Below are 48,962 nucleotides of genomic sequence, written 5' to 3'. Positions count from 1 at the left end.
TGAGGTGTATCATCAAGATGGGGAGAAAACACGGTTCACCGGGACGATTAAGGTGAAGAACGCGTCGATAGCGAAAGCAATCGGGACAAACCTCAAGCGGGCCTCACGATTCCTTGAATCGGAGGCCCAGCGGAAGCAATCGGCGGGATAGACGGATAGAGGATCGGATTTTTGTCGATATAGCGGAGGAAGAGCGACGCATTTGGCTGGAACTTGAGATCACTGCCGGTGATGAGCAGAAAATCTCGGTCGGGGTGTTCCGGCGGGAACACCCCTTTCTCCTGCGCCCTCAGGGCCTAAATCTTCACTGCTCGGCGTCAGACCATCATTTCTGCTGATTAATATGTTACCTGAGAATTATCCACTGTAGAGTCGGTCTTATTCCCAGCTATGGAAATCGCTCGCCTCTTCTCCAACAAACTCACTGTCCTCATCAAGAGAGAATACTGCCCGAATCTGTGATTGACCCCTCTTATTCCCTGTCGTATCCCCTGCGATAGTTCTTTTCTCGCCCTGGACTACCCACACAATCTCCAGACCTTCACCTTCTAATGCTTCCAAAATATTGCTACTTGCTCCAATCATAGATGGGGAATTTATCCTGTCAGACACTTTTTCGGCTTCCGAGATATCGGCTACCCGTACCGGGTCCTGTGACTGTTGCTTGAACTCTTTCGTATCGACAACCCATTCTAAGTCCAGTAATTTTGCGAGATAAGGTGACGGAGCGTACATACCGTATTTCTCATCGATAGAGCAATCATACTCAGCTTCCCAAAGCAAGTCGAGAGCAGTACTCTTGACGTCGACAGGACTCCCCATGATCGGTGAAGCATCCTCCTCCCACTGATCGTTCACAATAGGATGCCATGGATATTCACCACGGAGAGTCTGAGTGAGTACCGGTGACGAAACCAACGTACTCTTCATTTCATCGCTTTCAACCCAGTTTTCGATTATCCAGCTCACTAACTCCTCCTTGTCATCTTCTTCGACAATCACTGGATCAACTCGGCAGAATACATCTCGCTCAAGCCGTGAATCCGTATCCTCCTCAGCATTCCACTTGTACATACCGTACAGCGGCAGCCACTCTTCACCATCGACAGAACGGTCCAGTAGCGGTGTTAATTCAGGGAATTCCTCGTGGTCCTCGATCCACTCCTCAACAGGTGAATCGTCAATACGACAGTTGTACTCAACGGCGTCATCAAGAGATCGATCAGAACTGGCCCCCGGATCTAATACAGAGGGATCTATGTTTCTGTCCCAGTACGCCCAAGGACCACTATAAGAGTTCTCTGCAGTGGGGTTGGAGAACTCACAGTTATCTGTTATCCAGCTCACTAATTCGTAATAAGCAAGCCACTGGTACTTTTTGCTAAAACGTTCTGGTTTTCTCGTCCCCCTCCCATGGTTCGACCATCGATTTAGGTAATGATCAAAATCATCGAAGCAATCTGGATGCCACCCAAGATCGAATACCCGCTTCGTAATCCATCGGAGAGCCTCAGCACCTGAGAACTCGTAACCATGTACGTGTGTGCTGTCACTATTGGTTCCTACAACATATCTCGCAAAGTCACTGAATCCATCTCCTTCAAAGCCTGAACCGACTAAGCCTATCCAGAAACGTGATTCAAGCTCTGTATCAGCTTCTTCCACCCGTTCAGTTACCTGTTCACGCAACTCATCAGGAGTTGGTACGTCAATACTGAACGAGCTATCATACGGAGGTCTGACCTTATCTAAGTCTACATCGTAACTCTCGACCTGGTTGTTTGCCAGTTCAATTATTCCTCGGGCATAGTCACGTGTTAGAAGGTGCGGCGTAGGATCATCATCTTCAAACTCCAATTCGTGTATCACATCCGCAAGTTCAGTTACGGATTCATGCTCCCTGTGACGCAGCACGCCACCATACGCTGCTGCATAGACACGCTCCAGAACATACGGATCATTCACCTCCTGGAAACGCTCAATCAGGTCAATATAGAGTTCCAGATCAGAATCTACCACGTTCACTATTGCCTTGGTAGATCGATCCCGGACATACCTGTTAGGGCAGGATAAGAACCAAGAGAGAGCGATCGACATGAGATGTTTCAACTCGCATGATTCAATCGGTTCATGCTCCAGAGAGAACCCCCAATTAATCAGACGGAATACTTCCGATGTCTCTTCTTTGAATTCTTCATGGAGAAATTTCGACCAGTTGAAATCTATCGCAACCACTTCTCTATCTATTAGAACGCTGTGAAGGTACTCAGCGTTCATCGGGTGTTCAGTGCTTGTTGCTAACGTAAGAAGAACTCGCCACAACTCATGGAGATCATCGAGGAGCTCTATCTTTTCCCAAAGATAATCCTCAACTCTTTCTTTCAATTTTCCGTTCGAATCAGTCAAGGTCTCAGGATCTCTCCAACCCAAGCTCTTGATGAACGGTTTGAGTATCTTCTCTGAACCAAGATACTCGAATATTTCTACGCCCCCCTGTTCTGGGAGATGAATAGCAAATGCCTGAATGAGACCTGCATACAGATTCGGGTTTTCAAATATCTCTTGTAGATCCTCATTATCAGAGATAGCCTCGCCGAAATCGTCTTCTACGTATAAATCTAGGTACTGCTGTGCCAGCATGTGGTCCGCGAACTTGTCGTAGGAAAATCTAACAGATTCACTGGCATCTTCTTCAAACGGCACCACTTCGGAAATCACACCTTCACTAAGGATATGCCTGTAGAGACTTTCCGGATAGCGTCTACCTGGCAAAAACCCATTCACGATCTTCTTAGCTTCATCCTTGGGTAGACGCTTCGTACCTTCTCCTCGTTCAGCCATTTCACGAGCTAGGGCATCGACAGCCTTCCGCACTTTGTCATCGCTTGGATCGTATTCCAATCTCCGCCAGAGACGATCATCGACACCGTCAATATACCCCTCAAATATCTGGCTCAGTCCTTCAGGACCGTGCGAAATCCGACTTTGCCCCTGTCTCTCCAGATTCTCACAGAACAGCTTCAGAAACAATGGCACCTGGAACTCGCGTTTTAGAACCGGAATTGATGAGTGCTCTATTCCGTGTGCATCGAAGAACTTTCGAACTGCACCATATTCCACATCCCTGAATCCGCCGTGAGTGTATTCTACCATCTCCTCATCTGCGCTTTCAGGGATCACAAGCTCCTCGTATCCACTACGGCAGCTGACACAGATCCCGATATGAGAGTAGTCCTGTAATTTTTTGAGTATCCCCGGAAGTCGTCTTGCCCAGATTCGTGGGTCGGAACTTTCATTCAACGCGTCGATCATCATGAGGGAGCGGACACCTCGTGATCTGCCGAGGGAGTCCAAGGCACCTAGGAACTCTTCAGTGGTACAGTTCAATCCGAATCGTTCGATAATCTGGGTCCAGATATCTCTATCTGAGAAGTTCTCCCCAAGTAGCAGAACCGTAGGATAACCCTCCTCAACACGACTTCTGGCGACATTGCAAAGCAGGTGTGTTTTTCCCATACCGGCTTTGCCGAGCAGTTTTAGGGCGGGTGTTTCTGCAACTTGTATTCCCCGGCTATCAGCAAAGTTCTGGAAGCTGAAAACTTCACTTCGGACTTGGCGAAGATGGTAGAGAGTCTGCTTTTCTGTTGTCTCTCGTGCCTCGTTTTCCTCTTGTGCTTCTTCTTTCAGACTACGGAGTTCCGGCTCTAATTCCTGTATTGCATCGTCGGCCTGTTCAAGAGTTTTACTTAGTCCTTGGATAGGGATCTCCGCTGTTACTTGTTCAATATCTTCGAGAAGGTCTGGGACTTCCTCTACTGCTTCACGTAGATTTAGATAAGCATCCTTATCAGATTCCTCCAATAAATTTATATAGCTATCAGTGAATAGGCTGCTTGCTTCATCATCCAAGTTGTTTAGGCGGCCTTCCACATTCTCGACAAAGCTATGGGTTCTACCCAATGGCTCGAAGATATCTGAGGCACTTGTATCAACGTGAAGTTCTGGTGTGTACCGGTCTTTAGCGTTTGAGATAGAAACTTCGACTTCTGTTTCTAGTTTTGAATCAGTCAGTTGGAGCTCCGTCAGAAGCTCGTCAGGAAGCTCTGCCGCCTGTGAAGCTTGTTCTTCTTGCTCCGCCTTCCAACCTTCCAGTTCCTCGATCGAATACTCTTCCGGATTTTTGTCTATGTAGGTGTGGTGAGTCGGACACAGAAGAATGAGATTAGAATACGCATCGACCTCGTCATCATTCAAATCTGGATCATACCTGGGTCCACCCGGACTCTGAGCCCGGATATGGCAAATTTCGCCAACGACAATTTCTTGCTCCATATCTACTACATCCTCTTCACAGTCTGGGAAGCCGCACTGGTTCCCAGATGCAGCCCAGAGCTTCTTCAGAGTTGACCGCTTGATACTCATTTGTCTACGTGTTACGACGAAGACAGTGGTCCCATTACTATTTTCCGGTGATTTCCTCTTCAGACTCTTCTACAGGTCGGATGACCGATACGCGCCCTGTATCTTGCACGCTGAATCTCTCAACTGCTGGGAGGGATTCGCACAAGGCTATGGATCAATTGGATAAGTACCATATCGAACATCCCCCAAACAGTCAATAACATATGCAGTTCAAAATACACTTGAAATAGATCTTACCCTGTTATGGCAGAGATGGTGGAGCATCGACACCATTCCTAAGAAGGTGTCCAAGGAAACAACTATGTCAAACGAAAACACCCGCGAGCGCCTTGGACGGTCCATCGAGAAAGCAAAAGAGCAGTATCCACGCTTTGCAGCACTCGCCGCCCACCTCGCAGTGCTGTATCACCGCACGCCGGTTGATGCTGACCGCGAAGCAACACTCCGTCGGTACGTTCGCGTGCCCGGACTCGTAGTGATTGGCCTGTCGATGGTGGCAGTTCCAGCGGCGGCCCAACTCGATCAGGTCGGTCAGGCGCTCTGTAACAACGGCATCGGCCAGATTCTCTCAATCGTGTTCGCCGCCGCGACCCTCTACTTCCTCTTCAAAGCCATCTTCAGAGGAATGTCCGGGCTGGACAAGAAAGGATCGAAGAAGCCCCAAACCCAGCAGGAGGGTGACAACCAGTTGATGGGAGCGCTCTATTCGGGTGCAGCCGCGTTCGCCCCGCCGATCTTTGCTGCCATCCTCGAAATCATCGGCGTCAGCACGATCTCGTGTTTCGACTTCAACGTCGGCGTGTTCGGCGGCGGGGCCGGGATGATCATGCCACTGCCGGTCAGCGGCACGCCGCTCGATCCGATGATTGCCGCTGTCGGCCCGATGGGAGCGCAGGGTCTCTCGTTCGCAGCGCTCGCGGCCGTCGGCTACGTCCGCGCTTAACCACCCTGTTCTCTCACTAATCCAGATGTTTGAGTCAGATTCAGGTCGGTCGGCAGTGCAGGTATCCGCTCTTCTCGTAGTGCTCTGTGTCGTTCTCGGTGTAGCCGGCGGTGTAGTGTTCGTTGACCCGGTAAGCGCACAGGCTGGGAACGGAACGAACACGACGAACACCACATCCACTCCCACCTCTGGCGAGCAACTGAGCCGGCTCAATGGGTCGAATACGACCGGGGGCGGTGCAAACCAGACGACGCCGCTTGATGCGTCGAATCAGCGCAACCAGACTTCACCCGGCGCTGGTGGAGCGAATCGCGGACTGACTGGTGGAAACACTAGCCAGAGTGTTTCTGGAAACGGTAGCAGCAGCGGTGGAGGCGGTGGGAAATGCGGTGTGACGAACCCCGGTGGGTGCATCCCCGGACCCGGTGAAATGCTCACCGGGTTCGTGAATTTCATTGAGGACTCGGTCACGAAGAATGTGAAGAAGTTGGTCGGCGGATTCAATGATATTTTCGTCGGTATCCCAGCTCCGGGCGATGTCGGCGACCCGAGCACGTGGGCCAGCCCGGAGAACGGCTGGTGGCCGGACATCTACGAGACGTACTACATCTTCATGACGTTCGCCGCAGCCGCTCTGCTCCCTGCGATCATGATTGCGATGGATCGAGCCGATCCGTACCGCCGTGAGAAGGAATTGAAACGTCTTGCTGGCCACGGCGTGATGATTCTCCTCGGAGCGTTGCTCGTCATGCCGGCTTCGCTGCATCTCTTTGATGCAATTTCGACATCCCTTGCTCCATCCGCGGGTGAGTTTCTTGATTCAGCGGCCGGCGCTGGGAAGCTCAGCGTCGGCGTCATCCTTACTGGTGCGTTAGGGCTCACGCAGTCAACGCTTGTGCTCATCGGTCTTGCGGTCATCGTCATGATCTACGTGGCGATTCACATTCTCGCGGCGTTCTGGCCGATCTTCTGGGTCGCCCGCCTCGCACCAGTCTCGTCTATCAAGTGGGTTGGCAACGCCGGTATCGCTAGCTTCTACGGACTGTGTTTCCTGCGCGTGTTGCAGTCGGGGATGCTCAGATTCCTCTTCGGTCTCTCGTGGGACCCCATCGAGGCTGGCATCGCAACGGCATTCGGGTCGGTCCTGCTCACTATCGTCGGTCTCATTTTCGTTTTCATCATCTTCCCGAAGGCGTTCGTTCGCAAGGGCGTCCCGGCGTCGACGATGATTTCGGGCGGATCGAAAGCGATGAAGAACGCGCCCGAACGCTACGAAAACTCCCGTGAACGCATCGGTAACGTCCAGCAGCGATTAGAGAATATCCGCGGCGGTGGGAATGACGGGAGTACCACTAACGGGAGCACCACCAGCGGAGGTGCGGCACAGGTCGGATCGGTCGGTTCGACAGCAGCGTCGAACGATCATCACGGTGGGACTATTCGGCGCGTTGGCGAGGTAACGAGCGACAAACTCCGCGGTGGCGTCGATGCATCGCAGGTCGAGCGCCGCCGCCACGACATCCACGATCAGCTGGATTAATCATAGAGATCATACCAATGAGCAAAGCAGTTCAGAACTCAGACGAAGAAGATACGAACCGGAGTCCGGCACAGATCATTCCACAGCACGTTGATACCGCGATGAAGATCAACGGGTATCCGGTGAAGAAGTTCTTTATCGGGTTCCTTCCGGCGGTCCTCTGTGCGCTCGCAGGCGTTCTCACGGTGCTCATGAGCGGCCCGCTGCTGCTCGCGGGGGTGTTCGTGTTGGTGTTCGCGCCGGTAGCACTCGTTCTCGGCGGATGGATCGTCATTAAGTCGAACTGGCATACGCCACCGCGTGAGCGCTTGCGAAACTGGCGGCGCTACCGCCGACTCCGGCGGTCGATGCCGTGGAATCATTCCGAGACGGTCGCTCACGACCTCGCTGGCCTTGCAGAGATTTACGATGACGGGACGGCCCGGATGACTGATGATCGTGTCGTCGGGCTTGCTGACATCAGCGGGCGGGCGACCGACCGCATGACCGGCTTTGACGCGAACGAGATCGTGAATCAACTCGGTGGGCAGATCGACGAGACGATCAAGAATTTCGGCTTTCGCTTCTACACGACCACGCTGCATACGTCAGATACGGACGCGCTCACGAAATCGTATCACGAGGCTGCACGGAGTGAGCGCCTTGAGGGTCGTGTATGGACGTACGTGCGCGCGATCTGTCGGTCGCTCGCGCAGTGGCGGAGCACCACTGACGACCCCGCATGGGATGCACCCGAGCGTCGGCATTACATCGTCGTCGAGGCGACAGCTGACGATGCCCGTTCGCTACCCTCACCGTCGATACGCGCTCGGCTGAGTCCGTTCCGCTCGTCAGAGGACGTGACCGAGCGCCAGCGCCGTCGGGCTGCTAAACGCGAACTGCTCTCGCGGCTCTCGAAAGTCGAGGGGGCCATCAGTAATGTCGAGGGCCTATCGGCCGAGCGTATCTCGCCGGACGAGCACGCACAGGTACTCCTGGACTATTGGACCGGCGAGAATCACGCTCCCGACGACGAACTCGAACGCGCCTTCCGCCGTGAGCATACCGGACCGACTGTCTGGCCGCCTGCACGGACCCAGAGCACGCCGGACAGTGATATTCCCATGCCGGGGGCCGAGCGTGAGGATACTGCCGATGAGGTACAGAGCGACGACGGAGACCCAGACGAGGATCACGAGAATGGTGAAACCCTACGTGCTCCGGGCAATCGAAGCGCCCGCGAGCGCCTGTTTGGGCTGTTCGACGGGGTTGCCACCAGCGATGAAGCGAACAGTGCCGATGGCACGGGACTATCATCCGGGGACGAGATGCCAGCCCAGCGGTTGCTCGCGCCCGGTATCTACGACGTAACCCGTGATCATGTCCGCGTTGGCGACCAACTCTGTCGCACCTACTGGATTAGTGAGTGGCCGGACGAACCCGATTCGCTCTACTGGAAACCCATCTACACGCTGTTCGGCGCGGAACTCGATGGGGGCGACCTCAATCCCGAGACGGACATTCCGGTCGATCTGGATGTGTCTATCCACGTCGAACCGGAGGACCGGGACGCCGTGATGAAAGAACTCTCGAAGCAGTGGGGGTCAATCGGTGCAGAAGGCGTCCAGCGTTCCGAAGGCGGGGGTGATGTGACCGCTATCGGCGTCGATTCCGATCAGGACATCTACACCCAGATGTACGAACTGCTGCGAACGACGAACGTCCAGCCGTGGCGCGTCAGTGCCTACGTGACTGTCCGTGCCGGGCAGAAACAGGCCATCGAGCAGTTCGAAGACACGCTCCGTGACTATGCGTCACTGGATGCAGCGAAACAAGACGCACTCCGCGTGCGCTCTGAACAGATCACCGACATGCTCGAAGCCGCGCCAACGAACTGCTATCCCGTCATGGCCGGCGACCTCCACCATGCAGCGTTCGAGGCAGGATCGCCAACCGGTCGCAACACCTTCGCACAGATCGGCCGGCGCGATCTCAAAACCCAGTGGATGCTCGGCGACGGCGTGGCAGCCCTGTTTCCGCCGTGTTCCGATACCATCCAAGAGGAGGAGGGCATCGAGTGGGGCCGTAACGAGCAGGACGGACAGGTTATCAAAGCCAATCCGTTCGAGCGCGGTCTCGCACCACACATCATCACTATCGGGACCTCTCGATCAGGGAAGTCCTACTCGGCCCAGAAAGCGTGCCAGCGGTGGTATTCCGAAGGCGAAGACCGGACGCTCATCGTCCTCGATACACAGGGCGAGTTCGACGGGCTGACGAAGGCGTTGAATGGCAAGCACATCGTGCTCGGTGGACGGGATGCGGTCAACCCGTTCCATACGGAAGCGCCGCCGGAGCACGCCAGCCACACAGGCGGGCAGATGAGTCCGTTTACGATGAAGGCCGACAGCATTGTGCAGTTCATCAAGGCGCTCGTCCGTACACAGGGCTACGACCCGTCGATCTTCCACAACACGATTGAACAACTCGTGCGTCGGACGTTGATCGAGGCGGGAGCTGACCCGCGAGACCCCGCATCACTCGCCGATGCGGACGCGACCATGCGCGATTTCATCGAACTGTCCGAGAAAGTGATGGACGAGCCGAGTTCGCTTACGCTCGGCACTCACGACAAAGAACTCGGGAAGAAAGCCGACAAGATAGCCGAGTTGCGTGACGCGCTCGGTGGATTCATGGAGGGTCAGAAGTACGAGTATCTGCTCGATGAGGACGCCACCGGCCTCATGGACGACGACGTGGACATGGCCTACTTGGACCTTCGGCAGTTTCGGGATTCGAGTTCGGCAGAGAAGTCGGCCATGTTCCGGCTCATGCTGGATCAGGTGAATCAGAAAGTCAAACGCACGCCCGGTGAGACGATTTTCCTCATCGATGAGGCGCACTTCCTCTTGCATTCGGAGGAGATGGTGAACTGGTTGCAAAAAGCCGCCCGCGAGTGGGCGCGCTACGACGCTTGCTTGTGGTTTTGCTCGCAATCACCACGAGAATTCATCGCCCAGACGACGGGCGGCGCTGGCGAGAACAAACGTCGGACGATCTACGAGCAGTGTTCGACGGTGCAGTTCTTCCGCACGCGAGGTCTCGATAACGACGACGAGGCAGATGACATCCTGCCGAAGTTCGGCTTGAACGAGAAGCAGGTGAACCACGTCAAGAAGGGAATGCACCCCGGCAAGGAAGGCGATTACTCACAATCGCTCATCCAGTTTGACGACCGGCCTGAAAGCTGGTTCCCGCTTCATATCGAAGCATCGCCGGTTGAGGACGCCATCTGTACGTACACGCCGCGCGAGGATGGCGACTTCGCGGCGTACATGGAGGCACAGTGTGGTATCGAGCCGCCGGAGGAGAGTGGCTATACGCCGCCAGCCTCGGCTGTGCCGGTCGTTCCCGGCCCAGCAGAGCTTGATGAAGAATCATCACCGGCCGCTACAACCGCTCAGACGGCGACCGCAGACGGCGGGACGCTGACGGGGCCACCCGGCAATAGGAGTAGCGAGAACGGCACCGATGCCCGTCGAGCCGACAGCACAGACGCGGCTCATGACTTGCTCACCGTAGACCCGAGCACTCTCGGCGAGCGTTCCGGGACAAACGGCCATAGCGTAACCGGGGTCGAGCAGACAGAAACTCCAACGTATGACGACAACGCAAACGCAAACGACAACACCCAATCGCCCGATATCAACAGCGATACCGACGCTGGCACCTACGATGGATCGAATTGGGTGGACGATGCTTCCCTGTACGATGCACACGCTGAGCCTGAGAGAGAGGACGATGATGTGGCGTCCACGGAAACCACGCCGGCTGAAACACTCACCTCGACGCCCGATACTCCCGAAACAGCGGAGACGAGCACGGAGGCAGACACGAGGGCGGAACCAGATGCAGAGGCGGAGAGCGAGCAGGATACTGGTCTCGATGAAGCCGGGGAAGAGGAACCAACTGTAGAGGCTGAGCTTTCACCGGAGCACACATCCGAGACTGACGCCGGCTCAAGCGAGCCTCAGGAAGAGAGCGATACGGCTGCCGAAGGACTAGACGGGGAGACTGACGTGACCCGGCGAGGACTATTGGGTCGTTTCAAAGGCGGCATCACCTCTGCGTTCGGCCACCCGGCCGTCGGGAAAGGCCACCCTGACCTCACTGACATCGGTATCGTGGACGCGGAGAAAGCCACGGCACTCCGTGAGGCAGGCTTCGAGACAGTCACAGCGGTCTATACAGCTGAACCGTCCGCGCTCGCAGCGGTCGAAGGCATTGACGAGACGAATGCTGCCTATATTCGAGACGTGGCCGAGCAAGCGCTGGAGGCTTCGGAAGCGTCTGTGCCCACGTCCACAGATGGGGCTGCCGATGCTGGTGAGGCCCACACGGAGGACACTCACAGCCCCGAGGACGGCGAGAGCAGCGAGCAGTCGGTCGAGGAAGCACAGCCTTCGGATGCTTCCGACGGCGATGGGAGCGCCGATGCAGCCGAATCAGCGCCCGAGAGCACCGACAGCCAGCCCGTGCTCACGGACATCGAGCAGGTCGGTGGCGACCGAGCCGACGTGCTCCGCGAGGCGGGCTTCGGGAGCGTCGAGGACGTGGCCGCAGCCAGCCACTCCACGCTGACCGATGTCGAAGGTATCGGTGAGGCGCGGGCCGAGACAATCACCGAGAGCGTTACCAGCCTCCTCGACGAGTCGGCGGAATCCAACACGAGACCCGTAACAGCCGATCATGACTGAAAGCAATCGGCGGTTCACGACCGATAGCAGTTCGGCCGAACAGACCTTTGAACGAACCGCGAACGACGCGACCACGGGAGGTGACGAATAATGCAACTGTGTGCCTATTGTGGCGGAGAGGTTGGTGAGAGGCCCTATCGTCGCCATGACATTGCTGGTGTGTTCTGTAATCGAACGTGCGCTAACCGCTATCAGGAGCAACGGAAATGAAAAACACTCACGTGGCCGTTCGATCAGCAAACGCACGGTCTGCGGCGACTGTCCACGGCCGTGAGTCAGAGCGCCCCGAGTCGGTATGGACTCTCGCGCGGCGAGCAGTGCCGACGGGACCATGCTATACGCAAGACGAGGGCTGGAACCGGGCTTCGATATACGCTGTTCACTACGGGACTGAAGATGCTCGCATCTTCACACGACAATGAGCGATACTGATAGCAATATCGGCGATCCGAACAGCTACGCCGGAGGTGCCGATACTGGCGGTCTCGGCAAATCCTATTCGGCCGCGGACTACGCAGCCAGTGAAATCACACCCGACATGGCCGCAGAGTTCGCCCCACCGGACGACATAGAGCAGGCGATCTCCGTGCGCCCTCACCGCGATAACGGTGGTATCGAGGCGATGATCGAAGTTCTGGAATCGCTGCATACGGTCGAAACCACGAAGAAGGGCCTCCGCCGTCGCACGGTCAATGTCTCGCCAGCCCACGCGGCCGAGATACGGTACACGGCCGACGAGAACGGCGAGAGATCGCTGTCGCTTCAGTACGTTCCCGGCAGCCAGTCACTCGCCGGAACTTTCGAGGGACAGCTTCAGACGCGCTACGATGAATCGCTGTTCGACCGCACCGATCCGGAACTCTTGCCGGTCGAGCAAGTTACTGCTGCCGAAAAAGATGGGTCCGGTACTGCCGACGGTGCTTCAGTCTATATCTCAGGCGCGACACTCGCGCTTCGCAAATACACCCTCTTCCCGATCAAGAATATCTCACTGCCGGGCTTCCGCTCTGACCCGACCGGCGCGATCATGCAGGAAATGGTCGATTCACAGGATGATGTAGCGCCGGACGCGGATGTCGTCGTTCAAATCATGTTCCGCCCCGAAGACCGCGGGTGGCGACAAGGGGTTTCGGGCGGTCACGGGCTTACCGACGAGGACGATCCGAACATCACAGGGGAGCTGTCGCTTCAGGAACTCTCGTTCAACCTGCGACAGCCAACTATCAAGAAAGAGCGAATGACGTTCACCAAGGAGCGAGTCGAGTATCCCGCGTCGAAGGTGGACAAGAAAATCGCCAACCTGCTCGAAGAACAGCAGGGCGAGAAGGGCTGGCATCTGTGCTTGCGCGTGTTCGCGCTCTCGGAAGACCCCGAGGTAGCGAAACGGCGTGCATCCAAGACTGCCGGGATGTTCGAGAACTTCTACGAAGCCAATAGCGAACAGACGTTCGTTCCTCAGCCGATCAGTCAGCGCGATCTCCTTGGAGAGTACGCTGACGCGGCCGCACGGGAATTCGAGGAGACAGGCATCGTCAAAGCACAGGGAGAGGTCGCCGGTCTCGTGAACATCCCAGAGGCAGAGGATATTGCGACGAACAAGATGCGGTGGTCGCTAGCGAAACCCGGCGACGGTGTGCCGCCGAAAACCCCGCGCTTCCCGTTCGATGACTACGGAGTCGCCAGTGCGAGCGACCACCTCAAACAGACCACGATCTTCGACGCCAGCAGTCCGGGCGACCCATTCTATTTCGGCTGGGGAGCAAAGCACGGTACCGAGGCTGGCATCTTCTCGAAGTTCTTGGACGCTCACATGTTCATCGCCGGGCGCACTCGATATGGGAAAACCGTGCTCACCGAGCATTTCTGCTCACAGGTATTCGAGCGCGAGCAGGGCGCTCTCGTCATTGACCCGAAGGGCGATGACGCGGATGATTTCATTCGAGAATGGCCCGAGCACCGCGATGAAGAGGACCTGATCGTGATGGACCTTGGGCTGGGTCCTGACGATGAACCCTACGAGAACATCCCTCGGTTCAACTTCATGGAGATACCGCCGGGGTACGATCCTGACTCGCGGTTCGCGGCGACGATGATCGAAGCTCTCGCCGACGACATTGCTGCGATGGTCGCCCAGTCCGGTGGGTCCGAGAAATACCTCGGTGCGCTGATGAAGCGCGTAACCAAGACCGTATCGAGAGGGTTGCTGCGGTCCGGCCGTGGGGTGAGCCTGCTCGATCTGGCCTGTGCGTGCTCATCGCAGACCGGTCTCTCGGAGTTCAGTCGATGGATGGACGACGAGCGCATTACGTTCATTCGAGAGACCGCCAAGCGCTTCGAGGAGAAAGAGGACGCCGACCTCGAACCGCTCGCCGGCCGAATGGATGAATGGATTCACAACGACGCCATCCGCGACCTCATTTCCGCCCGTGATCCGTCGTTTTCGATTCACGAGGCCGTCGAGGAGGGGAAGGTCATCGTGCTTCGCTTCGCCAAAGGCGCAGGCGAGACCGAGCGCCGGTTGCTTACGACGGCGCTTATTCGGCGAACCTACGCCTCGAAGCGCGTCTGTGATAACGAAAGCCCGTTCTACCTCGTGTGCGACGAGTTCGATAAGATAGCCACCGAAGAATCCAACCTACACACGATTCTCTCGGAAGCGGGCGGGCACAACTATCGCTGCGTGATGGCCTGTCAGGCTCCGGGCAACCAACTCCCCGAACGACTGAAAAACGCCGTCGGCAACCAGTGTGATACGTTCCTGAGCTTCAATCCCGGCACGAAGAACGCTGATTACGTCGCCGAGCACCACTCGGTCGATGCCGAGACGCTTCGGGAAATGCCGCGATACAAATGCTATCTCCGTACCCACACCTCTACCGACGACAACACCCATTCGTATCTCGTCAACGCTTTCGAGCCGATTCAAGAAGTCCGTGAGAGCGCGACCGGCGAGACGGGCATGAGCGACGAGGAGGTCGAAGCGCTCAAAGTCCAGTCGATGGAGCGCTATGGCGAACCCATCGAGTCGGCAGAGGAACAGCAACAGTCATCGGCATTCTACTTGGAAGACGGCGAGCCAGTTTCCGAGGATGGAGAGGCACCAGAGCCGGCGGCGGCCGGACAGACACCAACACAGCGCCTCTATGAAGCGGCTCATACAATCCAGATTCGCCGCGATGCAGTCGGCGAGTCAGTTCCATACGAAGAGGTTGTTGCGGAGCTTCGCCGGATAGCGGACAGCAACCTCGGTTCGGATAACAAAGTCGCCAATCTGATCGAGGAAACGCCGGATACAGAACTCGAAAAGGGCAAGCGAGAGGGCGAGCGCGTCCTGACGTTGACCACCGAAGGGTTGCGGAACGCAGGTCTCACACAGGATACAGGCTCCGCCGAGAACGGTGGGGGATTCGACCACCGACTAGTCCTTGCGAAAGCGAAGGCTGCGTTCGTCAAGCTCGGCTATGCGGCGTGGTTACCGACGCAGGATAGCAACGAGGCTGCCGACGGGATGGCCGATCTCCCGGTTGATCCAATGGCGACGAACGACCCGACCGAGCGCCGCAAGCGCGAACAGCGGTTGAAGAACGAATTTCCACACGTCTGGGAGTTCGCTGGCGAATACAACGTCTCGATTGAAGCAGAGACGAGTACGATGGACGCGCCCGAACAGACGCTTACCAACCTACGGAAAGCGATCAACTCCGGGCGATTCTGCGTATTCGCGCTGAAAGACGAGATGTTCGGCGATCCAGAGCAGTTCGACCATTGGCGCGAGCGCGGTGAGAAGATCATCTACGATACCTACCGCGAAGGTGGCGAGGTGAAAATCGACTACGATACGCTGACGTTTGCGAACGAGACTGACGAGAACGGCAACCGACTGTTCTACAACGAGAAAAAGCGCCACCTCAAAATCGAAGAGGGCGTGTACGCGCTCCGGCCCGTCCGCGAGGAAGGCAGCACCCAAATCCGATGGGAAGAAGAGTACGGCGAGGTCGTCCTGCGGGATACAGGTGTGAAGGAAGACCGCGAAGAGATCGCGCCACCACAGGAGTACATGCGCTTCGACAGTCCCGAGGCAGTAGCGGACGTGGAGCGCGAGGATACAGCAGCGTACTACGAGTACGACCAGAGCAAGGGCGTCTATGTCGTTCGTACCAAGGATGGAGGCCGTGAAGAGTACGAGACGAGAGGGGCAATGAAACAGAATTGGCGGCGTATCTATGCACCGTTCATCCCGGAAAATGAGTATCGGCGTATCCCTACGCCGGATGATTTCTGCTTTGTCGTATTCCCCGACGCCGACAACCCCGAATATGACGAGCCACAGATTGCAGCGAAAGGTGAGTTTGAGCCGCTGTTGCCCAACGAGATCACGTTGCCGGAGACACCGGAAGAGTTAGCCGAAGAGAGCGAGGGTGAAGACGATGATACAGAAGGCGGTGGTGAAACCGGGAGCGGAGGAGAAAGCGAGACCGAGGATGGGAGCGGTATAGAGGAAGTGCAACCACAGCAGCCTGAGTTGATTGAAGCGGTCGCAAGTGAGATAGCAGCTAAAGGCGTGCCGGAAGCACAAGCGATCGAGCAGACTCGGCAGGTGCTTACCGCAGTTGACCCGACACAGCTCACCGAGGAACAAGCACTGACGATGGTTACACCATTATTCGACCGCGACCTGTCGGACCCGGCTGAAAGCGGAACGGAGTCATCGACCAACGTGAGTGAAACCGCTGTTCCTCAGAAGCCGACGGAGGCAGAGAGACCGCCTGATGGCCGCAACGAAACGCAACCCGAAGGCGAAGTCGAGACTGAAACCGAGGCCGAAAACCCTTCCAAAGAAGACGATCCGACTACGAATTTCCGAGAGAAGTTCAAGCAACGATAACCTCCGTATGTTCTATAGTGATTAGCACTGATTTCAGAGTTCTCACATCGGAGATTGTTGTCTTGTTGAAATCGACGTGCGAGATATAGAGGATGTATTCAGCAAATGCAATCGTCTCTCCTCTTCTTGAATTAGCTGTATGTGCAGATAACACCCTCAACAGACTGCGGGTTCTTGGTTCCGTTCCTTAGCCGAACAGGATGGTTGCAAACAGAGCTACTAACCACGTTCACCTCGCATGGCCGATATGCGAGCCGCGGTACTCAAGTCCTATGGTGAACCGCTCGAACTCCAGAACATTCCTGAACCCAACGTCGCCGACCATGGCGTCGTCGTTGACGTCGAAGCATGTGGTATCTGTCGGAGCGACTGGCACGCGTGGCAAGGCCACGGCGAGTGGGCCAATGATCAGGTTCCGTTGGGCCAGATTCTCGGGCACGAGCCGGCCGGTCACATCGTCGACGTCGGAGCCGATGTGACTGCACTCGACGTTGGTGATCGAGTTGCGGTCCCATTCAATCTTGGCGACGGGACGTGCCACCAGTGCCGGAACGGGCATGGTAACGTCTGTATAGACGGCTACGCTCTCGGTTTCGAGGAGACTGTCCCGGGAGCGTTCGCCGAACAGATTCACGTACCACACGCCACGTTCAATCTCACTCGGCTCCCCGACGAGGTTGCCATGGATGCGGCGGCGGCTCTCGGATGTCGGTACGTAACGGCGTTTCACGCGCTCGCCCATCGAGTCTCGCTCACTGGCGGCGAGTGGGTTGCGGTGCACGGCTGTGGTGGACTCGGTCTCGCGGCCGTCCAGATCGCGTCCGCGCTCGGCGCAGGGGTGGTCGCCGTCGACGTTCGGGACGCTCCGCTGTCGATGGCAGACGACGTCGGTGCGGATGCGACGGTTCGTGCTGACGAGGAGTCGGTCCCCGACGCAATCGACGACGTGACCGATGGCGGCGCTCACGTCTCGATCGACGCTCTCGGACGGGCGGAGACATGTCGCAACAGCCTAGCCAGTCTTCGGGCTCGCGGAACGCATGTCCAGCTTGGATTGACGACGGACGCCGAGCGTGGCGAGTTGGCGCTCCCGATCGACCAGGTGACCCGCTGGGACATCTCGTTCCTCGGGTCGCGGGGGATGCCGCCCTCGCGATACGATGAGTTGCTTCGGCTAGTGCAGTCCGGGCGAGTTGATCCGGGAGCACTCGTCACCAACCACGTGGCACTGTCGGACGTGTCAAATCGGCTCACCGCGATGACGGAGTACGAAACACATGGCATCGAAGTCGTTACCGAGTTCTGACGGAGAGCGTTCGTTCCGGCTGCAGTCGTGAGTGGGGTGTTGGTGAGATCAGTGTTGTATTGCTAACAGTCGGTCGGCGTAATTAGGTAGTTCTAGCATATCATCGGCCAGCGTCAGTCGTTCGATAGCTTCGAAAATGAAGAAGCAGTTAATGAAGAAAGGCGCAATTGAGGATGCTGCAAGATACGCGCTGTGTATCTCGCACGCTGGATCTCCCAACTGCTGGGAAGGATTCGCGGAAAATTATGAGTTGCTCTGAGACCCTCTATAGAACGCATGCGACAACCTCTTGTCAGATAGAACAAGTTATTGCTGCTAATCGTGGTCGCCTGTCTCTGCTAATAGCGTATGAACCTCCTTTCGTATCTGCTCGACGGAGCGCCGCTGGTCGGTATCAGTACCCGAGCGAAACTGGTCTGTCTCAATTTCAAAGACTGATTCAAAAATCGCGTCATAGGCAGTCATTGCAGTGAAAAGCACCTCCATGTCGTCTTCAAGAGCTTCGAGTTGAGCACCAAGCTCATCGAAGCGATCCTGAAACTGTTCGCTTGCAATATCTTCTTTCGAAGCATCCGACTCGGCTTCGGCGATCTCGTCAAGGCGGTTTCCCAATGCGTTGACGTTGGATTCGAGTTGTTCCATCCGGTCTGTGACCGAGACAGTCCCCGGATCGCTCTGTCGTGCCGAGATCTGATTAGCAAGTTCTTGGCCGTCCTGTGTGAGCGTGATGACCTTCGCTGGTGTTCCGCCGTCCGCTGAGTCAGGGTGCATCACGTCGACCAGTCCCGTTGGTTCCAGCTTGTTGTTGATTCGATAATTCAACGAACTGTAACTGTCGATACCTGTGAGTGAACGAATCTCGCCAGTATCAGCCGTTCCACCATTGTCAGCGATGGCCCAGAGAATCGCCTGTGATTTCCAGTCGAGTTCTGTTTCTGTCTCTGCTGTCTCTTCTGGGTCGAAGGCGCTCATAGAACATATCATTTCCCCGCGCATATAAATGTGGCAGTGCTTATTATCACTGCTTTTCTATCACTAATACACTATCAGTGCTAATTGCCAGTGGTGATAGTAGTGATTATGAGTGCTGAAAACCGCACCGTCCACAAAACCCCCGGTACTGGGGGGAGAACAGACATCGACAATAGCCGGGGCTATAGACAGACCGACCCCCCAGTAGAGCATATCAGCGACCAGAGAGAAAGGCAGCAGCGCCGAGGATTCAGCGAGGCATAGCACTGCCGGGATTCAGGCTACTCCAGAGCAGGCTGAGAGTCAAGCCGCGTTCACTACCACTGGGATTCAGACCAGCAAAGCAACACTGGGATTCAGTCAGTCAGTTAGAGACCCATCGTGATTCAGGGGAGCGAAACATCATCGAGGACACAACCTCAGTGAGATACACCACCGGGATTCAGGTCTGCGACCAGCATCAGCAGGATTCAGAATAGCAGCATCGTCGAGGATTCAATCTCCGGTGAGAAGCACTACTGAAATTCAAGCCAGCGACAACAGACCACAGGATTCAGCTCGCATCAATAGAGTCCTGGATTTCGGGCCAGCGAAGCAACCAGTGAGGGTCAGCCAGTCAGAGCGATAGCGAAGATTCAGGATTCACCATAGAACACTGCCGAGGATTCAGGCTAGCTCTGAGAGCCTACAGATCACTGCTGAGAGACAGCAAGCAACAGGAGGTCCCTTCCCGCGACAGCGACAGCACCACAACAGCGAGCAGTACAGCGCCAGCTACAGCAAGCTGGGGGTCAGGCCGACTACCAGCGGTCAGCACTGGGAAACCGCTAGGCGACAGGCCGGGGGTCCAGCGGCGATAGAAAGCGCATCACCGGGGTCAGTCCAGCAGCATCAGCAAGCCGGGGTCAGTTAGTTCTCAGCGACAGTCCGGGGGTCAGGTGAGCAGTAGCACCGCGGGAGAGCACCGTGTCAGCAGCAGCGGCAGCACAGCGCCAGCTACAGCAGGACTGAATCCCGAGTAAGTGGGTCAGTCTCTACTCACTACCATCGACAGCACAGCTTCACTACCAGCACTCAGCACCGCTTTCACTACCAGCTTTCAACACAGTGTTCACTACCAGTGACAGTACCGCTTCACTACCAACACTCAGCAACAGCTGTGGGGATTCACCAGCGTGGTGCAGGGCACTTCCAGGAGGGTGAGTGAGAGCAAGCCCGAATCCCGAGCGAGCGCGACAGCGAGACAGCAGGAAAGCAGGAAAGCGGTGGCAGCAGGGCCGAATCCCCAGCAGGGCGATACCAGCGATGGCCCATCAGCGCCGTCCTGCGATAGCAAGAGACACCGCGAGAGCAACAACAAGCCTGAATCCCAGGTCTTCGATCCACATCTGAATCCCCGAGTAAGCGAGCAGCGGGCAAGCAGTCCAGAGCAGGTGACTACAAGCTCGACCCCCAAGTGTAACAGCAGCGGCGATAGTGGCACACCGCTTCATCTGACCCCGGCCAAGCTACGCGCAGGACAACGACAGCGGAGCACCGCGACAGCGGTGCGGGACGGCCACAGCGCACCTCCCAATTCCCGACCGGCGTTGGATCAACGGCCAAGATGCCTATGAGGACCACCGGAGCAATCCATCGTTTTGCGCGAGTTCTCTCCAGCAATTGCGAGATTCGGTTTGCGTGATATAGAGCGCGTATCTTGCATATCGCCCGCGCTCATTAGCGTGATCTGATGTGCAAACCCAGGATGGCGCTCTTCTCGACGCGCAACCCGTACGTTACGGTGTTGTTTGCGTGCTCGCTGTTGTTGGCTTAGATGCTGGTATGAGCCATGACGGAACGACTCGGGTAAGGAGAACCATTCCAACCAATTCCACGAGTGTCTGCGTTACGACAACCGCTGAAGCGAGCTCGTATCCAGACGGCAACGCAAGCGCCAGCGGCAGAATAACCAGCGAGTTTCGAGTAACGGATGTGAACACCAGAGCGCGGCTTTCGCCTACATCCATCTGGAAGAGGCTGGCTGCCAACCGTCCGAGCAGTGGCATCACAACGAGAAACGCTATATAGACGGGAATAACCGCCGCGATCTGCCCAATCGAACTTTCAACACGCGGGAGTTGGGACGCAATAACCACGAACAGCGTCGCACTCATCATCGGGGCTGGCAACCACCCCATTGCGTCCTTCCACCGCTTTCCAGTCTCAGAACGCTCTGCACCAATCTCAGTGAGCCATGCGAGCGTCAGCGGAAGCGCGATGATGAGAACAAACGCTTCAATGAAGGGTCCCGCCTGAATGAACTCTGCTACCCGTTCTCCCACGAACACCCACAGATACCCCGGAAGGAGCAGTAATTGGATGAGTAGCAGCACCGGCGTCGCAGCAGTAATCTGTTCCGAATCGCCATCCGCAAGCTCCGTGAAAGAAATCACGTAGTCAATGCACGGGGTTAGCAATACCATGAATGCCCCGACGAGAATGCCCGGATTCTGCGGGAGAAATCGAGTGAGAACGAAGACGACAACCGGGACTACGAGGAAGTTCATCCCGAGCGCCGCCAGCATAAATCGGCCGTTCGTGAACGCGCGACGAAGTTTGACGAATGGAATTTCGAGGAACGTTACGTACAGAAGCACTGCTAAGACTGGATTGATAAACTGTTCCAGCGTAGAGCTCAGTCCTGGCTGAGCAAAACTCACGGTAACTGCAAGAAGCACACCGATTGCGTAGACGAGTATCTGATTCTGCTGGATCCAGTCCTTTGTGACCTGTACCATTGTAGAGTGTTATGACGCTGGAGTGCCTTAGGCAGACAGCTTCCCCCACTCCTCGGGCTGAATTCGCACGCACTACCTCTCAAGAACGTTGACCAACAATCCCTTGCTCGATAAGAGGCAGGAGATAGCGACAGAAGTTCGGTGCGAGATGCATCCTCTGTCTCTCGTACGCTGTATCTCCCAACTGCTGGGAAGGATTCGCACAAAATTATGAACTGCTCTAAAATCCATCTAGCTTTCCATGCCAGCCGGGTGTTTGTCGCCGTCCTCGTAGACAGTATCACCGACCGTGATCGCCTCCCCAAGCTCGGTGCTCAAACGCTTGAGGGCCATGTCGGCATCCTCTATTTCATCGCCATCAGCGCTCTCCTCGCTGTTCTCATCCGGGATATACCACAACACGGTTCGCCCGCCCGTATCGCGCTTTTCGACCTTGCGCTCATATCGCAACTCTTGGAGTTTGTTCCGCGCGGTCAGCGTCGAGCAGCCGAGCGCATCAGAGATATCCGACGCGATGCCCACCTGTTTCGGCAACGACGCCAAGATGTCGTAGACCTCTTCGGTTGAATACATCTCCGCGTACTCTCCCTGTTCGTTCCACTCGCGCTCGCGCTGGTCTTGGTCCGCCATACTCACCAGTACGAAACCGACCGGCTTAGTAGTAACGAGTTAGCCAAAGGTGAAACAAAAAAGGAAAAGCTAATAGTGACCATTATATCTTATCCGATAAAATAAACGATCACTTGTGGATTAGGTTTCGAGAAGCGATAAGCGGGCCAATTGCTGTTTTCAGCAGCGGGAATAGCACGCGATTATGACAAACTCAACTCCGCTACAGAGCACCACAACCGACTCACCGCTTTGTCTGGCCAAAGAGTATCAAAACCGAGAGACTACGGTAAGATACTGATAGAATAAAAGAAAAGCTTTAAGTTATTGTGTCCATTAATATAGGGTAGAGACAGACCGGCCCCTCGGGGCGCTTTCGAGCTGGAAGGAAGTGCCCGCGCGCTAGTACGCGCGGGCTGGTCTGTTTCAGCCACAGACCATGAGCACGAACGAATTCAACGGTCAAGAATCCGGCGAATCGGCCGACGAACGACGCGGCAGTGAAGCGGTCGCCAAGCGCGTCCACCGAGCGCTCGATAGCTTCTACCACGTCGAAGCAGCCAGCGACGGCGGCGAATATACGGTCTTCAGCGGGTCGGGCAACACCTACACGGTCAATCTGCCAGCCGGGACGTGTACGTGCCCGGACGGCCAGCGCGGCGCGTGGTGCAAGCACGCCCACCGCGCCGCGTTCGTGACCGGCGAAATCCCCGCCATCGACGGCGTTCACGTCGCAGCCGACAACGACCCCGACATCGAAGCCGACGGCGAGGACACCGACGATAAATCCGACGCCGACAGCGAGACGCTGGCCGAGCGTGTCGAACGCTTCGAGGCGAACAACCCCGGCGCGTCGGCTATCGAGGTCATCGGACAGCTAGGCATCGACCCCAGCCAGAAAGAACAAGTCGAGGAGGTGCTGGCATAATGTCCGACAGCCCGACCATCACCCAGCAGTATTCGTTTGCAGTCGGCGAGGACGGCGACACCGACGGTATTGAACCCAGCGAGGAAAGCGTCGAGACCTCGCTGGAAGCGTTTGGAGCGTCGGTGGACCACCGCGAGCGCGACACCCGCATCGAACAGCCCGAAGCAACGAGTTTCGGCGTGGACGACCGCAAGACCGTGACGCGCACCGACGTCGGCGAGCAGCACGCGCTCTTTGCCGGCACTGACGACGACCAGCAGACCCTTACGGGCGAGCGCGCCGCCAGTCAATGCCTGTTCGGGAGCGACAGCACCGAAGGCGGCGACGCGGCCAACGAGGACGACGGCGACGGTCCCGACACCGTCACCACCGCGAGCGACGAGGCTACGCGAGCGGTCGCCGACGGCGGACGCGTCGAGAACGATGGCGACAGCACCGACGAGGACGGCGACGACGATAGCAACGACACGGATTCCATGTTCGACCCTGACGAGGAGACCGTCACCGAGGCGTGGGAAGGAGCGTATATCTCCGCGAGTTGGGGCTATAATCAAACGAACGTCGAACTCGCCCAAATCATCGAAGTCAGCGATAGCGGGAAGACCGTCCTCGCTCGGTTCGTTACGGCCGAGCGCGTCGGCCACGGACGCACGAGCGAGCAGCTACGCCCGACCGCCGAACAGTACGGTGACGAATTTCGGTTGCACGTCCGGGACGGCATCGACGGCAACCCACGCTTTAGGGGGAGCTATCCACTCGGTAACGACGGCAACATGAACGGACCCACGCGGCGAGAGTCGTTCTACCCGTGGAGCAACGACCCCGAGAACTCGATACGACAGACCGCAACCAACCACGGTCACTAGCCTGCCAAACGGCCGAATCAACCCCGCTGACGGCCATATTTCCCCGGCGCGTGAACGACGAGAAGCGGCCAGTTTGCCATCTCAGCGGAGCCGCGCATACACCATTATGACAAACCCATCTTTCCTCCGCCGCACAGCGCCGCAACCAGCACGCCAGACCCGTCGCAAACATCGAAATCGCTAGACAGCGATAAGATGTTGGTAGAATAAAGGAAAAAGTTTAAGGTACTAAAGCCGTTACTATGGAATAGAGACAGACCGGTCCCTCGGGGCACTTTCGAGCTGGAAGGAAGTGCCCGCGCGCTGGAGACGCGCAGGCTGGTTTGTCTTTCCCCGACAAACCATGAGCACGAACGAATTCAACGGTCAAGAACGTACCGACAGCGAACCAACCAAAGCCGAACTGCGCGCTAACTGGGAAGGCTTCGAATTTCGGGTTCCCGCCGAGGGACGAGTTCGCGTCGAAAACGTCAGCTACGGCGCTGACTCGGACGAACACGTCTATGTCGTGAGCGTCGAGACCGGCATTCCCTTCGATTGCACGTGCCCTGCATGGGAGTACCACAATCCCGAAGGTGGCTGTAAGCACATGCAGGCCGTCGAAAATCAGCCTGCCGTCACCCACGCCGCGAACACCGCGACGACCAACCAGCAGGTTGCCACCGATGGTGGAACTCAACCGGCCGTTCCCACCGACGCAACTGACATCGATGACACTCGGCCACAGACCGACCATTGGGGTCAGCCGGTCGCACACTTCGATGATGAACCCGTCGGCGCGGGCGAAAAATCCGAGTGCCAGTCCTGCGGTGAGCGCTTCGAGATAGCGATGATAGCCGCGACCGCCGAGAACAACCCCAACTGGGAGGAGTTCTACGAGTGCCAGAGCTGTGGCGCGACGGGTTCGTTCCGGTTTTACAACGAGAGCGAAGCAGACCAGCGGCAATGGACCGGACGCATCGCCTACCCGGACGACTAACGCCAATGCAATGCGCGATTTGCGGCACGAACGGCGCTGAATACGACGACCCGGTTGCACCCCGCTCGGCTACGCGCGGACTGTGCGGTATCTGTCGGCAGCGCGAGGGCGCGCGCTAACCACCCAGTCGGCCGGTTTCGGACCCACCATACAACAGACCACGCTCACCGACGACCAGACGACCACCGACGAACCCACGATCACGGCCACGAGCGCGAGCACGACCGCCCGCGAATCTTCGACGAACGCGAGGACGATGCTCGCACCCCGGAATAGCGCGGCGGCGACGCTGCTGTCAGTAGTGTCTCGCCGCAGCAAGTACATTCTTCGCCTCAATACGTGGGAGCGAGAATTGAGTGGGGCAGATTCTTTCCACACAAAGCTTATTACAAATAGCTTGGAAGCACTAGTTGGAGCACCTTCCCGCTCCGTGAAAATCGGGGACCAGATTGGCCCGCTGCGTGGCATCACCGCTGTGGGAGGAATCTCCCCGAACCGTCTCTCACAGGCCAGTTGCATAAGTCAACTGGCCAACCCTCCTATCACCTGTTCGACAGCAAGACCGCAGAGAGAAGTTCAAGCAAGAGATTCGTCGGTGGGAGGGCCAGAAGGGTTATTCGCAGAGACAACTGGATATCTACCCACGCATGGATCACGCTCCGTTCGATATCGGCGAACCGGTCGTTGACCGCGACCAAGGTGACGATCCCAATACAGCGATCATCGTCAACTGTCCGCCCAAAACCGCCGACGAGTGGACTGCCTACCGCGATACCACTGTCGCCGAAGACAATCCCGACTATCCAGAGGATGCGCCCGTTGCCGTCGCAGTCTATCGGAACGAACTCGCCGAATTTGACCCCGACTGGGACGAGCGCGACACGCCATTCTCACTCAGCGATCTCAACGAAGCCGGTATCTCGCACTACTCGTTTCCTGCACCACGGCTCAACAGCATCGAGCAGTCTGAGACTGACGGCGAGCAAGAAGCCCGAAGCGACGAACGCACATCGGAAGAATCCTCTCTCGATGACGACGATGAGGAAACAGCGAGTATAGACGAGGGACCCGCTATTGACGACGACAGCGAAAGCGACTCCCAGACCGAATCCGAACCCAAAACCGAACCGTCGCCCACTCTCGTCACACTCAAAGAAACGCTCGCAGAGCGTGGGGTGAGTGCTGAAATCGACACGGATGGAGAAACCGTCACCGCCGAGAAACTCGGCGTTACCTACCGCGTTAAGCCCAAAGGAGTCATCGACGGCAATGGCCCTCACCGCGAGCAGATCGAACGGATCGCTAGCGAGATCTAGCCTGTGAGCAAGCAGTAGTGAGTCAGCGCGGATAAGCCACCAAAGTACCTGACGCGGAATCTGAGACCTCTGCTGACGGACCTCTGCTCATCTGTAAGGAGTACTACGACGAGCGAAGTACTAACTCCGAATCCTCATGATTGCGTTGGAGGTTGTCGATCATCGGTTGCGATCAATCCATCGGCAGAACTCATCGAAGTCGTTCATCCCGGCATCCTCGGCAATGTTGCGGAGAGTGCCGGTCTGAACGTGATCATGAAGCGGGACGCTTACCGTCCGGTCATCGGTCTCGTGGTCCGGCGGCGCGGTCCACTTCATGATGGCATGGTCGCCGGTCGTCCGAACCCATGCGAAGTTCCCCGCGTTTCCGAGCACTTTCACGATCTCCATGCCAGAGAAATCGCGCGTTACCATTCGTTTCCCGCTGTAGAGAGCGACAGGAATAGCGATGGGCGAGAGCGCGCGTGTGCGGGTGTGCTCATTCGAGAGCGTTGGGAAGGTCGCCCTCACCCTCGCTCCGACGACGGTTTTCCTCGGGGTCGATGCCCGCCTCTCGAAGCTCGTCGTCGGTCGGTGACCGGCCGCCGTCATCCTCAACGGCTTCGACGACGGCGTCGAGGCTTTCGAGAGCGCCCTCGCGGGTCTCATCCTCCGTGGTAAGTCCGTACTCGTCGTCGTGAGCTATCCACCATCCGTCTTCCTGAGTGAGCGTGATTCGGCGCTGTTCGGTACTCATGCTACCATCTCCTCGTCGAGCATCCATACTAGCGACGCGCCCACTTTTTTGCTTCGCACCTTTCCCTCGTTCTCTAGACGACGGAGGCGATAGTCGGCGTTCTGTCGGGCGAAACCCACCGAGTCAGCGACTTCGCTTGTCGCTGCTGGTTCATTCTCGCGCACCGCGTCAAGGATGTCCTGCTCATCGTACTTCGCGGCGAACCGTCCAGTGCTGTCCCGCGCGTCGTACGGCGTGTCTCCGCTCATGTCACTCTATCAGCGAGAGAGCTACTTAGCCCTTTGCCATGCGACATACCGATAGATTTAACACCCTATGCTGTATAGCACAGGGTAGAGACAGACCAGTCCTCTTGGGCGTTCTCAACGGAGAGAATGCCCGCGTGTTAGCGCACGCGGGCTGGCTGTCTTGTGAACGGGTCAACAGCCATGCGCACTACAAGCTTAAGCGGTCAAAACCGTGTCGCACCGACAGCGAAAGCATCCTCGACTGATAGTGGCGGTGGGCAGCGATGAGCGACGAGTTCTGCCCGAACTGCGGATCGGGCTTCTACGGTTACTTCGCCCGGCATCACAGCAAGTACTGTCCTCAGTGTGGACGGGGAGGCAGCCGATGAGCGTCGAAGCGCACCATACGACCGCCGTTCCTGTCGAACGTGCAGTTACCGGAAGCGCCATTAGCGACGGCGAACGCACGTTCTGTGGACGCTGTGGACGATCAATCGGCGAGGGGTCGCCGGTGAGTATCTATGCGTACTCAATGTCCGACGAGCACGATATTACAGTCGCACGAATCAACTGCAGCGATTGTGCGCCCGGTATTATCGCTCACCCGACGCTCGGTGGAACCGAGTGGCTGGTGCGCGGTACTCTCGCACTACGAAGTGATGTTGCATATCAATCGCATCAGCTCGTGTTCGTGCTCAATGAGGGTGTCGTTAGTATATCGCCGCCAACTGATGGTTCGGGCGTTGTATAGAGAGTAGCACTGATAGTCATAGTTCGTATATCGTAGGTTGACGTCTTGTTGAAATCGGTGTGCGAGATAGAGAGCATATATGCGAGCCGATCCGGAAGTCTCGTCGCTCGATAAAGCCCGTCGCCCCAAGTATGACACCGAGAAGATCGAGCACATCGAGCACTCGCAGTTACCTCACGCACCAAGGAATATAGTTGTACATATGGAATAAACTCTATCTCCTTCGCCAAGAATTTATTTGTAGCCATGCTGCTTCTCATATGATTCCCGGCACTACGAATGAACCTAAACGAATAGAAGCTTGGGAGACTCTTTCATATCTCACTCAAGGAAATCCCCTTCTGATTCTCATTTCTCTTCGACAGAACCCAGTACAAAATAAGACCAATTTGACAAAGAGAATCGAAAAAGAGATCGACCCATCCACGGTAGCAGAAATCATCAACGAGCAACAAAAGAGAGCGTTGATACGAGACCGGCCTAGTCCAGCCAAAAACCAATACGAAACAACGCTATTTGGAAATCTTGTCTTAGAAGCCTACAGTAACTTGCTCTCCAAGGTCGGATGGAAAGCTATCAAATACATCTCAAAATCACAAACAACTCTCACTATATTAAAATATCTTGATAGCAACCTTTCGACGTTGTCCGATCTCACGGAGGATGGTTCAATTTGTGCTAGCCGCTCAACAATTAGCAACCATCTCTCTAATCTCGAAGAACTAGGATGGGTCAACCGCAAGCCGCCCTATGAATGTTCATCTGCTGGCTCCACCATTATAGATGCGTATAGTGAGTATGCCAATCACATCGAACGGTTGACTGAAAGACGGCCATTTCTACGGCACTTCGATATGCCTGACCTACCACTCGAAGCAATCCCCGGAACAGAAATGACTGCGGCGAGCGTAGGTGATAGCGACGCACCAACACAAGCTTTCGTCGATACTATCGAGGGGGATTTCAATCATATTCGAGGAGCTACGCCAACTATCAACAAACAGTACGTACGAGAGTTCCGTCCGCTACTGGGATCAGACTGCCGAGTTGAGTTAATTGGCGATAGGAGTGTCTTGAGCGAGGCCAATACCACCTATATGTCAGCCTTTGCTAAAGGATTGGTCACACCAACGACAACCTTGCTCGTGTCGGATGAACCAATTACGGTCGGCATAGCAATCTTCGATCACGAAACTGTCTGGCTCGGTGCTTATGGCAAGTCCCGACGAGATCGTGCTGTTCTTACTGGTTCAAACAATGCACTCTTCAAATGGGCATCAGATGCTTACGAGGAAATATGTGAAAATGCCACTCCTTCATCTAAAGTTATCACTAAATCTGTGGCGGATATGCTAAAACCGTGAACCAGTACAATAACCGAAGGGCCGTTCGCAGTCCGCATCGACCAACAGCTCAGATAGGCCTTACCAAGAATAATAACCAATGACACCAATCACCCCTGACGAATATTCAGTAGGAAACAATAATTCAGACACGGTCTCGCTCTCAAACGGAACAACAGTCACTCTACCAATCAAGTATCGGAAGTGGACAATGGCAACAGCCGCATTTCCAGCCCCAATCAGTCAATTACGCGATCTGCTTCCGAGCCAGCTATCGCCTCTACGTTTACTGCCACGGAAAGGTGGAGTAGTGTTGTTCAGTGCCGAATATCAGGATGCTGGTTCGCTCGATGCGTACAACGAGGTCGGCATCATGATTCCAGCGCTTCACGAGACTGACCCCGGCCAGTGGGGAATGTCGCCACTATCACTTCTCAGACTCGGCCGCTCCTACGTCAAAGCCTATGTCCAGTATCTACCTGTTACTACCGAGGAAGCACGGTCTCTCGGCGAAATATGGGGCTATCCAAAAGAGGTTGCAGAAGTCAATATTGAAGATGACGACCGAACCCGTCGTGTATCGGTTCACTCAGACGGCAAGCACGTCCTTACCTTCGAGGTTGACCATGCTCGGACGAGACAGCAGTCAGTTGACCTCTATCCATACACCGGGCAGCAGGGTGCTGTACGAGCACGTATCGAAACACAAGGTGAGTATGCAATTCGACCATTCAGCAACCGTGCGTCGTACACACTTGGCGACCATCCCCAAGCAAACATCCTTCGCTCACTCGACATGGGGGAACGTCCTCTAAGCCGAGTCTACGCGACAAACCTCAAAAGCCGATTCCATTCTGGACAACACCTCGAACACTAATCTATGGCTTCATGCCCCAGATCCCAACGATCGAGGGGAATGTCATCCAATCTACCCGAAATCCAACGACCTCCAAACGTTTGTCGAAGGTAATTATACCAGTCTTCCTCCCCGAAGAAGCGGTGAGATCACCAGATGGATGGGTTATCACTTCTTAGAGGTGTCCGTAGCAGCGATGAACTCCTCCGGTTCGGCGTCAGGATCATGGAGAAATCGCTCGCCCAGTTCAGTGAGCTTGTAATAGCCCCGAGCCTCGTCAGGAAAGGGTTGATTAACAAGTCCATGCTCAGAGAGTTCGTTTCGCAGTCTCCTAGAAATCTGGCGTTTAGAAGGGGTACTATCGCCGTATCTACTCCGCAAATTGAGCCAAATCACCGCAGGGGTGACAATGATACCCCCATCGGCCAGTATTTCGAGGATGTATCGGTCAGTCTGAGTCATCCACGGGACCACGGGGGGCATTGACCCTCAGTACAAGCAGCTAGCGGTTTAAGATCGGTGAAGCGCACGGTTAGAGGCGTCTTTTGAGCCATTCATGTCGTCATATGGGGAAACGATTATAGGCATTGCGTTCAGAACGGGATATTGTCAGAGGCAATCGGATGCAGAAAACCGCACTCTATCGACGCAAGCGATGTCAGCAAGCGGCGAGCAGCAGGTGCGGGACGGACGCTCGGCTCACGAGCGTATCGTGTCAGCGCGGGAATCAACGTCGCAACCTGAGTGACTGGAGCTCACTCGGTATCGGCACCCGCGCTGACTGTCTCTGGCAACATCGGATTGCTGAGCCTTTCAAATCCAAACAATCCAATGAGCCAAAGCAACTCGTCCTATACAACAGAGCGACCTAAAGGTATTGCACGCGAACATCGACATCGGCAGCCAGCAACTACCGACGATACAGCCGAAGCTACCACAGAGCCGGCATGCTGGCGACACTCCCCCAGTGACTGGAAATGGCATGAGGTCCAGTTCACGGCCGCATACGCCACTATTCACGACCCGTGCTCGGAGTGCTTCCCCGATGGATCACCTGAGGTAAGCACACTCGAAACTGTCGTCCGAAGCTGTAGTTATCCGGTGAAATATCATCGACCACGAGATGCGGACGAAACGAATCCTCCCGAGCCATCGCGTGAAACGAACGGTCGTGAGCCCGAGACTGGACCACAGTTCGGGGACGAGGCGACGAGCAAGTCTCTCAACAGCCTCACCGAACTGCAAGAAGGCGATGGTGTACTCTGGGAAGGCCAATCGACTCCGTTGGTCGTCGTCGAACCTGCGACTACCCCGGATGGGACGATCTCACTCGTCGGCCCGAACGGCGGCGAGTACCACATCGAAGGCCGGCCCGAGTGCGCGCGGTCGTACTACATCAGTCCAGGATATGCTTGCCAGCGCGAGCTACGCCGTGTCGTGCCAGCAAGCGACCACCACGGATCGGAGAGGGCGTAACGAGGAGCCAAGTGGATGGAGCCGCACACCCCACCTCTACGCTCTCCCGTGGGTTCTCTACGGTCTGTCAGAGCGTCATACAAAACCATAAATAGGCTGCGATGCACCGTCAGTCCAAAGCAGGAGCTAACGAATCAGTGCCGACGAGGAGGTTTGGTACACCTTTCCTTCGCGGCCCACGGAACATATAGGTTTCGCCCTACGCGCAGAGGCGTTGCTGTCTCACGTTGGGCAGCCAACTCGGCAACGAGTAGCGTTAGCCGTGGGTATGACGGCTTTCCCGGCCGTCAGCACTCCAATCACGGGCCATAGAATATGGCCGCACGTCACAGAGCACACACCCATCGACACGAGGACGTACAGCCAGCCGACCACTGTAGCGACCGCGACTCCGCTCGGCGAGTACAAGCGCGGATGCGCCGCGCGAAAGAAGCCGTCCGCTATCGCCATCGCGAGCATTCCAATTCGCCCGCCGAGGGTCGGGAGGTGCGCGTATGACTCCGAACGAACCCGACTGCCAGTCAGACTGGGAACAGTTCGGAGGTGATGTCCCCGAACCAGCAACCCGCGTCGTCCACCGCAGCGAACCCCACGACGTCTACATTGGACGCGGCGACGGCGGCGATGCCCATCTCAATAACACCGACATCGACGAGACAGGCTGGCTCGGCAATCCGTACAAAACTGAATCGGGGGGTGGCGACTATACCCGAGAGCAGTCAATTGCTCTCTATCGCGCCGACGTTCTCAATCGTCTCGATGATGATCCTGCCTTCGGGGCCGCACTCGCCCAGCTGAAAGGCCAGCGTCTCGCCTGCTACTGCCGACACGCTCGCGAGACTGAACCCGCCTGTCATGGCGACGTTCTCGCGAGAGTGATAGAGGGCCTGAAACCCGTCGAAGCGACTGATGCTGACTCCAGCTCCGATGCTGAGCGCGAAACTGGCCGCGATGGTGACAGTAGCAAGCGATGACCGACGTTCGCGTTCCCGTCGAGCGCGAAGCCGACGGCGCGCTCTGCTGTCCGCGCTGTGTCGCCATTGACGGCTACGAAGAGGCTCCGGACCTCACCGAAAGCCTCGGCGAATACGAGATCCCGACGGCTGCGATTGGTGAACCACGCCCCGACCGCGAGACGGTGCCAGCACTCGGCCGCTACTGCGACCAGCACGACGTCTACCTGGTCGCAAGCTACGGCGATCTCGCCGACCAGCGGACACAAAGGAATGGAAAATGGATCGCGGTCCCCCTCCATACGGCAACCGACCAGCCGATAGCGGTCCCCATTCGCCTCGATGAAATGCTCGGAGGGTCGCGATGAGCGCCGAGCACCTCCCGAAACCCGTCCACAGGGATGCCATTCGTGTGAGAGAGGACGATATCTTTATCACGCGCCTCCCTGTCGGACTATGGCATAAGCTAGGAACCCAAAGCGCCAAGAGAAAACGGGGCGAGGAATCCCACTTCCTTCGCCCCGCTTTGGACAGGCGCGGTCGCCGATTTCCACACCGGTTGACCGTTACCTGTTCTCTCACGGCCGACGACCATATAGTTTGCTCCTTCGTTAGCCGTTGCTCTCGGCTACGTCGAAGGCCGCAAACGGCTGTTGGTCGTCGGTACGACGGCTCTCCCGTCCGTCAGCGCTGGAACGGCGGGGCTCCCCCATGAGTCAGCGAACACCAGCCACCGATAGCGGCGCGGCTAGTCAGCCCTCAAGTTCGGAAGCGGGCATTTCGCTCGTTCCGCCCGGCAGCAGCGGCCAGCTTACGCTCGATACGCCCCTCGTGCGTCAGGTTGGTCCGCGATTCACCGAGTGGCTTCCCGATGTTCTCGACGCGCTCCTCCCGATGATTACCCAGACCGCGCGCGAACTCGCTTTTGAATACGACCGCCGAACCCTCCGCGACGAACGGCCGTATCGGTTCGCGGCCGACCTTTTCGATACCCACGGCGTTGGGACCGCACCAAGCGCAGACACGCCCGCGCATCCGTTCAACGACGCTCTTGCGAAGTTCGCCATTTCATACTACGAGGTCGACCCCGACGAGCTGAGTGATCGCAAGCGCGACATCTATGAGTACGCCCGCGACGAGATACTCGAACTCGGCACGCGCGACTTACCGGGAGCGCCGACCGGCCTCAACGCTCTCGGTGAGACATTCGTCCCACTGCTCGACGCCGGCGACAGAACTCCAACGATGGTCCTCAGCCTCGATGGCCCGGCATGGGAGGAGGTCGATGACGAGCGGACGGCCGCCCGCGCTCTCGACGCACTCGCGCTGCTCGCCGAAGTGATCAATATCCGGTTCATCTGCTCGCCGCGACTCGACGCCCATCTCGAACGCACCCACCCGGAGTGGTACGACGAACACCTTACTGACTCCGGGGATGTCAACCGGGAACCAGCCCCCACCGAGACGAGCGAGAGTTCGCTCTCGGGGGCATGGAATGCTATCGGGGAATTCGCCCCCGGCGGTGGCCGTCTGCGGCTGCTCGCGGCGCTTGACCCGGATGGCGAGCGAGAGGTGCGCGATCTCAAGGCTGACTCCGAAATTGACCTTTCCGAGGGGGCTATCGACCGCTACGTACGCGAGTTCGACGATGAGCACGACCTCGTCGACATCGATGCTCGGCCGAAATACAACCGCGTCTCGCTCACAGACACTGGAACGGCGGCACAGGAGCTTATCGGCCCGGAATACCGCGTTTTCCACCCTGAACAAACCCGCTTCGATGGCCGTCTTACTGGCACCCGACACGGTTCAACAGGTGTAGTGTGTTGGTCAGACCGCGAAGAGAGCCCCCCAACCGCCGGCGGTTGCGGTAGCGGTGGCGGTCGCGGCGGTGCGGGGGCGTCCTCCTCACCTTCCTCGTCTTCATCTTCGCCTTCGTCTTCGCCCTCGTCTTCGGAGCACTCTCTGCCTGCAAGTGCTCCGACCGCCGAGGATTGGCTCGCTGCAACCGGTGAAGCATCCGAAGCTGGCTTTGTGCAATGGCTCGACGGTCCTGACGGTCGCCTCGACGCATGGGAGATGCACGAACGGCTCCTCGCTGGGCGTCGTACCGAGGGCGTCACCCTCGTTGACGAACCCGTCAAGCCGTTCGAGAACGGAAAGGTGAGCTACGTCTCCTGTTTCGAGGACCATGCGCAGGCTGTCGTCCAGTGGGGTGGCCCCCTCCACACGCTGGTTCGCATCACATCGACCTTACTCAGCCAGAAGATGTTCTCGAAGGTACTCTCACCGTCGGCGGTTGGCGACGACCTCGAAGAGCTGTACGACGGTGCGCTCGATGACGCGACCAAAGACGTACTTCGACTGGGTGCTCAGATCGGCTGGTTCGGTGAGGACGAACAGGAATACGACGGTCTCCGTGAGCGCTTCGGCGAGATTCGCCGGCTGTTGCTCTCAAAACTCGCGGAGGTCGAAGACGCCGATGCGACCGAGTGGAGTGACCTCTGTCGGGATGCTCACGGACTGCTCGCCTCGGCGACGCATCTCTACCGGGCGGTCGGGGTAGATGTCACGATCCACGTCCGGGTTCCCGACACGAAGAAACTGCGGGCCGGCGAACGTCGGTATCAGGACTTCCTCGACTTCTTCAAGCATACCGTCCCCAAGAATGCCTCCTACGGGATTCACTCGGTCTATCGGATGCTCTACGAGGACCGAGTGGACAAGCTCAAACACCGGATGAGCGTCGAGTTCGACGCCGACGCAGCGGCAGACCTCACAGCGTCATGGGTGATTTCGGGACCGACCGCCTCGACGTTCCGCGACGACGTACAGCGGGCCATCGCCTCGAAGGTCACCGACGTTCGTGAAACCATCCAGGAGGGCATCGAGCGCGGCGTCAGTCTTGCAATTCCGGTTGTCGAGGGCAATTCGTACGGAGCGCTGCGGCGGGTCATCGACCGCCATGCCGAGCGAAAGGGCTTCGCGGCTCTCGATACCGACGAGCGCCGCAAACTCGTCCGTCTGGCGGCAGCGACACTCGGCGACGAGCCGGGTCGGTGCTCGCCGTATGCACTGGCCGAAGCGCTGCTCTCGTTGGGGAAAGCTCAATCACCGACGCAATCGCTCACGTCGAGTGACCTCGCGGCTGGTCTCACCAAACTGCCGGCCGAACGGCTCGTTCCGTCCCTGCCGCCGACGATGCAGAAAGCGCTGAAGGCGCTACTGGTCGCTGACGAACCGCTTGGAGCCTCGGAAATCATCGATCGGGCGGGTATCTCCGAGCGCTCCTACAGCCGCAATATCGAGGAACTGGCGGCACTCGGGGTGGTCGAATCAGTAGGTGAGGGCGGCCACAAGAAGTGGCGAGCGTGGATCATCCCGTGGTGGTCGCCGCTCGCCGGCGTCGATACACCACGTACTGCCGAGACCGACGAGAACGGGGTTACGCTGCCTTCTCGTTGGGACGACATCCTGTACGAAATCGCGCTTGACCTCGGTTGCGATCCTGAATACGAGCTGTTTGCTGGGTTCGTCGATGTAGATGAGGTATTTGCAACACTGCCAGCGCTGGAACGGTGGCGCGGGTTCATCGAGAGTCACTACGGACTCGTCGACATCGAACATTCGGCGTCAGCCCCCGATGGTGATGTCATGGAGGACGGTCCCGACGCTCTCCCCTCGGTCGAGATCGGTTACGGTCGGACAGATCGGGGTGGCGAACAGGTATCTCTCGGCGGGACGAACAGCTCTACGGAGTAGCAACCGAATCCATATTCTGCTTTGTATGCTCTCCGGTGGCTGTCAGAAATGGCTTGCAAGATACAGGGCGCGTATCTTGCACATCGTCTACGCTCAATGGGGTGATTTGATGTGAAGAAGTAGGACAGCACTCTTCCCAACGCTTAACCCCCTCAGTGTAGCTTCAATCCTGAACTTGCGAGCTTTCTTCGAGCGGAATCGGGTAGAGTTGGCGTAGCTTGATTCGCGCGTCGTCGGTGGTGAACTGCCAGTCGATGAGTCGATCAGCAACGTTACGATCTGTTTGCCACGCAGCGACCTCCGACCGGAGAGTCGCTGCGTGATGGATGCGGCGGTCGAGACACTGGCGTTTGAGAACGCCGATCTCGATTTCAGCCATATTCAGCCAACTCCCGTGCTTTGGTGTGTAGTGAAACTCGAATTGATCGAGATACGCTTGAGCCTTGTCGGGTGGAAAGAACTGATAGAAGCCGGCTGGATTGTGCGTATTGAGCTGATCAACCACGACCCGGATGCAGTCAGCATCCGGGTAGTGGACATCTGCGAGTTCGACCATCCGATCAATCCACTCGGTGGTGCGTCGCCTGTCGGTGATTTCGACGTTTACCCAGCCGGTCAATGGTTCCGTGGCGAGATGGATGCGCATCTTGCCGTTGCGTTCATAGTGAGTATCTACGCGTGCGACCGCTCCCGGTTCTGCCGGGAGCGGGTCGCGTTTGTGGCCACGAAGCGCCTTACTGGTCTCGTCGAAACAGACGACCGGACGATTCTCGTCGTAGGGTTCGTGGTAAAGATCGAGAACGTCCTCCATATAGTAGACGAAGTCAGCGTCCTGTTCGGGTGGAATCGCCCAGTAATCAGAGAGATGCGGTTTCAGGGTGTTTTTTTAGACGCTGTCTCACGGTTTCGTGAGAGATCGACTCGAAGTCGATCTCGTCGAGGGTGACGAGTTCATCGGCAAGGAGATGCAGTGTCCAACGAGCTTGTCCCTCGGGAGGTTGGCTGCAAGCGAGTCGGATGAGGTGAGCCTCGGCGTTCCCGTCGAGTTTACGTTCGTACTCACGGTCGGGCTTGCGGCGATGAATCGCCGCGAGCCCTTGTTTGGCGTAGCGTTTTCGGGTATTGTAGACGGTTTTCCGATGACAGCCGACGTGCTCACTGATTGTGGAATCAGTGAGCCCGTCATTGGCCTTCAGGAGAATCCGTGCTCGCGTGTTGTCCTCGGACTTTCGTTCACCGGTCGAGATGAACCATTCCAGCGTTTTGCGGTCTTCATCAGAGAGATCAACAACGTGTTTCTTCGCACCCATTCTGGTAGATACGCGCTCAGAAGAGATAAACTGGTATGTTCACCGTTGAAGCTACACTCAGCTGCGAGAGGTCGGTTCTCTACAAGTTGTAAATCATGCTTATCCGCCGCAGCCTTTGGGCTGTGTAGGTGAGCCAGCGGGTTCGGACGTTCCGGGTGCAAAACAAAGATGGACGAAATCCATCCCTGAATCCATCACAAGACGTTTCAGCGGTGAGTCCCTGAGTGCCCCCACGGAATCACATCCAACAGGAACACTCACCCCTGTCGGGCAGCACGCCCATTTGGGGCCTGATGGCCCCGTCGTCGGTGCCGCGTGGGTTGATCCGGGTGGTCACTTGCTTCATCGAATGTGGGACCGTCGAACCGACGGACACCACCATGTCACCCTCACCCGCCGCAGACGACAGCCCGGAGTACAGCCATACGATCATTCCGTCCCCACACTCACGGTGGTCCCGGCGATGACCGTCATCGCGAGTTTCAGCGTCGAAGCCGCCGAGATCACTTTCGGGCAGGCCTTGGCTGCGACAGAGACGCGCCTCGAACTCACCCAGTTCGTGCCCGTCGACGGCGAGTTCATCCCCTATTTCTGGAAAAAACGCGACGGCGATACCGAACAATTCGAACAGCACGCTCGCGAGCATCCTGCCGTCGCATCCCTCAACAACCTCGATGGGCGAGTTGACGCCGCTCTCTATCGTATCGAGTGGTCCGACGAGGTCGACGGGTTTCTCGACGCGCTTCACGACCACGACGTTCTCGTCGAGGAAGCTACTACCAACCACGGCGAAGAGTGGTACTTTCGGCTTCGTGCGTTCGGCCAGAGCGAACTCTCGGCGTTCCAGACTGCCTGCTTCGACGCTGGTATCGACATCAGCGTCCAGCGGATGGTACACAACCCCGATACAGACACAGGAAATTCACGAGCACTCGTCGGTGTGACTGACAAACAGCGCGAAGCGCTCGATCTCGCGCTCGAACACGGGTATTTCGCAACCCCGCGCGAGCACTCCGCGACCGAACTCGCCGAGATGGTGGATATTAGCCGGCCGGCATTCTCTCGACGCCTCCGGCGCGCTCAGCAGAGTGTTTTCAGCAATCTGTTGCGCGCTCCCGAAGCGTAATGCCGGCAACGCAAGCGAAGGGAGAGAACTAGCCTCTCTTTCGCTGGCTCGAATCGATATAAAGGCTGCACGGATGGAACGGGAGATTCTACCTATCATAGGCCCCAGGTATGGGACAAGTTATGCCAGAATGCAACAACTGCGGGGAGTTCGTCACTGACCAATATGCCCGGGTGTTCGCCCCGCCCGAGATACACGGTGTACGGGTGTGTCCGAACTGCGAGGACAAGCTCCGATCGGGCGCTGAAATCCGAGAAGCGAATGCCCCGCGTAACAATGGTTGAACAGATCTCGGCGGGGCGCTCGCCGACGCCACAACTACCATCGTTGACTGGCTCGGCGAGCACCGCTCGTTTCCAGCTACCGGCTGACCGGTTCGCCTTCGCTCGTCTGTTCGAACGGATCCCTAACGTGCGTATCGAGTGCGAGGCTACGGTCGCTAATCCCGCCGATCACGCGCTGGTGGTCATCCGAACCGAGGAGAGTGAGGAGATTGATCCTACCCTCCTTCGAGACGATCCAGCCGTCGCGGCAGTGGACTGTTTCAGCGAGCGTTCCGACGGGATTGCATGCCGGGTGACGTGGAAGGGACGGCCCCATCGTCTGATCCAGCAACTCACTGCCGCGGACGTGACGCTGCTCTCGCTACACGGGAGCGACGGCGTATGGAAGCTCCGAGTGCTGGCCCCCGACCGGAAGGGAATCAAACAGGCGGACGAGATTCTAAACGAGCTCGGATGTAACACCACGTGTGAAAACATTGGATCCTTTAACGGTGGCGAGGATTCGATGCGGTTAGGATTAACTGACGACCAACGGGAAGCGCTGCTCACAGCGTTCGAGATGCATTATTACGATATTCCCCGAGGTGCTCATGCAGACGACGTGGCAGATGAACTCGGTATTTCTCATCAGGCACTGTCCGAGCGGCTCCGGCGGGCATACGAGGGATTGATAGCCACCAAATTCTCAACAAATGACTGATACTATAGATTCAGATGACGGGGCGATTGAAACGTGTAGCGAGTGCGGAGAGTCGGTACTCGCCGTTTACCTCACTGAGGGACGGTGTAGGGAGTGCAGAACGTAACTTACCACAGAGAGGATGGCACTGAGAGGCATTCAGGGCGGTGAGTGCTCTGAAACGGTTTCGCTCTCGATGGTGTGGTGAGTTCGCATGAAGTGATTCATTGCCTGGCTAGCGACCTCGCGGCAGGTGTGGTGCTCACGACTGGCGCTCCAGTCACATTCGGTACAGTAGTTTCGGTGGTACGACATTGGTGACGACAGTATATCTCTCTTTGTCGCTCCACCGGCAAAATTCTATGGTGGCAAGGAGAGTAGCGTGACTCACACACATCCGGTTGCGTGTCAAGGAGGGGAATGCTGATTCTGTACCCTCACCGATGAGCGCGGACGATGTGCAAGATACACGCTCTCTATCTTGCAGGCCGATTTCAACAAGACAACGACCTGCAACACGAGATTTCGACTATCTCTGCCAATCAACCTCTCAAAAGATGAGCCTCGCTTCCTGCAACGGTCGCTTCGGCGCTCGTTGTCTGGATCGATGCAGGTAATCAGTTCCCAGTTACTGCCGGGAGGATTTCGCTTCGCGCACCTCGTTACCCTCTCGAAGCATATCCGGACATTCGGGACAGACTCGCACCGCCTCCATGCCGGTCGGAGCGAACACTCGCACGTACCGTTCGGTGACGAACGCGCCACAATTCAAACATTCAGACATGGTGGAGTACACCGACGCTCGGCACTTCGTTCTATCGGCCCCGAGTCCATGCCGGGCAGAACCTCCGTCGTGATCGGCCCAGCGGCGCATTCGGCCGTCCGACGCGTCCTGCCTTATGTAACAAACAGCAGCCTTATACAGTGGCAGCTGTTACATAAGGCAAGACCATGCCAGCAGAGACCCCGCCGACAGCGCCACCGTCGCTGCCGAAATACCTCGCCGAGGGCCTGCCCAAGCAGGATGTCGAGGCGCTTTCGGACGCCCGCGAGTTCATCGACGAACTGATCGAGTGGAAACAGCGGCCAGTCGGCGAGGACGATCTGCCCGAGGCGGCCGAGCCGATTGACGACGAGAGTGCTGAGAGAACAGGGACGGTGGTGATGGAGAAAGTGACCTGTGGCGACGAGAGCTGCAAGTGCATGACCGACGGCGAGAAACACGGCCCGTACAAGTACCGGTACTATCGCAAGGACGACGGTACGCTCACCTCCGAGTACATCGACAACGAATAATTTGCTCTGCTGGCTCTCCGGTACTTGGCCTTTCCTTATGTAACTATCGCACCCATAGCCAAGAGAGATGTTACATAAGGTAGAAAGCCAAAAGAGAGCGTCGGCGACACCGACGCGCTGGCGACCGCTCTCGCAAGCGTGCAGGCATTCGGTTCTGAGTGGGATACCACGGATAGCCACCGCTCACGAGGCGCTGCGAGCGGCAATGGGGAGCGCCGACCGACAGACCCGCACTCGCATCGAGAACGGCATGCTCCTCGCTTTCGCGGCCGCACGCCGCGCTCTGACCGTCCGAAATCAGCCTGTGTTCCACGAGGACGACTATCTCAATCCAGTCGTAGGATTAGATACCACCGGCCGCGAGAGATTGTGAGGAACTCGCTATCGCTGCAAGTTCCCCAAACATGTGCGCGAGGCCAGACACTCCAAGCGATCCTGCGGTTCGGCTGAGACAAGGAGGACGCGGTCGTTTCGTGCACACCTCAGTACTGGCCGAGGGCCCCATCGCTGGTCACTGGAAAGGGCTTCGCTCAGCTGAACTGGGTTTATAGAGTGAGCTATGACGATTCGTTCTCCCAGAGCTGTTCGACACGCTCGCTTATGTTCGCCATCGTGCGTGCGAACACGTAGTGAGGTTCGACTCTCCCCATAGGATCGGTGATCGGATCGTCAGCGGCGGTCGGCGGCTCGTGGAAATGCTCACGGGTGGCATTATGGGGGTGTGGGTGTCGATCCCAGCGACACTGCCACTCGTCGCTCTCCCAGACTTCGCGGTAGTGGAACATGTAGTCGTCAGTCTTGTACCACCGCACCTGTAGGGTCACCGTTTCTATCGCTCCCGGGTAGTGATCCGGATCAAGCTCGATGTACAACTCCCGTCGTCCACCCGGGTCATCGTTCAGGTATACCCGATGGACGAACCGATGGGTCGATGCCAACTGCTGGATAGTCTCGATGACGTTGTCGTCGATCGGCCCGGTTGCTCCGTGTGCCATCCAACGATCCTCAATCGGCCGACAGCGCCTCGTCACTCCGCTTGCGGGCCAATCGGAGTGCTTCCCGGTAGCGCTGGATATCGTTACGCAGAGTCTCCCAGGAGGTTAGTGCCTCCCAGATTTCGTGAATCTCGTCGTGAGTGGCGTTTTCCGGCGGGAATTCGACATTGGCTGGCAACTCGGCATTGAAACGGTTCTGATACGCTTCTTCTCGGTCCTCCAACTCACCGAGCTGGTCGAGCAGTTCCGCTTCGGAGTGCTCGACCGACAATTGATGTGCGCGTCGCCACGCGAAGTACTCGTCATTCCGACGATACCGAGCCCCTTGCGGGTCATCGGTTTTCGAAATGATCCGCTCGCCAACGAGTTCTTCGAGGTGTTTGCGTGCTGTCTTTGGCGAGCATTGCGCGCGCTCTGCGATGTATGACACTGGTTTAGGTTCTCGAATCCCAGCTGTCACTTGTTTGATTCGGTGTCTTGTATCGTGGGTTTGAGCCCATGACTCCAACTCTTCGTCAAGCATTTCGTCCGTTGGAGTAGGACCGAAGCTCGCCATGCTAGGTATATATTTACGCTACTTCAGTAAATATGTTTTGAGTTCATGACTGCCTCACCTTGGAATCTGTGCCAGCGAATTATCGAGACGGTTTCCAATTCTTAGATGGTTTAGAAATTGTGGAAATCGTAGAATTTGTACGATTCTCAGGGTTCGTAGAATGTGTAATTGGGATTCTCGTCTTCGAGAATGTTGGCTGACGCGCGTCAGACAATAGTCCTAGTGCTTAACCGGCACGGAAACATTGTGCGAATCGTGTACATCTTAAACACCTCAAACATGGCACGATTTCCAAAAATTCCACAAATTGTAAACTGTGGAGGTGGCGAGTAAATGGCGCGTGCGATAAGTGTCTCGCTCCAAAAAGGTGGAGTCGGCAAGACAACGATCGCAATCAATCTGGCAGACACGCTTGGTGCCCGCGGTCACGATGTGCTCCTTGCCGATCTCGATCAGCAGGGGAACGCTACCGAAGGAGTCGGATTCAGAGACGTCTACGAGGAAGGGGACCCGAACATCGGGGACGTGCTTACCGAGGATGATCCGCTGGATGTGCAGGCAGTCATTCGATCTCGTGAGGGCTTCGATGTGCTTCCTGCTCACGTCAACCTCGATGACGTCGAGGACAAGGTACGGAATTCGACGTTCGGTATGTTGTGGGTGCGTCGCCGAATCGTTGAACCTCTATTGGAAGATGAGTATGAGTACATCATCATTGATTCGCCTCCGAGTCTCGGCCCCCTATCCGACGCGGCGCTCATCGGTGCCCGGAATGTCACAGTGCCACTGCTAATGAGCGAGCCCAGTATTAGTGGCTTCGAACGAATGTGGGAGTACCAGATTCAGCCTATTCGAGAAGAGGTCGATCTGGACCTGCTGGCAATCGTTCCGAACGACCTCCAAGGAAACAACGAGGAACGACGTATCATCGAGGACTTGGAGAACTCTCCGTTCAGCCAGTACCTCCCGTCGTTCGCACGTTCAGATCTATTCGACGATGCAATGACCCCTGGTCCAGGTATTCGCCACCGAATTGCATTCAGCCGTGCATGGCGAGAAGGCAAAACACTTCGAGAATACGATTCTGACAATGATATGCTCGTGCGGTTCGATGAACTGGCGAAGATTGTAGAAGATGGAGGGGTGATCGAGGGCGATGGCTGACGAAAACCGTTTTGCAGGCATTGGCGAGGAACTTGAGGAGAAAGGCTCTGCTCAGCCGAGCGTAGATAAGGAAACACTTGAATCTAGTGACGAACCAGACGCTACCGATGGAGCGGATGACCCCTCTGAGGAGGAGTCTGAAGGGGGGCCAGCTTTCGGATTCGATGCAACCACTCCAAAGAGTATCTATGTCCGCGAGGAGACCCTCAAGTCGTTCGAAGATGCAGAGTTCGAGGTTGAGTCGATACTCCGCCAGGAGCACGACGTTCGGAATGTGACTGGTCGGGAGTTCCACGATGCGATGATCCACGTCCTTACTGAGCATGTTGACGAGATCGCTGCAAGAATTCATGATGTCCGAGAGGACAACTAGTCGGCCGACACAGCCTAGAATTTGTGGGCATTTTAGAAATTGTAGAAATCGTTGCCAACGCGTCTCGCTGAAGGACTATCAAAGCAGGATAGCAAGACACTCTCGAAGCGTACGAATACATCGAGGCGCTGATTGAAGGTGGCGAGAAGGTGCTGAATAGAGTAGCTGAGGGGTAGTGATACCGTTCACCTTTCCTTACCTGCGAAAGCCCGCACAACGAAATGCATCGGCTCGCTCTGACTCAACAGCAACCGATTCTTTTAGAGTTGGTCTGTGAGTGGAGTCGGAGGAACAACCCTTCTAGCACGCAATTTCCCGAGGGTTTCGAAGAGTGAATCCGTCTGGATGGCTCATTCGATATCCGTATATCGATATATTTTACTGATAGAATAACCACCTTTGGGATATGTACGATCTGACTGGCTTCCAGCGCGATCTGCTGTACGTTGCAGCCGAACAGGACGAACCGCACGGACTTGCAATTAAAGACGAACTTGACCAGTACTACGAGACAGAAGTCCTCCATGGACGTCTCTACCCGAATCTCGACACGCTCGTCGAGAAGGGACTAATTGAGAAGGGCCAGATCGACCGCCGAACGAACTCCTACGAGGTCACCCAGCGTGGCCACCGCGAGATTGAGGCCCGCCGCGAGTGGGAAGAGCAGTACGTGGCTGCTGAAGCCGAGGCTTGAAAGCCCATGAGTAGCGTTTCTCTTCGCACTGCTCGCTCTTTGAGAGGTTGCTCGTCAAGAGCGGTACTGAACGCTGCTGGTACAGAGAGCGTCTAATGGTCGAGATCCCTGACCGGCTGGAGTGTCTGTTCAGCGCTTCGGTCGAAGAGGATGAAGGCTCTTACAGCATCGAGATACCGCGAGAGGAACTCGACGTGGGAACGGTTTCAGCCGGCGAGACCTATCGCGTGGTGATCTTGGACGAGCCCCAGCCCAGAAGCGAGAGTCAGCCGGCTGAAGCGCCGGCGACAGCAGGGGCGTCATCGTCTTCGACGCCACCGGTATCGAGCGGTGACGTCCGCGAGGTGACCATCGAATCGCTGGGCGAGCAAGGCGATGGGATAGCGAAAGTTGAGCGCGGATACGTACTGTTCGTTCCCGGAGCGCGCCCTGACGATGAAGTGACTGTCGAGATCACCAACGCTCGGGAGAATTTTGCGTTCACGCGAGTGCAGGATGACTCGGATACTTCTGTAGATCGCTAGCCATTATTCGGCCGCAGAGAGCGGCTATTTGTCGTGGGAAATCGCTTGACAGGAGTACATTTATCACATAGCAGTGTGGTGTTCGCGTGAGGAACTCATGGCAAGCGACAAGCGAAACTTCACGCTCCGAGAGGAAACCGGCGAGGAGACAAGCGTGTTCACCGGGAGCACGCCGCGCCAAGCAGCGCTGAAGGCTGCTCGGCAGTTCGACCCGGCAGAGAGCGAAGATCAGGCACCACGCAGCCAACTCCGTCTCCGAGAGAAAGGAACGCAGAAACTCCACATCTACGAAGGATGGGCGTGGCGCGGCGACGCACCCGAGGACAAACCCGACTGGATGCCCGAGACGATCACCGAAGCGAACGTCTCGAAAGAGGGTATCGAGCATCTCGACGAGCTCTGACGCTTAATTGGCTGATACAGATTCATATACGGGCGGTTTGAAGCATACGTATGGATAAAGGGCGGCGGATACCGCCGTTCGCTGATGACGCGCTCTCCGTGGTGACCGAAGCGGCTGGCGGAACCGGCGAAGAACTCCCCAACGACGAAGCCAAAGCAGTGATCGCTGACGCCGAGGGCTTCGACGAAGCCGACGCCGAAGCAGCGCTTGACGTGCTGCAGAGTCGCGGGTATGTCTATTACGTTGAAGAGCATGTTCGGATCACGCCGACTGAGGACTGAAGCACCGGCTGTCACTCTGGTCCCACCCCCTTGGTAGGAGGCTGGACATGGTGACTCCCGTTCAAAATGCGGTGTGTGGCCCACGAGTGTTTTTCACGTCCGCTCTCTGAACGCGAGCATGGCGATTCCGTTCGGCGCGACGTGGGGCACGCTAATCGAACGCTGTGAGGACCTGCCCGACGAGGCGACGCTGATCACGCCGTTGGCTTCGAAACGATTCCGCATCACCGACGTCCAGGACCAGCGTATCATCATCGAAGACGTCGATTCGGGTGACTCGCAGCCGCTGCAACGCGAGCAGTTCGAAGCGCTCACCGAGCATACACGCGAGGCTATCGATAGTTTCGAGCTCTCCCGGCTGCCGCCGAAAGCCGAACCGTACGCGGCGGTGCTCGCACTTCACCCGCGCTACGTGCTCGACGAGCGCGAGAGCAAGCTAATCGAACTCGACGAAGCCGATGAAAGCGCCGTGCTGGACGATGCACCGCACTTGTCGATGGACGCAGGCGGAGACAGCGAACAGGACAGCCAACGCGAGGAGCCCGAGATCGACGTCTATTCGGACATGCTGCTGTTGATCGACGCGCTCGAACGCGAGGACATGAGTGCCCTCGACGACGTCGAGACGCCCGTGCTGGTAAACCTCTACACCTTGTTGTCGGATGTCCAGCGCAATGCCAACGACCTGCGCAAGGACGTGACCGACGTTCTCTTGGAGCGGGTCGGGCACGACCGGCCGCTGCACGGCCAGTATGGGTCGGTCCAGCGAACGACGCGACGGAACCGCTCGCTCAAGGATGACGAAGAAGTGCTCGACGCGTTCGAAGAGACAGGTATCGATCGCGAGCAGTTGCTCGGCGTCGACCGGAGCAAGGTCGAGGAAGCGCTGGATGTCGTCCCAGTCTCCGAGGAGGACGTGTACGATGTGAGCGAGAGCGAGTACGTGCGCAAAGCTGAGGTGGATGAACAGCGCAAGGAGACACGCCTGCAGGGATTGAAAGACCGGCTGGCGGTCAGCGACGATCCCGAAGCGGATGTCTTGCGTCAGGAAGTCGAACGCTTGGAGCAGGAGATCGAAGAACTGACTGAATTCTCGCCGGCGAGTTCGTTCGAGACGTCGGCAGAAAGCGGCTGAGATGGATGATTGCGGAGACTAGGTGAGCGAAGCAGGGGATTCAGGGACAGACTTCACCACGGTCAGAGAGTCAAAAGACGGCAATAAGAGTTAACCCTCATCAATACGTGATATTGTGCATTATGATAGATAGACTGGAACGAGAGGTCGATATGCTATCACGGCACTTCCAAGTGTTAGAGCTGGTTCTTGAGAACGAACCCATCGGCATTGTGAAGATGTCGAACGAAACAGGCTACGAACACCACGAAGTGCGCTACTCGCTGCGGGTGCTTGAAGAAGAACAGCTGATCGAACCGACGAATAACGGTGCAATCGCAACCGACCAAGCAAGCGAGTTCGTTGCAGACCTTGACGAGAAACTCGACACTGTCAGCGACAAACTCGAAGATATGCAAATCGGCACCGAGCTTGAGGTGGGACATTAACGACTCTCGACTCTTCGTCTATATCTCCTCACGTCAATTCAATCTCGCCGAAGAGTACGCGAGTTGAGTGCCCAATTTGCGGGAGCACGTTCATTCACTCTAAGTGTGGGGATACTTGGCACCGACGAGTCCCCCGAGCTGGCTGGCGTGATGTGGTTGCCGAGATGGTAGAGGAACTCGATTCGGAACATCGATATGCCAAACGAGTAAATCTGTGCGCACTGTAGATTCGGATCCAGCTGTCGCTTGACACCAATGAACCATCGCAGATGAAGAAATTCCCGTCGATTCCACGAGTTGCCAATGCTCCTGACGGACTCTTCGAAGAGGGCCACTTGTGGCTCCTCGAGAAGCTTGATGGAGCGAATTTTCGCTTTCAACTCCAGCAATCGGGACTGATCTTGTTTGGCGATCGGAGCCGCATCTATGAGGATCCGGACGCTATTCCTGCTCCGTACCAGCACGCCGTCCGACACATTCGAGAGAATCTCAATCGTGAAGCGCTGCGGAATGCCGTCGACACCGTAGAGGATGTCGTCTTCTTCGGAGAAGCGATGCACCACCATACGATCAGCTATGACTGGGAACGTACGCCCTCGTTTCTGGGGTTCGGCGTCTGGTCAGCCGAGGCGGGAGCATTCTATCCGTTTGATACTGCCGAACAGATTTTCGGCCGTCTCGGCCTCGAAACCGTAAACGCCTTCGAGAAGGAGTGTCGCGCCCGACATTTTGACCTTGATTCGTACATAGTCCCGCAGTCTAACTGGTATGACGGTCCCGCCGAGGGTGTCATCATCTGGAACAAGCGAGGCCACCGTGCGAAGTTGCTTCACCCCGTGTTTCGAGAGGTCGATGAAACGGTTCCAGTCGATGCATCAGCAGAGGAACTGGCTGCGAAATATGCTACTCGACGCCGGTTCGAAAAACTCACAGCCAAACTCGATGATCGTCACCAGTCTGTGACGTTCGAGAGACTCTACGAGCGTGTGCTTGAAGATATCGTTCGTGAAGAGCACAAACAACTGCATCATGGCGATACGAACGTGGAGATGCAGGTGTTCCGCTCCGAGGTCGCTGCTCTGACACGCGAGTTCCTCGAAGAGCGAAGGTGAGTAGCCTAATCAGATCGAGGCTCTCTATCCGTTTTCGTCTTTGAGGCCTAGCGCGCTCAACGAACTCGCTTGTCCAGATATGCCGCCTGTAGTTGGGGACGCTCGCGGCACGTTGAGCGACTCTCTCTTTACATTGGACTCTCGACTTGGCAACTCTTCTCTACGCTCGCTGACTGGTCAGCGAGCAGTAGGTAGTGATATCGAATAGCGGTTCCC

Annotated in this window: 41 protein-coding genes and 1 pseudogene; 30 read left to right on the top strand and 12 right to left on the bottom strand. The window is 56.8% G+C overall.

All coding sequences use genetic code 11. The annotated features are described in order from the left end of the window. Positions 1-378: 378 nt before the first annotated feature. Positions 379-4,422, bottom strand: a complete 4,044-nt coding sequence (locus ACQUQO_RS14140) for an HNH endonuclease (RefSeq protein ID WP_435078716.1) — start codon at positions 4,420-4,422, stop codon at positions 379-381. Positions 4,423-4,723: 301 nt separating this feature from the next. On the opposite strand from ACQUQO_RS14140, the gene ACQUQO_RS14135 reads away from it, so the two are divergent. From ACQUQO_RS14135 to ACQUQO_RS14115, 5 genes are all read left to right on the top strand, one after another. Further along, positions 4,724-5,365, top strand: a complete 642-nt coding sequence (locus ACQUQO_RS14135; RefSeq protein ID WP_435078714.1) for a hypothetical protein — start codon at positions 4,724-4,726, stop codon at positions 5,363-5,365. Positions 5,366-5,756: 391 nt separating this feature from the next. Then, positions 5,757-6,905 carry a hypothetical protein gene (locus ACQUQO_RS14130; protein ID WP_435078712.1) on the top strand — a complete coding sequence of 383 codons (1,149 nt, stop codon included), beginning with the start codon at positions 5,757-5,759 and terminating at the stop codon, positions 6,903-6,905. Positions 6,906-6,922: 17 nt separating this feature from the next. Beyond that, positions 6,923-11,641, top strand: a complete 4,719-nt coding sequence (locus ACQUQO_RS14125) for a helix-hairpin-helix domain-containing protein (RefSeq protein ID WP_435078711.1) — start codon at positions 6,923-6,925, stop codon at positions 11,639-11,641. Between the two features lie 418 nt (positions 11,642-12,059). Next, positions 12,060-16,526 carry a type IV secretory system conjugative DNA transfer family protein gene (locus ACQUQO_RS14120; protein WP_435078709.1) on the top strand — a complete coding sequence of 1,489 codons (4,467 nt, stop codon included), beginning with the start codon at positions 12,060-12,062 and terminating at the stop codon, positions 16,524-16,526. A 247-nt stretch (positions 16,527-16,773) separates the two neighbouring features. Next, complete coding sequence (locus ACQUQO_RS14115; protein WP_435078707.1) at positions 16,774-17,832, top strand: zinc-dependent alcohol dehydrogenase family protein; 1,059 nt, start codon at positions 16,774-16,776, stop codon at positions 17,830-17,832. Positions 17,833-18,147: 315 nt separating this feature from the next. On the opposite strand, the gene ACQUQO_RS14110 is transcribed toward ACQUQO_RS14115, so the two are convergent. The 3 genes from ACQUQO_RS14110 to ACQUQO_RS14100 all read right to left on the bottom strand — a co-directional run bounded on the left by ACQUQO_RS14110 (position 18,148) and on the right by ACQUQO_RS14100 (position 22,214). Continuing rightward, positions 18,148-18,804: a hypothetical protein gene (locus ACQUQO_RS14110; RefSeq protein WP_435078705.1), complete on the bottom strand. Its 657-nt coding sequence runs from the start codon at positions 18,802-18,804 to the stop codon at positions 18,148-18,150. A 1,778-nt stretch (positions 18,805-20,582) separates the two neighbouring features. After that, entirely contained in the window at positions 20,583-21,584 is a 1,002-nt protein-coding gene (locus tag ACQUQO_RS14105) for an arsenic resistance protein (protein ID WP_435078703.1), read from the bottom strand. Positions 21,585-21,815: 231 nt separating this feature from the next. After that, complete coding sequence (locus ACQUQO_RS14100) at positions 21,816-22,214, bottom strand: hypothetical protein (protein WP_435078701.1); 399 nt, start codon at positions 22,212-22,214, stop codon at positions 21,816-21,818. A gap of 418 nt (positions 22,215-22,632) precedes the next feature. Between ACQUQO_RS14100 and ACQUQO_RS14095 the strand changes: the two genes are divergently transcribed. The 3 genes from ACQUQO_RS14095 to ACQUQO_RS14085 all read left to right on the top strand — a co-directional run bounded on the left by ACQUQO_RS14095 (position 22,633) and on the right by ACQUQO_RS14085 (position 24,966). Further along, positions 22,633-23,121, top strand: coding sequence for an SWIM zinc finger family protein (locus ACQUQO_RS14095; RefSeq protein WP_435078699.1), 489 nt, complete (start codon positions 22,633-22,635; stop codon positions 23,119-23,121). Continuing rightward, the gene (locus tag ACQUQO_RS14090) at positions 23,121-23,987 is read left to right on the top strand and encodes a hypothetical protein (protein WP_435078697.1); all 867 of its coding nucleotides are present in this window, start codon (positions 23,121-23,123) and stop codon (positions 23,985-23,987) included. The genes ACQUQO_RS14095 and ACQUQO_RS14090 overlap by 1 nt, the downstream gene beginning before the upstream one ends. 343 nt (positions 23,988-24,330) lie before the next feature. Beyond that, a complete protein-coding gene (locus ACQUQO_RS14085; protein WP_435078695.1) occupies positions 24,331-24,966 on the top strand; it encodes a hypothetical protein in 636 nt (211 codons plus the stop codon). Positions 24,967-25,035: 69 nt separating this feature from the next. Here ACQUQO_RS14085 and ACQUQO_RS14080 read toward each other — a convergent pair whose 3' ends face one another. Next, positions 25,036-25,290, bottom strand: coding sequence for a hypothetical protein (locus tag ACQUQO_RS14080; RefSeq protein ID WP_435078693.1), 255 nt, complete (start codon positions 25,288-25,290; stop codon positions 25,036-25,038). A 323-nt stretch (positions 25,291-25,613) separates the two neighbouring features. Here ACQUQO_RS14080 and ACQUQO_RS14075 point away from each other — a divergent pair, with 323 nt between their 5' ends. Further along, the gene (locus ACQUQO_RS14075; RefSeq protein WP_435078692.1) at positions 25,614-26,282 is read left to right on the top strand and encodes a hypothetical protein; all 669 of its coding nucleotides are present in this window, start codon (positions 25,614-25,616) and stop codon (positions 26,280-26,282) included. Between the two features lie 159 nt (positions 26,283-26,441). Here ACQUQO_RS14075 and ACQUQO_RS14070 read toward each other — a convergent pair whose 3' ends face one another. The 3 genes from ACQUQO_RS14070 to ACQUQO_RS14060 all read right to left on the bottom strand — a co-directional run bounded on the left by ACQUQO_RS14070 (position 26,442) and on the right by ACQUQO_RS14060 (position 27,266). Continuing rightward, positions 26,442-26,696: a type II toxin-antitoxin system HicA family toxin gene (locus tag ACQUQO_RS14070; RefSeq protein ID WP_435078690.1), complete on the bottom strand. Its 255-nt coding sequence runs from the start codon at positions 26,694-26,696 to the stop codon at positions 26,442-26,444. Between the two features lie 64 nt (positions 26,697-26,760). Continuing rightward, positions 26,761-27,018: a type II toxin-antitoxin system HicB family antitoxin gene (locus ACQUQO_RS14065; protein WP_435078688.1), complete on the bottom strand. Its 258-nt coding sequence runs from the start codon at positions 27,016-27,018 to the stop codon at positions 26,761-26,763. After that, positions 27,015-27,266, bottom strand: a complete 252-nt coding sequence (locus tag ACQUQO_RS14060; protein ID WP_435078686.1) for a helix-turn-helix domain-containing protein — start codon at positions 27,264-27,266, stop codon at positions 27,015-27,017. The genes ACQUQO_RS14065 and ACQUQO_RS14060 overlap by 4 nt, the downstream gene beginning before the upstream one ends. A 990-nt stretch (positions 27,267-28,256) precedes the next feature. Between ACQUQO_RS14060 and ACQUQO_RS14055 the strand changes: the two genes are divergently transcribed. The 7 genes from ACQUQO_RS14055 to ACQUQO_RS14025 all read left to right on the top strand — a co-directional run bounded on the left by ACQUQO_RS14055 (position 28,257) and on the right by ACQUQO_RS14025 (position 36,386). Beyond that, positions 28,257-29,360 (top strand): helix-turn-helix transcriptional regulator, encoded by a 1,104-nt coding sequence (locus tag ACQUQO_RS14055; protein ID WP_435078684.1) that lies wholly within the window; start codon positions 28,257-28,259, stop codon positions 29,358-29,360. 79 nt (positions 29,361-29,439) lie between these two features. Next, a complete protein-coding gene (locus tag ACQUQO_RS14050; protein ID WP_435078682.1) occupies positions 29,440-30,216 on the top strand; it encodes an acetoacetate decarboxylase family protein in 777 nt (258 codons plus the stop codon). Between the two features lie 135 nt (positions 30,217-30,351). Continuing rightward, complete coding sequence (locus ACQUQO_RS14045; RefSeq protein ID WP_435078680.1) at positions 30,352-30,681, top strand: hypothetical protein; 330 nt, start codon at positions 30,352-30,354, stop codon at positions 30,679-30,681. A gap of 798 nt (positions 30,682-31,479) precedes the next feature. Beyond that, positions 31,480-31,671, top strand: a complete 192-nt coding sequence (locus ACQUQO_RS14040; protein WP_435078678.1) for a hypothetical protein — start codon at positions 31,480-31,482, stop codon at positions 31,669-31,671. A 494-nt stretch (positions 31,672-32,165) separates the two neighbouring features. Beyond that, positions 32,166-32,645, top strand: coding sequence for a DUF4326 domain-containing protein (locus tag ACQUQO_RS14035; protein WP_435078676.1), 480 nt, complete (start codon positions 32,166-32,168; stop codon positions 32,643-32,645). Further along, positions 32,642-32,992 (top strand): hypothetical protein, encoded by a 351-nt coding sequence (locus ACQUQO_RS14030; protein ID WP_435078674.1) that lies wholly within the window; start codon positions 32,642-32,644, stop codon positions 32,990-32,992. The genes ACQUQO_RS14035 and ACQUQO_RS14030 overlap by 4 nt, the downstream gene beginning before the upstream one ends. Before the next feature lie 343 nt (positions 32,993-33,335). Further along, entirely contained in the window at positions 33,336-36,386 is a 3,051-nt protein-coding gene (locus ACQUQO_RS14025; RefSeq protein WP_435078673.1) for a plasmid replication protein RepH, read from the top strand. A 163-nt stretch (positions 36,387-36,549) separates the two neighbouring features. On the opposite strand, the pseudogene ACQUQO_RS14020 reads toward ACQUQO_RS14025, so the two are convergent. Beyond that, positions 36,550-37,696, bottom strand: a pseudogene (locus ACQUQO_RS14020) (IS630 family transposase). Positions 37,697-38,159: 463 nt separating this feature from the next. Here ACQUQO_RS14020 and ACQUQO_RS14015 point away from each other — a divergent pair. The 3 genes from ACQUQO_RS14015 to ACQUQO_RS14005 all read left to right on the top strand — a co-directional run bounded on the left by ACQUQO_RS14015 (position 38,160) and on the right by ACQUQO_RS14005 (position 39,806). Then, entirely contained in the window at positions 38,160-38,822 is a 663-nt protein-coding gene (locus ACQUQO_RS14015) for a helix-turn-helix domain-containing protein (RefSeq protein WP_435078671.1), read from the top strand. A gap of 122 nt (positions 38,823-38,944) precedes the next feature. Further along, the gene (locus ACQUQO_RS14010; protein WP_435078718.1) at positions 38,945-39,106 is read left to right on the top strand and encodes a DUF7563 family protein; all 162 of its coding nucleotides are present in this window, start codon (positions 38,945-38,947) and stop codon (positions 39,104-39,106) included. Then, a complete protein-coding gene (locus ACQUQO_RS14005) occupies positions 39,099-39,806 on the top strand; it encodes a helix-turn-helix domain-containing protein (protein ID WP_435078669.1) in 708 nt (235 codons plus the stop codon). The genes ACQUQO_RS14010 and ACQUQO_RS14005 overlap by 8 nt, the downstream gene beginning before the upstream one ends. A gap of 607 nt (positions 39,807-40,413) precedes the next feature. On the opposite strand, the gene ACQUQO_RS14000 is transcribed toward ACQUQO_RS14005, so the two are convergent. Next, positions 40,414-40,569 carry a DUF7563 family protein gene (locus tag ACQUQO_RS14000; protein ID WP_435078667.1) on the bottom strand — a complete coding sequence of 52 codons (156 nt, stop codon included), beginning with the start codon at positions 40,567-40,569 and terminating at the stop codon, positions 40,414-40,416. Between the two features lie 167 nt (positions 40,570-40,736). On the opposite strand from ACQUQO_RS14000, the gene ACQUQO_RS13995 reads away from it, so the two are divergent. Together ACQUQO_RS13995 and ACQUQO_RS13990 are read left to right on the top strand one after the other, a co-directional pair. Then, on the top strand, positions 40,737-41,081 hold the full coding sequence (locus tag ACQUQO_RS13995; RefSeq protein ID WP_435078665.1) for a DUF6788 family protein: 345 nt from the start codon (positions 40,737-40,739) through the stop codon (positions 41,079-41,081). A 205-nt stretch (positions 41,082-41,286) separates the two neighbouring features. After that, positions 41,287-41,454 (top strand): hypothetical protein, encoded by a 168-nt coding sequence (locus tag ACQUQO_RS13990; RefSeq protein ID WP_435078663.1) that lies wholly within the window; start codon positions 41,287-41,289, stop codon positions 41,452-41,454. A 184-nt stretch (positions 41,455-41,638) separates the two neighbouring features. Here ACQUQO_RS13990 and ACQUQO_RS13985 read toward each other — a convergent pair whose 3' ends face one another. Next, positions 41,639-42,076: a hypothetical protein gene (locus ACQUQO_RS13985; protein WP_435078662.1), complete on the bottom strand. Its 438-nt coding sequence runs from the start codon at positions 42,074-42,076 to the stop codon at positions 41,639-41,641. A 10-nt stretch (positions 42,077-42,086) separates the two neighbouring features. Then, on the bottom strand, positions 42,087-42,632 hold the full coding sequence (locus tag ACQUQO_RS13980) for a winged helix-turn-helix domain-containing protein (RefSeq protein ID WP_435078660.1): 546 nt from the start codon (positions 42,630-42,632) through the stop codon (positions 42,087-42,089). Positions 42,633-42,965: 333 nt separating this feature from the next. Between ACQUQO_RS13980 and ACQUQO_RS13975 the strand changes: the two genes are divergently transcribed. The 9 genes from ACQUQO_RS13975 (at position 42,966) to ACQUQO_RS13935 (ending at position 48,746) form a co-directional block, all read left to right on the top strand. Then, positions 42,966-43,796 (top strand): ParA family protein, encoded by an 831-nt coding sequence (locus ACQUQO_RS13975; RefSeq protein WP_435078658.1) that lies wholly within the window; start codon positions 42,966-42,968, stop codon positions 43,794-43,796. Further along, the gene (locus ACQUQO_RS13970; RefSeq protein ID WP_435078656.1) at positions 43,789-44,169 is read left to right on the top strand and encodes a hypothetical protein; all 381 of its coding nucleotides are present in this window, start codon (positions 43,789-43,791) and stop codon (positions 44,167-44,169) included. The genes ACQUQO_RS13975 and ACQUQO_RS13970 overlap by 8 nt, the downstream gene beginning before the upstream one ends. Positions 44,170-44,575: 406 nt before the next feature. Next, entirely contained in the window at positions 44,576-44,863 is a 288-nt protein-coding gene (locus ACQUQO_RS13965) for a helix-turn-helix transcriptional regulator (RefSeq protein WP_435078654.1), read from the top strand. A 95-nt stretch (positions 44,864-44,958) separates the two neighbouring features. Next, positions 44,959-45,387 carry a TRAM domain-containing protein gene (locus ACQUQO_RS13960; protein ID WP_435078653.1) on the top strand — a complete coding sequence of 143 codons (429 nt, stop codon included), beginning with the start codon at positions 44,959-44,961 and terminating at the stop codon, positions 45,385-45,387. Between the two features lie 97 nt (positions 45,388-45,484). Further along, positions 45,485-45,790 (top strand): non-histone chromosomal MC1 family protein, encoded by a 306-nt coding sequence (locus ACQUQO_RS13955; RefSeq protein WP_435078651.1) that lies wholly within the window; start codon positions 45,485-45,487, stop codon positions 45,788-45,790. A gap of 50 nt (positions 45,791-45,840) precedes the next feature. Next, complete coding sequence (locus ACQUQO_RS13950; protein ID WP_435078649.1) at positions 45,841-46,071, top strand: hypothetical protein; 231 nt, start codon at positions 45,841-45,843, stop codon at positions 46,069-46,071. Between the two features lie 118 nt (positions 46,072-46,189). Further along, positions 46,190-47,206, top strand: coding sequence for a hypothetical protein (locus ACQUQO_RS13945; protein WP_435078648.1), 1,017 nt, complete (start codon positions 46,190-46,192; stop codon positions 47,204-47,206). 122 nt (positions 47,207-47,328) lie between these two features. Next, entirely contained in the window at positions 47,329-47,634 is a 306-nt protein-coding gene (locus ACQUQO_RS13940) for a hypothetical protein (protein ID WP_435078646.1), read from the top strand. A 269-nt stretch (positions 47,635-47,903) separates the two neighbouring features. Continuing rightward, positions 47,904-48,746: an RNA ligase family protein gene (locus tag ACQUQO_RS13935; RefSeq protein ID WP_435078644.1), complete on the top strand. Its 843-nt coding sequence runs from the start codon at positions 47,904-47,906 to the stop codon at positions 48,744-48,746. Positions 48,747-48,962: the final 216 nt, after the last annotated feature.

This window comes from Halococcus sp. AFM35 (assembly GCF_051195015.1).
Classification (GTDB): Archaea; Halobacteriota; Halobacteria; order Halobacteriales; family Halococcaceae; genus Halococcus.
The sequence above is the reverse complement of the archived record's forward strand: the minus strand, read 5'-3'. Positions and strand labels throughout refer to the sequence as shown.

Excerpts from the sequence above, each read along its gene's own strand:
- ACQUQO_RS13935 (WP_435078644.1), top strand. The coding sequence starts at position 47,904 with ATGAAGAAATTCCCGTCGATTCCACGAGTTGCCAATGCTCCTGACGGA.
- ACQUQO_RS13950 (WP_435078649.1), top strand. The coding sequence starts at position 45,841 with ATGGATAAAGGGCGGCGGATACCGCCGTTCGCTGATGACGCGCTCTCC.
- ACQUQO_RS13945 (WP_435078648.1), top strand. The coding sequence starts at position 46,190 with ATGGCGATTCCGTTCGGCGCGACGTGGGGCACGCTAATCGAACGCTGT.
- ACQUQO_RS13995 (WP_435078665.1), top strand. The coding sequence starts at position 40,737 with ATGCCAGCAGAGACCCCGCCGACAGCGCCACCGTCGCTGCCGAAATAC.
- ACQUQO_RS14080 (WP_435078693.1), bottom strand. The coding sequence starts at position 25,290 with ATGTACTTGCTGCGGCGAGACACTACTGACAGCAGCGTCGCCGCCGCG.
- ACQUQO_RS14125 (WP_435078711.1), top strand. The coding sequence starts at position 6,923 with ATGAGCAAAGCAGTTCAGAACTCAGACGAAGAAGATACGAACCGGAGT.
- ACQUQO_RS14100 (WP_435078701.1), bottom strand. The coding sequence starts at position 22,214 with ATGGCGGACCAAGACCAGCGCGAGCGCGAGTGGAACGAACAGGGAGAG.
- ACQUQO_RS13975 (WP_435078658.1), top strand. The coding sequence starts at position 42,966 with ATGGCGCGTGCGATAAGTGTCTCGCTCCAAAAAGGTGGAGTCGGCAAG.
- ACQUQO_RS13960 (WP_435078653.1), top strand. The coding sequence starts at position 44,959 with ATGGTCGAGATCCCTGACCGGCTGGAGTGTCTGTTCAGCGCTTCGGTC.
- ACQUQO_RS14005 (WP_435078669.1), top strand. The coding sequence starts at position 39,099 with ATGGTTGAACAGATCTCGGCGGGGCGCTCGCCGACGCCACAACTACCA.
- ACQUQO_RS14095 (WP_435078699.1), top strand. The coding sequence starts at position 22,633 with ATGAGCACGAACGAATTCAACGGTCAAGAATCCGGCGAATCGGCCGAC.
- ACQUQO_RS14075 (WP_435078692.1), top strand. The coding sequence starts at position 25,614 with ATGGATCACGCTCCGTTCGATATCGGCGAACCGGTCGTTGACCGCGAC.
- ACQUQO_RS14070 (WP_435078690.1), bottom strand. The coding sequence starts at position 26,696 with ATGGTAACGCGCGATTTCTCTGGCATGGAGATCGTGAAAGTGCTCGGA.
- ACQUQO_RS14030 (WP_435078674.1), top strand. The coding sequence starts at position 32,642 with ATGACCGACGTTCGCGTTCCCGTCGAGCGCGAAGCCGACGGCGCGCTC.
- ACQUQO_RS13955 (WP_435078651.1), top strand. The coding sequence starts at position 45,485 with ATGGCAAGCGACAAGCGAAACTTCACGCTCCGAGAGGAAACCGGCGAG.
- ACQUQO_RS13965 (WP_435078654.1), top strand. The coding sequence starts at position 44,576 with ATGTACGATCTGACTGGCTTCCAGCGCGATCTGCTGTACGTTGCAGCC.
- ACQUQO_RS13940 (WP_435078646.1), top strand. The coding sequence starts at position 47,329 with ATGATAGATAGACTGGAACGAGAGGTCGATATGCTATCACGGCACTTC.
- ACQUQO_RS14115 (WP_435078707.1), top strand. The coding sequence starts at position 16,774 with ATGCGAGCCGCGGTACTCAAGTCCTATGGTGAACCGCTCGAACTCCAG.
- ACQUQO_RS13990 (WP_435078663.1), top strand. The coding sequence starts at position 41,287 with ATGGGGAGCGCCGACCGACAGACCCGCACTCGCATCGAGAACGGCATG.
- ACQUQO_RS14120 (WP_435078709.1), top strand. The coding sequence starts at position 12,060 with ATGAGCGATACTGATAGCAATATCGGCGATCCGAACAGCTACGCCGGA.
- ACQUQO_RS13970 (WP_435078656.1), top strand. The coding sequence starts at position 43,789 with ATGGCTGACGAAAACCGTTTTGCAGGCATTGGCGAGGAACTTGAGGAG.
- ACQUQO_RS14055 (WP_435078684.1), top strand. The coding sequence starts at position 28,257 with ATGATTCCCGGCACTACGAATGAACCTAAACGAATAGAAGCTTGGGAG.
- ACQUQO_RS14035 (WP_435078676.1), top strand. The coding sequence starts at position 32,166 with ATGACTCCGAACGAACCCGACTGCCAGTCAGACTGGGAACAGTTCGGA.
- ACQUQO_RS14105 (WP_435078703.1), bottom strand. The coding sequence starts at position 21,584 with ATGGTACAGGTCACAAAGGACTGGATCCAGCAGAATCAGATACTCGTC.
- ACQUQO_RS13985 (WP_435078662.1), bottom strand. The coding sequence starts at position 42,076 with ATGGCACACGGAGCAACCGGGCCGATCGACGACAACGTCATCGAGACT.
- ACQUQO_RS14110 (WP_435078705.1), bottom strand. The coding sequence starts at position 18,804 with ATGAGCGCCTTCGACCCAGAAGAGACAGCAGAGACAGAAACAGAACTC.
- ACQUQO_RS14140 (WP_435078716.1), bottom strand. The coding sequence starts at position 4,422 with ATGAGTATCAAGCGGTCAACTCTGAAGAAGCTCTGGGCTGCATCTGGG.
- ACQUQO_RS14025 (WP_435078673.1), top strand. The coding sequence starts at position 33,336 with ATGAGTCAGCGAACACCAGCCACCGATAGCGGCGCGGCTAGTCAGCCC.
- ACQUQO_RS14060 (WP_435078686.1), bottom strand. The coding sequence starts at position 27,266 with ATGAGCGGAGACACGCCGTACGACGCGCGGGACAGCACTGGACGGTTC.
- ACQUQO_RS14015 (WP_435078671.1), top strand. The coding sequence starts at position 38,160 with ATGACCGTCATCGCGAGTTTCAGCGTCGAAGCCGCCGAGATCACTTTC.
- ACQUQO_RS14085 (WP_435078695.1), top strand. The coding sequence starts at position 24,331 with ATGAGCACGAACGAATTCAACGGTCAAGAACGTACCGACAGCGAACCA.
- ACQUQO_RS14010 (WP_435078718.1), top strand. The coding sequence starts at position 38,945 with ATGCCAGAATGCAACAACTGCGGGGAGTTCGTCACTGACCAATATGCC.
- ACQUQO_RS14000 (WP_435078667.1), bottom strand. The coding sequence starts at position 40,569 with ATGTCTGAATGTTTGAATTGTGGCGCGTTCGTCACCGAACGGTACGTG.
- ACQUQO_RS14065 (WP_435078688.1), bottom strand. The coding sequence starts at position 27,018 with ATGAGTACCGAACAGCGCCGAATCACGCTCACTCAGGAAGACGGATGG.
- ACQUQO_RS14135 (WP_435078714.1), top strand. The coding sequence starts at position 4,724 with ATGTCAAACGAAAACACCCGCGAGCGCCTTGGACGGTCCATCGAGAAA.
- ACQUQO_RS14090 (WP_435078697.1), top strand. The coding sequence starts at position 23,121 with ATGTCCGACAGCCCGACCATCACCCAGCAGTATTCGTTTGCAGTCGGC.
- ACQUQO_RS14050 (WP_435078682.1), top strand. The coding sequence starts at position 29,440 with ATGACACCAATCACCCCTGACGAATATTCAGTAGGAAACAATAATTCA.
- ACQUQO_RS14045 (WP_435078680.1), top strand. The coding sequence starts at position 30,352 with ATGGATGGGTTATCACTTCTTAGAGGTGTCCGTAGCAGCGATGAACTC.
- ACQUQO_RS13980 (WP_435078660.1), bottom strand. The coding sequence starts at position 42,632 with ATGGCGAGCTTCGGTCCTACTCCAACGGACGAAATGCTTGACGAAGAG.